54 protein-coding genes and 1 riboswitch (2 of these 55 only partly in view) are annotated in these 57,671 nt (G+C 48.2%); of the genes, 12 read left to right on the forward strand and 42 right to left on the reverse strand.

Annotated elements, in window-relative coordinates; genetic code table 11:
- The 3 genes from FA954_RS09065 to FA954_RS09075 all read right to left on the reverse strand — a co-directional run.
- On the reverse strand, positions 1-4 hold the 5' portion of the coding sequence (locus FA954_RS09065; protein WP_049719932.1) for a conserved virulence factor C family protein. The gene continues 1,139 nt to the left of window position 1, outside the view; the window shows 4 of its 1,143 coding nt (coding positions 1-4); the start codon lies at positions 2-4; its stop codon lies beyond the left edge, outside the window.
- Between the two features lie 83 nt (positions 5-87).
- Positions 88-645, reverse strand: coding sequence for an elongation factor P (efp, locus tag FA954_RS09070; RefSeq protein WP_062842950.1), 558 nt, complete (start codon positions 643-645; stop codon positions 88-90).
- Positions 646-665: 20 nt separating this feature from the next.
- A complete protein-coding gene (locus tag FA954_RS09075; RefSeq protein WP_062843073.1) occupies positions 666-1,733 on the reverse strand; it encodes a M24 family metallopeptidase in 1,068 nt (355 codons plus the stop codon).
- 208 nt (positions 1,734-1,941) lie between these two features.
- Between FA954_RS09075 and FA954_RS13990 the strand changes: the two genes are divergently transcribed.
- The 4 genes from FA954_RS13990 (at position 1,942) to FA954_RS09095 (ending at position 4,531) form a co-directional block, all read left to right on the forward strand.
- Positions 1,942-2,808, forward strand: coding sequence for a C39 family peptidase (locus FA954_RS13990; RefSeq protein ID WP_175413186.1), 867 nt, complete (start codon positions 1,942-1,944; stop codon positions 2,806-2,808).
- Positions 2,715-3,113 carry a C39 family peptidase gene (locus tag FA954_RS09085; protein ID WP_175413187.1) on the forward strand — a complete coding sequence of 133 codons (399 nt, stop codon included), beginning with the start codon at positions 2,715-2,717 and terminating at the stop codon, positions 3,111-3,113. The genes FA954_RS13990 and FA954_RS09085 overlap by 94 nt, the downstream gene beginning before the upstream one ends.
- Positions 3,114-3,320: 207 nt before the next feature.
- Complete coding sequence (locus FA954_RS09090) at positions 3,321-4,256, forward strand: DUF1385 domain-containing protein (RefSeq protein WP_049720039.1); 936 nt, start codon at positions 3,321-3,323, stop codon at positions 4,254-4,256.
- A 14-nt stretch (positions 4,257-4,270) separates the two neighbouring features.
- On the forward strand, positions 4,271-4,531 hold the full coding sequence (locus FA954_RS09095; protein ID WP_037993889.1) for a hypothetical protein: 261 nt from the start codon (positions 4,271-4,273) through the stop codon (positions 4,529-4,531).
- 67 nt (positions 4,532-4,598) lie between these two features.
- On the opposite strand, the gene FA954_RS09100 is transcribed toward FA954_RS09095, so the two are convergent.
- The 4 genes from FA954_RS09100 to FA954_RS09115 all read right to left on the reverse strand — a co-directional run bounded on the left by FA954_RS09100 (position 4,599) and on the right by FA954_RS09115 (position 7,301).
- Positions 4,599-5,552: a patatin-like phospholipase family protein gene (locus tag FA954_RS09100; RefSeq protein WP_037993891.1), complete on the reverse strand. Its 954-nt coding sequence runs from the start codon at positions 5,550-5,552 to the stop codon at positions 4,599-4,601.
- Between the two features lie 82 nt (positions 5,553-5,634).
- Entirely contained in the window at positions 5,635-6,066 is a 432-nt protein-coding gene (mntR, locus tag FA954_RS09105; RefSeq protein ID WP_037993892.1) for a transcriptional regulator MntR, read from the reverse strand.
- Between the two features lie 11 nt (positions 6,067-6,077).
- Entirely contained in the window at positions 6,078-6,641 is a 564-nt protein-coding gene (locus FA954_RS09110; RefSeq protein WP_206759950.1) for an NADPH-dependent FMN reductase, read from the reverse strand.
- 192 nt (positions 6,642-6,833) lie between these two features.
- Positions 6,834-7,301, reverse strand: coding sequence for a hypothetical protein (locus FA954_RS09115; protein WP_121874029.1), 468 nt, complete (start codon positions 7,299-7,301; stop codon positions 6,834-6,836).
- Between the two features lie 185 nt (positions 7,302-7,486).
- Between FA954_RS09115 and FA954_RS09120 the strand changes: the two genes are divergently transcribed.
- Entirely contained in the window at positions 7,487-9,163 is a 1,677-nt protein-coding gene (locus FA954_RS09120; RefSeq protein WP_138615029.1) for an HAL/PAL/TAL family ammonia-lyase, read from the forward strand.
- 50 nt (positions 9,164-9,213) lie between these two features.
- On the opposite strand, the gene FA954_RS09125 is transcribed toward FA954_RS09120, so the two are convergent.
- Positions 9,214-9,945, reverse strand: a complete 732-nt coding sequence (locus FA954_RS09125; RefSeq protein ID WP_037993900.1) for a metallophosphoesterase — start codon at positions 9,943-9,945, stop codon at positions 9,214-9,216.
- Positions 9,946-10,081: 136 nt separating this feature from the next.
- Positions 10,082-13,369, reverse strand: a complete 3,288-nt coding sequence (locus FA954_RS09130; protein WP_049719928.1) for a vitamin B12-dependent ribonucleotide reductase — start codon at positions 13,367-13,369, stop codon at positions 10,082-10,084.
- Positions 13,370-13,531: 162 nt separating this feature from the next.
- Between FA954_RS09130 and dat the strand changes: the two genes are divergently transcribed.
- Complete coding sequence (dat, locus tag FA954_RS09135; RefSeq protein ID WP_037993905.1) at positions 13,532-14,377, forward strand: D-amino-acid transaminase; 846 nt, start codon at positions 13,532-13,534, stop codon at positions 14,375-14,377.
- A gap of 133 nt (positions 14,378-14,510) precedes the next feature.
- Here dat and FA954_RS09140 read toward each other — a convergent pair whose 3' ends face one another.
- The 10 genes from FA954_RS09140 to gcvT form a co-directional block, all read right to left on the reverse strand.
- The gene (locus FA954_RS09140) at positions 14,511-16,121 is read right to left on the reverse strand and encodes a hypothetical protein (RefSeq protein WP_131470940.1); all 1,611 of its coding nucleotides are present in this window, start codon (positions 16,119-16,121) and stop codon (positions 14,511-14,513) included.
- Positions 16,122-16,630: 509 nt separating this feature from the next.
- Entirely contained in the window at positions 16,631-17,446 is an 816-nt protein-coding gene (locus FA954_RS09145) for a lipoate--protein ligase family protein (protein WP_138615030.1), read from the reverse strand.
- Between the two features lie 50 nt (positions 17,447-17,496).
- Positions 17,497-18,474 (reverse strand): NAD-dependent epimerase/dehydratase family protein, encoded by a 978-nt coding sequence (locus FA954_RS09150; RefSeq protein WP_037993915.1) that lies wholly within the window; start codon positions 18,472-18,474, stop codon positions 17,497-17,499.
- Between the two features lie 118 nt (positions 18,475-18,592).
- Positions 18,593-20,539, reverse strand: coding sequence for a glucose-specific PTS transporter subunit IIBC (ptsG, locus tag FA954_RS09155; RefSeq protein ID WP_138615031.1), 1,947 nt, complete (start codon positions 20,537-20,539; stop codon positions 18,593-18,595).
- Positions 20,540-20,708: 169 nt separating this feature from the next.
- Positions 20,709-21,554 carry a glucose PTS transporter transcription antiterminator GlcT gene (gene glcT / locus FA954_RS09160; protein ID WP_131470941.1) on the reverse strand — a complete coding sequence of 282 codons (846 nt, stop codon included), beginning with the start codon at positions 21,552-21,554 and terminating at the stop codon, positions 20,709-20,711.
- Positions 21,555-21,730: 176 nt separating this feature from the next.
- Positions 21,731-23,209: an MFS transporter gene (locus FA954_RS09165; protein WP_138615211.1), complete on the reverse strand. Its 1,479-nt coding sequence runs from the start codon at positions 23,207-23,209 to the stop codon at positions 21,731-21,733.
- Positions 23,210-23,358: 149 nt separating this feature from the next.
- Positions 23,359-23,514: a hypothetical protein gene (locus FA954_RS13700; RefSeq protein ID WP_156097710.1), complete on the reverse strand. Its 156-nt coding sequence runs from the start codon at positions 23,512-23,514 to the stop codon at positions 23,359-23,361.
- Positions 23,515-23,697: 183 nt separating this feature from the next.
- Positions 23,698-25,158 carry an aminomethyl-transferring glycine dehydrogenase subunit GcvPB gene (gcvPB, locus tag FA954_RS09170; protein ID WP_049719923.1) on the reverse strand — a complete coding sequence of 487 codons (1,461 nt, stop codon included), beginning with the start codon at positions 25,156-25,158 and terminating at the stop codon, positions 23,698-23,700.
- Positions 25,155-26,504: an aminomethyl-transferring glycine dehydrogenase subunit GcvPA gene (gene gcvPA / locus FA954_RS09175; RefSeq protein WP_049719922.1), complete on the reverse strand. Its 1,350-nt coding sequence runs from the start codon at positions 26,502-26,504 to the stop codon at positions 25,155-25,157. Before gcvPA ends, gcvPB begins: the two co-directional genes overlap by 4 nt.
- A gap of 22 nt (positions 26,505-26,526) precedes the next feature.
- Positions 26,527-27,624 carry a glycine cleavage system aminomethyltransferase GcvT gene (gene gcvT, locus FA954_RS09180; protein ID WP_121874022.1) on the reverse strand — a complete coding sequence of 366 codons (1,098 nt, stop codon included), beginning with the start codon at positions 27,622-27,624 and terminating at the stop codon, positions 26,527-26,529.
- A gap of 162 nt (positions 27,625-27,786) precedes the next feature.
- Positions 27,787-27,879, reverse strand: a riboswitch (glycine riboswitch).
- A 165-nt stretch (positions 27,880-28,044) separates the two neighbouring features.
- Here gcvT and FA954_RS09185 point away from each other — a divergent pair.
- Both FA954_RS09185 and FA954_RS09190 read left to right on the forward strand, forming a co-directional pair.
- Positions 28,045-29,772: a DEAD/DEAH box helicase gene (locus FA954_RS09185; RefSeq protein ID WP_037993928.1), complete on the forward strand. Its 1,728-nt coding sequence runs from the start codon at positions 28,045-28,047 to the stop codon at positions 29,770-29,772.
- Positions 29,753-30,556, forward strand: coding sequence for a YqhG family protein (locus FA954_RS09190; protein WP_037993930.1), 804 nt, complete (start codon positions 29,753-29,755; stop codon positions 30,554-30,556). Before FA954_RS09185 ends, FA954_RS09190 begins: the two co-directional genes overlap by 20 nt.
- Before the next feature lie 61 nt (positions 30,557-30,617).
- Here FA954_RS09190 and FA954_RS09195 read toward each other — a convergent pair whose 3' ends face one another.
- The 8 genes from FA954_RS09195 to FA954_RS09230 all read right to left on the reverse strand — a co-directional run bounded on the left by FA954_RS09195 (position 30,618) and on the right by FA954_RS09230 (position 38,204).
- The gene (locus tag FA954_RS09195; RefSeq protein WP_052186641.1) at positions 30,618-31,229 is read right to left on the reverse strand and encodes a class I SAM-dependent methyltransferase; all 612 of its coding nucleotides are present in this window, start codon (positions 31,227-31,229) and stop codon (positions 30,618-30,620) included.
- A 75-nt stretch (positions 31,230-31,304) separates the two neighbouring features.
- A complete protein-coding gene (locus FA954_RS09200; protein ID WP_037993933.1) occupies positions 31,305-32,048 on the reverse strand; it encodes an amino acid ABC transporter ATP-binding protein in 744 nt (247 codons plus the stop codon).
- 15 nt (positions 32,049-32,063) lie between these two features.
- On the reverse strand, positions 32,064-32,747 hold the full coding sequence (locus FA954_RS09205) for an amino acid ABC transporter permease (RefSeq protein WP_231564574.1): 684 nt from the start codon (positions 32,745-32,747) through the stop codon (positions 32,064-32,066).
- Positions 32,748-32,890: 143 nt separating this feature from the next.
- On the reverse strand, positions 32,891-33,520 hold the full coding sequence (locus tag FA954_RS09210; RefSeq protein ID WP_037993939.1) for a cyclase family protein: 630 nt from the start codon (positions 33,518-33,520) through the stop codon (positions 32,891-32,893).
- Between the two features lie 16 nt (positions 33,521-33,536).
- Positions 33,537-35,075: a glucose-6-phosphate dehydrogenase gene (gene zwf / locus FA954_RS09215; RefSeq protein ID WP_049719920.1), complete on the reverse strand. Its 1,539-nt coding sequence runs from the start codon at positions 35,073-35,075 to the stop codon at positions 33,537-33,539.
- A 413-nt stretch (positions 35,076-35,488) separates the two neighbouring features.
- The gene (locus FA954_RS09220; RefSeq protein ID WP_037993940.1) at positions 35,489-36,277 is read right to left on the reverse strand and encodes an amino acid ABC transporter substrate-binding protein; all 789 of its coding nucleotides are present in this window, start codon (positions 36,275-36,277) and stop codon (positions 35,489-35,491) included.
- Positions 36,278-36,405: 128 nt separating this feature from the next.
- Complete coding sequence (locus FA954_RS09225) at positions 36,406-36,777, reverse strand: hypothetical protein (protein ID WP_037993943.1); 372 nt, start codon at positions 36,775-36,777, stop codon at positions 36,406-36,408.
- A gap of 104 nt (positions 36,778-36,881) precedes the next feature.
- The gene (locus FA954_RS09230; protein ID WP_052186642.1) at positions 36,882-38,204 is read right to left on the reverse strand and encodes an anti-phage deoxyguanosine triphosphatase; all 1,323 of its coding nucleotides are present in this window, start codon (positions 38,202-38,204) and stop codon (positions 36,882-36,884) included.
- Positions 38,205-38,362: 158 nt separating this feature from the next.
- Here FA954_RS09230 and FA954_RS09235 point away from each other — a divergent pair, with 158 nt between their 5' ends.
- On the forward strand, positions 38,363-38,554 hold the full coding sequence (locus FA954_RS09235; RefSeq protein WP_037993944.1) for an H-type small acid-soluble spore protein: 192 nt from the start codon (positions 38,363-38,365) through the stop codon (positions 38,552-38,554).
- A 1-nt stretch (position 38,555) separates the two neighbouring features.
- On the opposite strand, the gene FA954_RS09240 is transcribed toward FA954_RS09235, so the two are convergent.
- The gene (locus FA954_RS09240) at positions 38,556-40,301 is read right to left on the reverse strand and encodes an ABC transporter ATP-binding protein (RefSeq protein ID WP_138615032.1); all 1,746 of its coding nucleotides are present in this window, start codon (positions 40,299-40,301) and stop codon (positions 38,556-38,558) included.
- A 23-nt stretch (positions 40,302-40,324) separates the two neighbouring features.
- The gene (locus FA954_RS09245; protein ID WP_138615033.1) at positions 40,325-42,058 is read right to left on the reverse strand and encodes an ABC transporter ATP-binding protein; all 1,734 of its coding nucleotides are present in this window, start codon (positions 42,056-42,058) and stop codon (positions 40,325-40,327) included.
- Between the two features lie 122 nt (positions 42,059-42,180).
- Between FA954_RS09245 and typA the strand changes: the two genes are divergently transcribed.
- A complete protein-coding gene (gene typA / locus FA954_RS09250) occupies positions 42,181-43,998 on the forward strand; it encodes a translational GTPase TypA (protein ID WP_037993947.1) in 1,818 nt (605 codons plus the stop codon).
- 37 nt (positions 43,999-44,035) lie between these two features.
- Here the strand turns inward: typA and FA954_RS09255 are convergent, their stop codons facing one another.
- The 10 genes from FA954_RS09255 to FA954_RS09290 all read right to left on the reverse strand — a co-directional run bounded on the left by FA954_RS09255 (position 44,036) and on the right by FA954_RS09290 (position 53,671).
- Positions 44,036-44,698 carry a flavin reductase family protein gene (locus FA954_RS09255; protein ID WP_049719918.1) on the reverse strand — a complete coding sequence of 221 codons (663 nt, stop codon included), beginning with the start codon at positions 44,696-44,698 and terminating at the stop codon, positions 44,036-44,038.
- A gap of 13 nt (positions 44,699-44,711) precedes the next feature.
- Positions 44,712-45,869: a homogentisate 1,2-dioxygenase gene (locus FA954_RS09260; protein ID WP_138615034.1), complete on the reverse strand. Its 1,158-nt coding sequence runs from the start codon at positions 45,867-45,869 to the stop codon at positions 44,712-44,714.
- A gap of 397 nt (positions 45,870-46,266) precedes the next feature.
- Positions 46,267-46,899 carry an FMN-dependent NADH-azoreductase gene (locus tag FA954_RS09265; protein ID WP_037993953.1) on the reverse strand — a complete coding sequence of 211 codons (633 nt, stop codon included), beginning with the start codon at positions 46,897-46,899 and terminating at the stop codon, positions 46,267-46,269.
- 90 nt (positions 46,900-46,989) lie between these two features.
- The gene (locus FA954_RS09270) at positions 46,990-47,640 is read right to left on the reverse strand and encodes an FMN-dependent NADH-azoreductase (RefSeq protein WP_037993956.1); all 651 of its coding nucleotides are present in this window, start codon (positions 47,638-47,640) and stop codon (positions 46,990-46,992) included.
- Between the two features lie 147 nt (positions 47,641-47,787).
- Positions 47,788-47,916, reverse strand: a complete 129-nt coding sequence (locus FA954_RS13995) for a hypothetical protein (RefSeq protein WP_255347154.1) — start codon at positions 47,914-47,916, stop codon at positions 47,788-47,790.
- A gap of 210 nt (positions 47,917-48,126) precedes the next feature.
- Positions 48,127-48,642, reverse strand: a complete 516-nt coding sequence (locus FA954_RS09275) for an adenine phosphoribosyltransferase (RefSeq protein WP_037993958.1) — start codon at positions 48,640-48,642, stop codon at positions 48,127-48,129.
- Entirely contained in the window at positions 48,581-51,001 is a 2,421-nt protein-coding gene (gene recJ / locus FA954_RS09280) for a single-stranded-DNA-specific exonuclease RecJ (RefSeq protein WP_138615035.1), read from the reverse strand. Before recJ ends, FA954_RS09275 begins: the two co-directional genes overlap by 62 nt.
- 117 nt (positions 51,002-51,118) lie before the next feature.
- Positions 51,119-52,039: a protein translocase subunit SecF gene (gene secF, locus FA954_RS14050; protein WP_309485128.1), complete on the reverse strand. Its 921-nt coding sequence runs from the start codon at positions 52,037-52,039 to the stop codon at positions 51,119-51,121.
- On the reverse strand, positions 52,020-53,249 hold the full coding sequence (gene secD, locus FA954_RS14055) for a protein translocase subunit SecD (RefSeq protein WP_309485127.1): 1,230 nt from the start codon (positions 53,247-53,249) through the stop codon (positions 52,020-52,022). The genes secF and secD overlap by 20 nt, the downstream gene beginning before the upstream one ends.
- A 107-nt stretch (positions 53,250-53,356) precedes the next feature.
- Complete coding sequence (locus FA954_RS09290) at positions 53,357-53,671, reverse strand: post-transcriptional regulator (RefSeq protein WP_231564570.1); 315 nt, start codon at positions 53,669-53,671, stop codon at positions 53,357-53,359.
- Between the two features lie 187 nt (positions 53,672-53,858).
- Here FA954_RS09290 and spoVB point away from each other — a divergent pair, with 187 nt between their 5' ends.
- A complete protein-coding gene (gene spoVB / locus FA954_RS09295; RefSeq protein ID WP_232356921.1) occupies positions 53,859-55,427 on the forward strand; it encodes a stage V sporulation protein B in 1,569 nt (522 codons plus the stop codon).
- A 5-nt stretch (positions 55,428-55,432) separates the two neighbouring features.
- Here the strand turns inward: spoVB and FA954_RS09300 are convergent, their stop codons facing one another.
- Entirely contained in the window at positions 55,433-56,044 is a 612-nt protein-coding gene (locus FA954_RS09300; protein ID WP_084712885.1) for a DUF421 domain-containing protein, read from the reverse strand.
- A 168-nt stretch (positions 56,045-56,212) separates the two neighbouring features.
- Between FA954_RS09300 and FA954_RS09305 the strand changes: the two genes are divergently transcribed.
- Positions 56,213-56,608 carry a TIGR04086 family membrane protein gene (locus FA954_RS09305; RefSeq protein WP_121874018.1) on the forward strand — a complete coding sequence of 132 codons (396 nt, stop codon included), beginning with the start codon at positions 56,213-56,215 and terminating at the stop codon, positions 56,606-56,608.
- Between the two features lie 55 nt (positions 56,609-56,663).
- On the opposite strand, the gene yajC is transcribed toward FA954_RS09305, so the two are convergent.
- Both yajC and tgt read right to left on the reverse strand, forming a co-directional pair.
- A complete protein-coding gene (gene yajC / locus FA954_RS09310; protein ID WP_037993966.1) occupies positions 56,664-56,984 on the reverse strand; it encodes a preprotein translocase subunit YajC in 321 nt (106 codons plus the stop codon).
- A 14-nt stretch (positions 56,985-56,998) separates the two neighbouring features.
- A protein-coding gene (gene tgt / locus FA954_RS09315; RefSeq protein WP_175413188.1) for a tRNA guanosine(34) transglycosylase Tgt crosses the window boundary here: on the reverse strand, positions 56,999-57,671 show its 3' portion. 464 nt of this gene lie beyond the right edge of the window; the window shows 673 of its 1,137 coding nt (coding positions 465-1,137); its start codon lies beyond the right edge, outside the window — the gene reads right to left on this strand; it ends in the stop codon at positions 56,999-57,001.

A 57,671-nucleotide genomic window follows, 5' to 3' on the forward strand; every position in this document is an offset into this window, starting at 1 on the left:
TCATGTTATCCCATCCTTTGCTTCAAATAATCCTTTAAAAAACGGATAAAACCCCCATAGCAAAGCTACAGAGGTCTCATCTTCCCCTCAGGCACGGGATACATACTCACCACTGCGCGTATCAATGATGAGACGGTCTCCCTCATTGATGAACAAGGGAACCTGCACGGTAAACCCGGTGGACAATTTTGCCGGTTTGCTTCCGCCGGTGGCCGTGTCTCCCTTGATTCCGGGTTCGGTTTCCACCACTTCCAACTCCACGGTGTTGGGCAATTGGATTCCGATGGTTTCCCCTTTGTAAACCATGATTTGGATGTTCATGTTTTCTTTCAAAAAGTTGAGTTCATACTCCAGCCGTTCCTTCGGCAAGGTGATTTGCTCATAGGTTTCGTTATCCATAAAGGTATATTCGCCGCCGCTTTCATACAAGTACTGCATTTCACGTGTTTCCACCATCGCGCGGGGAACTTTCTCACCAGCCCGGAAGGTGCGTTCCTGGATGTTTCCATTTCGCAAATTGCGCAATTTGGAACGGACAAACGCCGCGCCTTTACCCGGCTTCACATGTTGAAATTCCATCACTTGCCAAACATCGTTGTCCAGTTCAATGGTTAATCCTGTACGAAAATCGTTGACACTGATCATCCTTCTTTTCCTCCCAAACTTTAATGAATCATGATGATTTCTTTGGAAACGTTTGTGATGTTTTCATATCCGGATTCGGTAACAATCAGATCGTCTTCAATCCGAACGCCACCCAAATCAGGAATGTAAATACCCGGTTCAATGGTGATCACCATTCCCGGAACCAGTGCTTCTTCTCCCCTCGTGGAAACGAGCGGCTCCTCATGGACTTCCATTCCCAAGCCATGGCCGGTGCTGTGTCCGAAATAATCTCCATAACCATGCTCTTTAATGTAATTGCGGGCGATGGCATCCACTTCTTTCCCGGTTTTGCCGGGTTGAACCCCGGCAATCGCCTTTTTGTTCGCTTCCAGGACAATTTGATAAATTTCTTTTTGTTTCTCGGTGGGTTTGCCCATCATGACGGTGCGGGTGATATCGGACGCATATCCTTGATAATAAGCTCCGAAATCCAATGTGACAAGATCCCCTTTTTCAATCACTTTGTCACTGGCAACCCCGTGGGGGAGAGCCGAGCGCCAACCGGATGCGACAATGGTGTCAAAGGAGGAAGAAGTTGCCCCGTGTTCCCTCATGATCACTTCCAAACGCAGAGCCACTTCCTTTTCCGTCATACCGGGGCGGATCTGTTGCAAGATCTGTTCAAAAGCACGATCCGCAATTTTGGCCGCTTCTTTGATCAGCAAAAGCTCCTCGGGTTCTTTGACCAGACGAAGCTTTTCGATAAGTCCGCTGACCGGCTCCAGGCGGATGGAATTCAACCGTGCCTTCAGCTTGGACACTTGGGCATAGGTCAAATGATCCTGTTCAAAAGCCAGCTGTTGAATCCCCAGTTTTTTGCAGCAAGCCGCCACCTCATCGAAAATGTTTCCTTCGTGCCGGACCAATGTATAATCCGGACATTGTTCTTTGACTTGGGCCACATACCGGAAGTCGGTAATGAACATAGCTTCTTTCTCCGTCAGCAAAGCAACTCCCGCCGTTCCCGTGAAACCTGTCATATAGCGCCGGTTGATTGGATGGCTGATCAGAATGGCTTCCAGGCCTTTTGCCGCCATCTCTTCGCGCAAACGTTGAATTCGCCGTATCATCCTGTTCCCCCTTTTTAACGGATAAACGCCCCGCAATTGGTGTTATGTAGATATTCGTATTGTACCACAGAGGAGAAGTCATTTCTTCGCAATATTATATTTTCCCATGATCCCGTTTTTTTGTCTACGTTTCTTCCCGGAGAAGAGGAAAACCCCTTTAAAAATCGAATTGTTTAATCAAAAAAGTCTGGGAGGGATCCTCATTTTGCTCCGTTTTTTTTCCACCCTTTTTATTGTTTTACTTGTCTTGTCCTTTATACCTTCCGCTGTCTTTGCCGCAAGCGCCTCCGTCAGCCACAAACGGTTCATTTCTCTTGCATCCGGACTTCACCATGGAAACTTTGACGGCACTTTTTACGACGGTGTTGCGCTTCGTTTACATCCCGCTCATCTCAAACAAGGAACGGACACATCCGGAAAATACCATTCCGGCACTTACTATTACGGTACATGGACTTCTCCTGTGATTAATGAGAATTTTCTTGAATCGATCGCCTCATGGGAAGCCAACACCCCTTTAAACACTTGGATCGAAGTGGAGCTTCGCGTCCAAAGCGGAAACCGCTGGAGTTCGTGGTACAGCATGGGGGTTTGGCATGAAAACGACCTTCCTTTCCGGCGCCATTCGGTCAGCGGCCAATCAGATGAATTCGGACGGGTTTCTGTTGACACGCTGGTTTTAAATCAGACGGTTTCAGCCGTTCAAGCCCGGGTCACCCTCTTTACGACCGAGCCCGGCCGAAGCCCCGTCCTGACTTCCTTGGGCCTCTCGGTTGCCTCCGGCAAAGATGAGCCCGGCCAAGTGCCCGGAACCGGCTTGACCAGCGCATTGGATGTTCCCATGCGTTCCCAAATGGTTTATCCGGACGGCGGAGAAGTCTGGTGTTCCCCCACCTCTGTTTCCATGGTGATGGCTTATTGGGCAAAAGTGATGAATCAACCCGGTTGGGATCAACCCGTACCACAGGTTGTCACAAAGTGTGGGATTATGTTTATGACGGAGGGGGAAACTGGGCTTTTAACACGGCCTATGCCGCTTCGGCAGGGCTGGAAGCCAAAGTGGTGCGGCTGAAAAGCCTGGCGGATGCGGAACAATGGATCGCACACCGTGTCCCCGTCATCGCCAGCATTGCTTATGGCAAAGGGGAACTGCCCGGGAGCCCGATCCCCTCTTCCAACGGGCATCTGCTGGTGATTCGCGGTTTTGACGAAAAAGGGGATGTCCTGACCAATGACCCGGCCGGCCCTAGCAACGGGGAAGTCCGCATCACCTATCCGCGCGAAGCATTTGAAAAAGCTTTTCTCAACCACTCCAACGGCACCGTCTACCTCATTTACCCCAAAGGTTGGGACATTCCGCAGGGGGACCGTTGGTAAGATTCATTCTCTGTCTATTTACTCATTTGCCCAATTCAAGTTAGAATGGACTCCAAACGGCAAGAAGCGGACCGTCCGGTGGCGTGTCCGCCTCTTCGTCCGGCATTCGTTCTGTTTCTGTGAACATTCCATAAAAACAAGGTGGTGCACCCTTTCGTGTCCGAAAACAAAATCGCTTATGGCGGACAAGCCGTCATCGAAGGCGTCATGTTCGGCGGCCGTTATGCACAAGTCACGGCAATCCGGCGGAAAAACGGAGAAATTGAGTGCTTTGAAATAGAAAAAAATGAAATCGCTTGGCTGAAGCCGCTGAAACATCTTCCATTCATCCGCGGGCTGGTTTCGCTGATTGAATCCAGCGCACTGGGGGCCAAACATATGCAATATGCCTCCGAAAAGTATGATCTGGATCATCTGGATCCCGAAGAACTGGAAGAAACAGAAGAAGAGCCGAAATCCGGATCCAAATGGGAAATGATCGTGAGCATCACCCTCATCGGGATTTTGTCTTTTCTGATCGGGAAGGTCATCTTCACCGCTTTGCCCGCTTATCTGGCAAGCATCCTGTTTGACCGTTTCACCCAAAATCTCATCGTGCAAAACTTGATCGAAGGTGCCATCAAAACCTTTTTGCTGTTGGGCTATCTCTGGGCCGTTTCCCAAACTCCGCTTGTCAAACGCGTTTTTCAATATCACGGGGCGGAACACAAAGTGATCAGCGCCTTTGAACACGGAGAGAATTTAACCGTGGAAAACGTGCAAAAATATTCCACGCTTCATTACCGGTGCGGAAGCAGCTTTTTGGTTTTCACCATTATCATCGGAGTCATTGTCTATTCATTTTTCAGTTATGACAATGTATGGGAAAGAATCGGAATCCGGATTCTTTTGATTCCGGTGGTGATCGGATTATCTTATGAATGGTTAAGATTCACCAATTCTCTGCGCCATTTGCCGGTTCTCAAATATTTGGGCTATCCGGGACTATGGCTGCAAAAACTGACGACCAAAGAACCGACCGATGATCAGGTGGAAGTGGCCATCAAAGCCTTTGAACGCATGCGGGAAATGGATGCGCTTTTGGAAAAACAGAAAACACCCGCTTCCCCGTTGAAACCCCCGGTGAACTCTCCAATACATTAAAAGGAGGCTACAAAGTGCCAAGGCGAACGCAATTTCCATGGTATTATCTGATTTTGGGGCTTGCCGCCATCGGTTTGATCTCTAGACTTGTCCATTCTCCCACATCTTTTATCATCCCGGTGCTTGTCATCGGGTTGGTCTGGTATTTTTACAAGGCGCCTCCCCGCTGGTTCATCCGCCTCGTCAGCCCTTCCCGCCCCCGCGCCTCTAAAAAGCCGCCGAAAAAAAAGCGTAAAAAACACCGGTTTCAAGTCATCAACGGAAATAAAAAATAAGTCAGGCCCTCATCCGCCGGGGGCCTTGACTCCGGGGTGGATTTTAAAATATTCAGACTTGTTTTTGTCAGCTTCCCGCTTGATCCGTGCGTTTTTTCCGGAGACTGTTTCGCTTGCCCCTTGCTTTCAAATATTCGTCGAATGTCCAATGGTTGAAAAAGAGTTCGGCCGCTTTGACCCCGGACAAGAACAATTCCCTCTTTTTTTCTTTCGATAATGAAAAATCAGTCAATTTGACATCCAAGGAAGGAACCTGGATTGAACGCACTTGCTCCAATTCCTCAATATAACGGTTGTCATGGGCCTCCAACATGGTAAAAAACAGGGAAAGCAACATGGAAAACGGACCGGAAATCTTGTTAAACTCATGATCTTTTTCGGAAAACAACCGGAAACCGAAAGTGGGCCAACGGGGATTCTCCTTGTCAAACAGCCAGACCGGAAAGTTGCTCAACACGCCTCCGTCGACGATGTAGCAAGTCTCCCCTGTCGGTTTGTACGTTAATTTCACCGGATCAAAAAAGAACGGAATGCTGCAACTCATGCGAACCACTCTGGCCACCGAAAAATATTCCGCCTGATAGCCATAATCCTCCAAATCCCGTGGCAAGACCAACAGTTGTCCCCGCGTGATGTCTGAAGCAATGATGTGAAGCTCCGTTTCCCGGGATAAGTCTTTAAACGTATATACCCCTTTTTGCTCGAGGAGCCGGGCAATCCATTTCTCTAATTCATTCCCGGAAAACAATCCTTTTTTAAACCACAACCGGATGGCGGATCCCACATACGGCAAATATTCCGGCCATTTCGGGGTCAAAAAATCACTGAAATCTTTTTCCATCATGATTTCAGCCATTTCTTGGGCGGTGTAGCCGGAAGCAATCAACGTGGCGATGATCGAACCAGCCGAAGAACCGGCAACTTTTTTCCAGCGATAACCGTTGCTTTCAGCGACAGACAAAGCCCCCACCAGCCCGATTCCTTTGACACCGCCGCCTTCAAACACAGCATCAGCCCACATACGATCCCTCCTGAAAAAATTCTCCTTTTCCCATAAATATGTCTCTCAGTTGAAAAAAACCCTGGAAACATGTCCAAGGTTTTTAGGGTTTTGAATCCACTTGCTCTTCTTTTTTCAACGAATGGAGAAACTTGACCAATTCCGGATTCTTTTCCAGGTACTCCACAAGGTTTTCGATGCATGTGATCGAGTCCCAGCTCAAGTGATGTTCAATGCCCTCGACATCCTGATAAATTTTATCTTCACTGACTCCGATCAATCGCAAGAATTGTTCCAAGAGATCATGCCGGTCCATTAAGCGCTTTCCAATCTTTTTCCCTTTCGGCGTGAGAATCAAACCACGATATTTCTCATAAACCAAATATTTATTTTGGTCCAGTTTTTGCACCATCTTAGTTACAGAAGAAGGGTGAACCTCTAAAGCCTCGGCGATATCCGAAACCCGTGCATAACCTTTTTGTTCAATCAACTTATAAATGTTTTCCAAATAATCTTCCATGCTTGGTGTAGGCATGAAGAGGCCCCCTATCTATCCTTATTCATACACGCACAATGCCGCTCGATCGTTTTGACCAGCTCAACACCCAAACTCTTCAGACGCCTTTCCAGCTTTTCGTCTTTCAACGAGCCATCCGGATGAAATGCCTGGTAAGCCTGAGGAACAGACGGCATGGATGGCAACGGCCAGGCATGCAATGTCCGGCAGATGATGTTTAAGGTGTTTAAGGTATTGGTGGCTCCCAAGGCTCCTCCCGAAGTTCCCAACAGTGCAACAAATTTTCCTTCCAATTCTCTCGCTCCGATAAAATCCAGTGCATTTTTCAACACACCCGAGACCGAACCGTGATATTCAGGGGAAGCCAGGATATATCCTTCAGCTTCCAACATCTTTTGTTTAAACCGGTGAACATTTTCCGGATACGTCGATTCATCGGAGCGGGCATCATAAATGGGAAGCGGATACTTTCGCAAATCAAAGATTTCCACTTCGGCTCCGGTTTGCCTTGCAGCTTCAGCCACAATCGCCACTGCTTTGTGGGTGGTCGAATCTTCCGTCAAGCTGCCGGGAACAGCCAAGATTTTCACCATATCAGCACCCCCGTCATTTCTATGTATCCTCTTGCCATTGATGTCCCTTGAAAAAGACCTGTATTGTTTCATTTTAGCACGTTTCAGTATACCTAATTCATCCGATCTTTTCTACAAAAACAAAAAGCTATCTCTTAAAGAGTAGCTTTTTCTGAAAAGCGAAAACATTATACCTGTCATGGAACCTTTCCGTCAAATGTCATGCGAAGCCAAACGGATATAATCCACAAACAACAAGCCTTTTCTGAGCAAGAACACCACCGAAACATACCGGGCGTTTAAAGGAGGAGACGGGACAATGGTAAAATACGAATACCATTTGTTTCCCAAGTAAGGAGGACGAATGAGAAGCGGAGTGGATCGGATCATCTGCCGCTTTTCGTCTAAATAAGCAACCGCGGCATACAACTCTGCTTTGCTTTGCGGAGGGGTCACGTTCAGCAGGCGAAAGTACAGATAATAAGCACAACCTCTTTCGAAAGGACCGCGAATGGTCTGTTTCAAGATGGAATCGCCCCCTGCCCTCGTTGCCCCCATCCACATGGAATAATCCCCGGCGCGAAGAGGGTTTTTCATCCGGCGTATCCGTTTTCCCGTCCATGGAGCACTTCCTTTTTGAAAGCCTCCGTTGATTAAAATATTCCGTCCGGAACATGCCATCTTTGCCAGCCTCTTTTCTGTTTCAGATCAATTCATTGTATTCTCCTTTCTCCAAGATGGTGCAGGCTCATTCTTTTCTTTATAGAAATATAATAAAAATACTTCAAATGAAAGGAGGGTTGGGATTCTCCCCAACCCTCCTTTCTCTTGATCACTATAATACAATGAAAGGAGAAAGCGATAAAATGACAGCGAGCCAAACAGTAAAAATTAAAGGGGATGGATTGAATTTTTATCAATTTTCAGCTGTTGTTTTTAAAAAAACCCCGGTTACATTGGACAATGAAGCCATCAAACGGATGCAAGCTTCCCGGGATTTTGTCAAGCGGTTGATTCAAAAAAGAGAAGCGGTTTACGGGATCACCACCGGATTTGGCCGGTTATGCAGCCGTTTCATCGATCCCGGCCAGGCTTCACGGCTTCAACACCATTTAATCCAAAGCCATGCCTGCGGGACGGGTGAACCGCTTTCGGAGCCGGTGGTTCGCGGAATGATGCTACTTCGGATCAACGCTTTGGCCAAAGGTTATTCCGGAATCCGCCCTTCCACGGTGCAAGCTCTGGTGACGTTGTTGAACCGGGAAGTGTATCCGGTCATCCCTTCGCAAGGGTCGCTCGGTGCCAGCGGAGATCTGGTCCCTCTCGCCCACATGTGCCTTCCGCTTTTGGGAAAGGGGGAAGTCATGTATCAGGGAAAACGAAGGCCCGCGTCGGATGTATTGAAAGAAATCGGCCTGTCGCCGCTCAAACTGGAAGCCAAGGAGGGGCTGGCCTTCATCAATGGAACGCAAATGATGTGCAGCCTCGGAGCCTTGGCCGTAATGGAAGCCAAAAAACTTTTGCTGGCTGCAGACATTATTTCTTGCATGACTTTGGAAGCATTGGAAGGCATCCCGCATGCCTTTCATCCCCGCTTGCAACAAGTGCGCGGGCAATCCGGCCAAATGGTCACCGCGGATAACTTGCGCAAACTGCTTCAAGACAGCGAATGCATCAGCAAGCCCGGGAAAAAACGGGTTCAGGATGCCTACAGTCTTCGTTGCATCCCGCAAGTGCACGGCGCTTCCAAAGACGCCTTCCATTATGTCGAAAAGATTGTGCTCCGGGAAATGAATGCCGCAACCGACAATCCGCTTCTTTTCGCTGATGAAGAAGAAGTCGTCTCCGGAGGGAATTTTCACGGGCAGCCCCTTGCTTTGGCTTTGGATTTCTTAACCATGGCGATGGCCGAGATCGCCAACATCTCCGAACGCCGCACGGAAAGGCTCGTCAATCCGCTTCTTTTCGCTGATGAAGAAGAAGTCGTCTCCGGAGGGAATTTTCACGGGCAGCCCCTTGCTTTGGCTTTGGATTTCTTAACCATGGCGATGGCCGAGATCGCCAACATCTCCGAACGCCGCACGGAAAGGCTCGTCAATCCGCAACTCAGCGGTCTCCCTGCGTTTTTGGTCCCGAACGGGGGCTTAAACTCCGGTTACATGATTTTTCAATATGTCGCCGCTTCCCTGGTTTCGGAAAACAAAACCTTGGCGCATCCGGCCTCCGTCGATTCCATCCCCTCCTCCGGCAATCAGGAGGACCACGTCAGCATGGGATCGATCAGTGCCCGAAAATGCCGGCATGTGATCGAAAACACCCGCAAAGTGCTGGCCATCGAATATCTGTGTGCCGCCCAAGCCTTGGAATTTCAGTCGAAAAAACCGGGCAGAAGCACTCAGCTGGCTTACGATCTGCTGCGCCAATCGATCCCTCCCTTGGAAAAAGACCGGGAAGGTTACCGGGAAATTGAATGGGCCGACCGCCTCATCCAAAGCGGACAACTGACCGATTTGATCCAAAGCCGGATCAGGCTGGAAGTTTGATCTGCAAATAAAAAAGCAACGGACTTTCCTGTTCCGTTGCTTTTGCGTCATCAATCCCAAATCTTCACCGGGCAAAACCCGACGGCATCGCATGAAACCAAGCGCAATTCGATTCCGTCGACATTTCCTTCCATCGCGTCTTCTTGCGCCCTGCCGTGCAAATGACCATAAACGCACAGTTTCACGCCATATTTCTTCATGAGATCCATAAATCCCGATTCGCTGGCCATCGGCGTGACCGGAGGATAATGAAGCATCACGATTTTTTCTTTATCCGGATGTTCACGCTCCGCCATGCCCAAAGCGATCTCCAGCCTTCCCACTTGGCGCTCATAAATTTTCCGGTCTTCTTCTTCGTTGTAAAACTTATCTCCCGGCAGCGTCCAGCCTCTCGTGCCGGCAACCACTTTTCCTTCCACCAGCGTATAATCGGCATCAATCCACTCCATGCCTTCCGGGAGCATCTGGCGGACTTTCTTTTTGCTCTGGGCGTAATAACAATGATTTCCCGGCGACAGCACTTTTTTGCCGGGAAGCTGATGGATCCAGCCAAAATCGTAACGGGCCACTTCCAGTTTCATCGCCCAGCTGATATCCCCGGGAATCAAAACGGTATCTTCCGGATTGACAGTATTTAACCAATGATCGCGAATTTGATGATAGTGCCGATCCCATCCAAACACATCCATCGGTTTATCGATGTCTTTTTCCGGATCAATGTCATACAAACTGACTTCCCTGTTAAAAGATAAATGCAAATCACTTAATGCGTAAATGGCCAATCATCTTCACACCTTTTTCTTCTTGTAACGGTTTGTCGGTTATGATTGTATAATACAAAAACCCGGTCACTTGAGCAATTTTTCACAACAAACGGAAGAAAAACACCTCCCGCATCGGGAGGTGTTTTTTTGGTGATCAGGAGCAACCGGTGGTGGCACCGCAATCCAGGCAAACATAACAGGATCCGTTCCGTTTGGTCATTCCGCCACATTCAATGCACAAGGGGGCTCCACTGCTGGCACGGATGGCATCGAGATTGCTGTTTTCCACGGACGCGGCCGACAGTTGGGATGATTCTTTCCGTTCCTCATCTGCCTTCGCTTCCTTCACTTCCTTCGCTTCCGCTTCCGCTGCATCAGCGGCCGTTTCTTTCTTCTCCTTGTTCAGGTAACAGCGCAATTCTTCTTTCTTCGGCGGGACTTGAACAAAATCCGTTTTTCCCAGATATTCCATGCCCAATAAACGGAAGACGTAATCAATCACCGAAGTGGCCATTTTGATATTGGGATGGTCCACCATTCCGGCCGGTTCAAACCGGGTAAACGTCAACGAATTGACATATTTTTCAAGCGGCACCCCGTATTGCAAGCCGAGAGAAACGGCAACGGCAAATGCATCCAGCATGCCCCGCATCGTGCTTCCCGCTTTGTGCATATCAATAAAGATTTCTCCCAGCGAGCCGTCTTCATATTCCCCGGTGCGCACATAGATCTTCTGCCCGTTGATTCTTGCCTCTTGAGTGAATCCGTCCCGTTTCCGCGGCAACTGGCGACGGACACCGGACACACGGTCTTGGGAAACCGCTTGTCTTGACTCATGGCCGGCAGACAGCGCCTCTTCTTCCGCGGCTTCCTCATCGTTTTGATCGTCCCCTTTGGTATTGAGCGGCTGGGAGCTTTTGGATCCGTCCCGGTACAAGGCCACGGCCTTCAAGCCCAGTTTCCATCCTTCTTCATAAGCATGGAGGATGTCCTCAACGGTGGCACTGTTCGGCATGTTAATGGTTTTTGAAATGGCTCCGCTCAAGAAAGGCTGTGCCGCGGCCATCATCCGCAGATGTCCCATGTAGTGGATAAAGCGGGTGCCATGTTTTCCGCATGGGTTGGCCGTGTCAAAAACCGGGTAATGCTCTTCACGCAGATGTGGCGCTCCTTCAATCGTCATCATGCCGCAAATCACATCATTGGCTTCATCGATCTGTTTCTTGGTGAAGCCCAACGACCTTAAAACGTCAAAATCCGGTTTTTCATACTGCTCGGGTGAAAAGCCCAAACGTTTTAAGCAATCATCCGTCAATGTATAACGGTTGAAAGCAAATGAAAGCTCAAACACCGTCGGCAGGATTTCTTCCACCCGGTTCAGATCTTCATCGGTAAACCCTTTTTGTTTCAAAGTTTCACGGTTGATGTGAGGCGCATTGTCAAGCGATAACGTGCCCGTTACATAAGTGAGAATGTCGTCGATTTGTTCTTTGCTGTAACCCAGCTTTTTCAAGGCCGGGCGGATGGAATGGTTGGCAATTTTAAAGTATCCGCCGCCGGCCAGCTTTTTAAATTTCACCAACGCAAAATCCGGTTCAATTCCCGTTGTGTCGCAATCCATCAACAGACCGATGGTTCCGGTCGGAGCCAAGAGGGTTGTTTGCGCATTGCGATAACCGTATTTTTCTCCCATGGCAAGGGCTTCGTCCCAAGCAACCCGGGCCGCTTTCAACAGATATTCCGGGCAAACTTTTTCATCAATGCCCATCGGCTTGACTTCCAGGTTTTCATATTCCTCTTCCGGTGCATTGTATGCCGCACGGCGATGGTTGCGAATCACCCTGAGCATATGCTCCCGGTTTTGCGGGAATGCTTTGAATGTCCCCAACTCTTTGGCCATTTCCGCCGATGTGGAATAAGCCACCCCGGTCATGATGGCAGTGATTGCTCCCGTAATCGCCAAGGCTTCTTTGGAATCATAGGGAATGCCGGAAATCATCAGCAACGTTCCGATGTTGGCATATCCAAGCCCCAAGGTGCGATACAAATAAGAAAGCTTGGCGATTTCTTTGGACGGATATTGTGCCATCAACACAGAGATTTCCAGAACAATGGTCCACAAACGGCAAGCATGACGGAAAGCGGGAATATCGAACTTGCCGGTTTCGGCATCAAAAAATTTCACCAAGTTCAACGAAGCCAGGTTACAAGCGGTATTATCCAAAAACATGTATTCGGAACAAGGATTGGAAGCATTAATCCGGTTGTGCCTTGCCCCGAGTTTTCCGTCCATTCCGGCGGGAGTGGTATGCCACTCATTGATGGTGGTGTCATATTGGATTCCCGGATCCGCACATTCCCAAGCGGCTTTTCCGATTTGTTCCCACAAGGAACGGGCCGGGATTTTTTTGCACACTTCACCGGTCGTCCGGTACGTCAGCTCCCAGTCTTCATTGTTTTTCAGTTTCATGAAGAACGAATGGGGAACCCGGACCGAGTTGTTGGAATTTTGCCCGGAAATGGTTTCATAAGCTTCTCCGTTGAATGAGGAATCATATCCGGCTTGAATCAATGCTCTGGCTTTTTTCTCCTCGACCAATTTCCAATTGATAAACTCTTCAATATCCGGGTGATCAATATCCAGGCACACCATTTTCGCCGCCCGCCGGGTGGTGCCTCCCGATTTGATCGCCCCGGCTGCGCGGTCCCCGATTTTAAGGAAAGAAAGCAGTCCGGATGAAGTGCCTCCGCCTGACAAGGTTTCCCCTTTCCCGCGGATATTGGAGAAGTTGCTCCCCGTACCGCTTCCATATTTAAACAACCGTGCTTCCCGCACCCACAAATCCATGATTCCATTTTCATTGACCAGATCGTCTTCCACCGAAAGAATAAAGCAGGCATGCGGTTGTGGACGTTCATATGCACTTTTCGATTTCTTCAATTCTTCCGTTTTGGGATCCACATAATAATGGCCTTGCGGTTTTCCGGTAATGCCATAAGCATAACTTAAACCCGTGTTAAACCATTGGGGGGAGTTTGGCGCGGCCATTTGGTGCAACAGCATGTACACCAATTCATCATAAAAGGCCTGGGCATCTTCCTTCGTATCGAAGTATCCGTGATCTTCCCCCCATTTCCGCCAGCATCCGGCCAAACGGTGCACAACTTGTTTGACGCTTCTTTCCGGTCCGAGAACTTTGTTTCCATTTTCATCGAGGATTTCATTTCCCTCTTCATCCGTTTGGGGAACTCCCGCTTTGCGGAAGTATTTGGAAACCAAAATATCGGTGGCAACCTGCGACCAATCCTTCGGAACTTCGGCACCCTTCATCTCATAAACAACCGTTCCGTCCGGATTGGTGATGCGGCTGTCCCGTTTTGTATATTCAATCGTGTCATATGGGTTTTGGCCTTTTTTGGTGAAGTACCTTGTGATCTTCATTGTTTCCCTCTCTTCTTTCTACTATATGTAGTATCAAAAACAGTATAATACTACTATATATTGAAAATCAAAAGACATCAAATAAAAAAATAGTGAAATATCTTGTTCTTTTTTTTTCTGTCTTGCAAACTATACATATAACACGCGAAAGGATGAAACCTCATGATGATCTTGTACAATGATCAATTCAAAAAACGCGAAGATGTCCGTATTGACATTGAGGACCGTGCCTATCAATTCGGCGATGGAATTTATGAAGTGATCCGGGTGTATGATGGAAAACCTTTTTATTTGAACGAACATTTAGAAAGACTGGGGAAAAGTGCCAAAAAAATAAGATTAAATCTCCCTTATTCCCTGGATGAGCTGGAGGATCGGTTAAATCAATTAATCAAACAAAACGATTTTACACAAGGAAATCTTTATTTACAAGTAAGCCGGGGAACCGCTCCGAGAAACCACGCTTTCCCGAAAAACAGCGCCCCTCTTCTCATCGCATACACCCAACCGGCCGAACGCCCCGTCAAAGAACAAACGGAAGGAATCCGTGCCATCACGGCGGAAGACATCCGCTGGCTTTGGTGTGACGTCAAAAGCTTAAACCTGCTCGGAGCCGTATTGGCCAAGCAAGAAGCTTATGACAAGCACTGCAAGGAAGCCATCTTTATCCGGGACGGCATCGTCACGGAAGGAAGCTCCACCAATCTCTTTATGGTAAAAGACGGCATGCTCCTCACACATCCGGCCGACCATTTCATTTTACACGGAATCACCCGAAAGATCACTTTACAATTAGCGGATCAATTGCAAATTCCTGTCAGCGAAAAGAAATTTGGCAAAGAATCCCTTTTTGATGCCGATGAAATCTTTATCACCAGTACCACCATGGAAATCTGCCCGGTGGTGGAAGTGGACGGAAAAACCATCGGCGACGGGCGCCCCGGTCCGCTTACCCGACAATTGCAAGAAGCTTTTAAGCGGCTGATCCCGTCAAAAACCGAAGCTTGAATGCCCGCTTTCCCTGCCCGGTTTCTCATGAGGCTCCGCAAATGACAAAAAAGATGAAAAATCACACTTTCTCCAGAAACAGCCAAGGAAGACCGGATTTTATGGGTCTTCCTTGGCTGTTTCTGGATCATTTTTATTTTTTCGCCTCAATGATTTTAAACCCGGTATTCCGGAGCGTGACATCTTTGATCAATACAGGATTTTCCGCCGTATGGTTGAGCTCGGTGACATTCGAACCATGAGTCAACTGGATGTTCAAAATATTCAGCGTCGTTGTGACGGCCACCTCAAGGGGAGTTTTGCCATCATAATTGTCCAACCGCTGTTCGGCCACTTTTTTCATATTCCCGTTAACATCAAAAAGCTCCACCTGATCTTTTTTATCCGACCACACCAACCGGAACCGCTCATCCCCCACAGACTGAATATCCATGGCAAACGAATCATTTGGCGGAGGCTGGATCAAAAAGCCGGAAGCTGCACCCGCATCCAACCGGACCTGGGATTTCGGGAACACATCCAGGTAATTGCGGTTTTGCTCATCCACCGACAAAATGGCCTGACCGAAATCAATGATCCAAGGCTGATGGTTCAACCAGTTACGCAATGCGGATGATTTATCGCTGATGCCATCCACTTTCGGCGCATTCAGCCGGGCCCCTTCATCGCCACGGAATTTGAGCTTCATTTCCCCACGCATCGGAGTGATTCCGACCGCGATCCATTTCTCTTTTTTCCCTTCTTCCTGAAGCGAGATATGTACAGGATTTCCGGAGAGATAATAGATCTCGAAATGATATTTCTTGTTGGGTGAAATACGATATTGATTGCCGGAATTTGCAATCGTCGTGACTTTATCTCCGCCAACCTGATGGAACAGACCGATTTCCCCTTTTTCATCAATATACAGACCGTAAATGGAAGACTTGTCTTCCGCTTCCAGATACCCCAGGAACGTGTTGGTTTCTTTCAGGATGAAATCCCCTTTTAAAACGGAGTTGCCCTGGATGCTTTCGGACATGGTATACTGATCCTTTTCTTTCGTGAACTGGATCACCTGATTTTCCCCTTTTGCCTGATTTGCTTTCTCCCCGCTTGTCGCAAACAAACCGGCCAAAGGATTGTCGGATGAATAGCTTTCCTTCGGCTGCCATTGGGCCACCGCCAAGGATACCAGAACCAAAGCCGCCGCAGCCACCGTCACGGTAGCATAAACTTTCTTCCGGTTATTCTTTTCTTTTCTTGCGCGGGACAATCCGGCCTCATCCGCATGATGCTGAAGATAATTCTCGATGCTTTCGGCAACTTCTTCAAAATTACGTTGCCGGTTCAAGGCAAACAAAGCTAATTTCGCAATTTTCTGCGGAATTTTCTTTTCGTTTAATATCTTTTCAGCGGACTTATGTCCCCCAATCGGTGACTGGCCGGTCAACAAATAGAATAACAATTCACGCCATTTCTCATCATATCTTGGCTTTTCCGGATCTTTCATGTAGTAGAACAATAACAGCGGTTTTTGCCCGTTGAGCAAAATGTTTTTCGGATCCAGCGTTGCGCTTAACGGAAGTGGCAAACGGGACAAATCAAGCAACGTTTTAAAGCACCGGTTCACCACACGAACGGCAACTTCCGGCTCCATCGCCCGCTCTTTATTCACGATCAAGGGCAAAGGATCCCCAGAAAACGGCGGATGAACCAAAATGATTTGGTCCTTTTCTTCCATGACATCCAGAATTGGTGCCAAGTTAGGATGCTGCAAACGGCGAAAGGATTCGCGATAACCGGACGGTAAAGGTCGACGGGTGATTTTGATGGATTGCAGGAATACCTGAGCACCATCTGGGGATTTTGCTTGTAGAAGTTGTCCGGAAAAGAAATTAATCACGTCTTCTACTTGAAATCTCTCGTAATAACGACGATTTAATCGACTTCCCTGTTTCAACAGCATTTTCCCCTAACTTATATAAGTTTTATTATGATCAAAAAATGAATTAGAGCAATTATAATCAGCAATCTATATGCTATCATAAGAACTCGAAAAATCAAGCAGGATGATATCGCCTGTCCCAATTAATCTCAAAGGAAAATTCAGAAAAAAACTTACGATTATGATGATACTCTGTCCAAAAAAATAAATCAATTCATATATCGAAATAAGAAGAAATAGCAACATAAATTTCATGAAAATTTCATATTCGCACAAAAAAGCTTTCCAACCGTTTCTGTTGGAAAGCCGAAAACGTACATCCTCTCTTATCTGCGGAGGTTCCAATCATCGGAATCATAGCGTTCCCGGATACGGGCTTGGACCCGTTCTTTTTCTTCCGGTGTCAATTCTCCCGGTTGCAATTCGACGCCGATTCCTTTTTGGAATCCTTCGTAAAAAGCCTGGATGACTTCATCCAAAGAAACCGGATAAGACAAAATCCGGTTGATGGCCACCGCTTTTTGCAAAAATTGCTCTTTCAGCCTTTGCCGGACCCGTTCGGAAGGAAATACCAACAAGGTAAACAACAGATCTTCATCGAAGTCCATCAAAATCGAACCATGCTGAAGAACCACTCCGTGTTGCCGGGTTTGTGCACTTCCCGCCACTTTTTTTCCGTCGATCACCAATTCATAATCCGAGGGGGAATCAAAACAAGCTGCCGACATGTGTTCTTTTTTGGTCTTTTGCGGATCGGACAGATAAGCATCCAATCCCAGCGCTTTAAATCCTTCCAACAGCCCCTGGCTGATGACCCGGTAGGACTCGCTGACGGTTTTGGGCATGATCGGATCCTCTTCCGGCACGATCACGCTGTAGGTCAACTCCTTGTCATGGAGAACTGCCCGTCCCCCGGTCATCCGCCGGACAAAGCCCAGATTTTTTTCCTTTATGTAAGACAGGTTGACTTCTTTTTTGGCTTTTTGGAAGTAGCCGATCGACAAGGTCGGAACCCGCCAACCGTAAAAACGCAAAGTCGGTGGAACCTTCTTCTCGGAGACAAGCTCCATGACCGCTTGATCAATCGCCATATTTTCCGCGGCGGAATACGCTTGATAAGGTAAAAATCGCCATGTTGTCATTTCCATCACACCTTTGTCATCAAATCCGTTTACTTTTCATGATACAACACTTATGCGAAATCTGCATGCGACCGGTGCCGCTTCTCCCATTCCAACACCTTTTGCAGCGTTTCATCCAGCGGTGTCATGCGATAGCCCAGCTCTTGAACCGCTTTTTGGGAGGAATAATAAATGTTTCTCCCGGTCAGTTTGGCCAAATCCCAAGCAAAAGGCGGCTCCTTTCCAATCAGCCAGGAAAAACCTTCACCCAGCCACGAAATTCCCTTCACCAACGGGGCCGGAACCGTATAAATCGTCCGGTTGCTTCCTGCGAGGCCGGCGATCCTCTGAAAAAGCTCCCGCAGGGGAAGATTGGTTCCTCCCAAAAGATACCTCTCTCCCTTTTTGCCGTGCAATGCTGCCAAAAGATGGCCTTTTGCCACATCATCCACATCACAAACATTCATGCCGCCTTCCGGTGCGACAAACAAACGCCCTTGCAACACGGAACGGACAAAATTCGAAGCATAATTCCTTCTGCCAAGGATAACCGTGGGATTGACAATTGTCGCACAGAGCCCTTTTTTGACATACTGAAGCACGACCTCTTCGCCTGCTCTTTTCGCCATGGAATACCCGACCTTCAGGCGGTCCCCGTTAAACAGGTAGGATTCATCGGCAATTTCATTGAAAGGCAGCCCCACCGCAGCCGCCGAACTGGTGTGGATAAACTTTTTCACACCGCTTTTCAGTGCTTCTTCCACAATATGTTGTGTCCCGTTGACATTAATCTTGAACATGTGCTTTTTCCCGGCTTTTCCCCACGCCACTTCCCCCGCAACATGAAAAACCCAATCCATCCCTTCACAACAACCGGCAATCGTATCCGGACGGGTCAAGTCCCCGGTGCGAAGCGAAATCTTTTCCGGGAGATCACGCAAACGGGATGTTTCCCGATGCAGGACGGTTACATCATAACCTTGTTCACATAAATAATGCACTAGATTCCTCCCCACAAAACCGGTGCCGCCCGTGACCAACACTTTCATCCAAACCCCTCCCATTCAAGATATTCCAAGATCCATTATTTCATATTCGTCCTGTGCAAAAAACAAGCGACAATAAACAAAGCGCCGCATTCCTGTGCATGCAGCGCTTTGCCTTTCCTTAACCCTTGAAGGAGATGATCTCTTTGTCCCCCCGGTTTACATTTTCTTTTTCGATGTGAACGGTTTTTCCTTCTTCCAGGTTGGTAAATACGATTGGAGAAATAAGCGATGGCGCATTTTCCTTCACAAAATCGAGATCAAACTCCAGCAATTTTTGACCAGCTTTGACGGAATCGCCTTCCTGAACAAAGCTTTCAAACCCTTTTCCTTCCAACTTCACGGTATCAATTCCGATATGAATCAGCACTTCACGGCCGTTCGGAGTCCGGATGCCGATGGCGTGCTTGGTCGGGAAAAGATTGATAATTTCACCGTCAACGGGGGAAACAACCACTCCTTCAGCCGGATCGACGGCAAATCCGTCTCCCATCATTTTTTGCGAGAACACTTCATCCGGAACTTTTTCTATCGGCAGAAGTTTCCCGGTCATGGGAGAAACCAACGTCTCCTCTTGGTCGTTCTGAACCGGTGCCGCTTCTTCTTTCTTGGTGTCTGTTTCTTTGTCTTTCTTCGCTTCTTGCGGTTTTTTCCCCATCATGATGCGCTTCATTTGTTCTTTGATGTTATCCGACTTCGGCCCGAAGATGATCTGGAAGTGGTTTCCCATCTCCAAAACACCGGAAGCTCCCAGTTTTTTGAGGCGATCTTTGTCCACCTGACCGGCATCATGGACCGAAATCCGGAGTCGGGTGATGCATGCATCCAGGTTAGCGATGTTTTCTTTTCCGCCCAACGCTTCCAAGACATTGGCCGCAAGTTCCCCGGTCGGTGCCGCATCCGTTGCATCCGCACTTTCCGTATCATCTTCCCGGCCCGGTGTTTTCAGATTCCAGAACTGGATGGCAAAGCGGAATCCAAAGTAATAGATCACCGCAAAGACCAGCCCGACCGGAATGATTAACCACGGTTTGGTATCCTGTTCCCAGAACATGATCAAATCGATCACACCGCCGGAGAAGGTCATTCCGGCTTTGACACCCAAAATATCCATCATCATGAAGGACAAACCTGCAAACACACAGTGGATGGCATAAAGAACCGGAGCCACAAACAAGAACGAAAACTCAATCGGTTCGGTAATCCCGGTCAAAAATGAAGTCAAACCGGCCGATAACATGATCCCGCCGACCAATTTTTTCTTTTCTTTGCGGGCCGTGTGGTAAATTGCCAACGCAGCTGCCGGCAAACCGAAAATCATGAACGGGAATTTCCCGGACATGAACGTTCCGGCCGTCGGGTCTCCGGCCATGAAACGGTTCAAATCCCCTTTGATCACTTCGCCGGAATCGGTGACAAATTGTCCAAACTCAAACCAGAACGGCGAATAGAAAATATGGTGCAGTCCAAACGGAATGAGAGAACGCTCGATCAAACCGAAGATGAAAGCCGCAACCGCCGTATTTTGGGTTGTCACGATTCTGGACAGGTTGTCAATTTGCTCCTGAATCGGCGGCCATACAAAGAAGAAGATCAGTCCAAGCAAAAACGCCGAAACAGCCGTTACAATCGGAACAAAACGTTTTCCTCCGAAAAAGCCGAGGAACGAAGGCAGTTCGATATCGTGAAAACGGTTATACAAATAGGCGGCAACCCCCCCGATGATAATTCCTCCAAACACACCCATCTGCAAAGTGGGGATCCCCAGCACACTGACGGTTTCCACTTGATTTAACTTTGCCATTTCCCCCAGGGTGGTGTTCATCACCAAATACCCGACGACGGCAGCCAACCCGGCTGTCCCTTCCCCGCCGGACAAACCGATCGCCACACCGATGGCAAAAATCAATGCAAGGTTTTGAAAAATGATGTCTCCTGCACTTTCCAAAATGCTGATGTCCAGCTTATTCCCGAATGCCAAAAGCAATCCGGCAGCCGGCAAAATCGCAACGGGCAGCATCAATGCTTTTCCGATTCGTTGCAGGACGCCAAACAAATTTTTAAACATGCAAATTACCTCCTCTGATTCTCCTATTTTGCCCTTTCCACGCAAAAAGGCATGAGCAAAAAAAGCAGACGGAAAGCGCTTGCACAAGGTGCAAACCGCCCTCTCGGCTTTTTCCACTCATGCCTGATCGAATCAGTAACACGTGGTAAAAGAACAAAAACAGGAAGATTTACTTTTTATCAGACCAAAGTTGTTGCAGATGCAAGGTCAAATAACTGATCTCTGCAGGATACACCGGTTTATTCAGTTCCTTTTCCATCACTTTGGCTAGTTTCCAAGCCATAGTGTAACACAAAGGATACTGAGTTCGCAACATTTCATTCATCCCTTCGGGTTCGGAAATGCTTTCCCCTTTTTCCGTCCGTTCAATGGCATAACGCAAGTGTGTGACCAAGCGCATATAGGATAAACTTTGCTTGTCCAGTTTTTGACCCAGCGTATTTTCAACAAATCGAATCAATTTTAAGATTAATTTGGAATATTTCTGAAGTTCCGCCAAATGCCGCCTCGTCAAAGCGCTGTGAATGTGAAGGGCAATGAAACCGATTTCTTCTTCCGGCAGATGCACATCCAGCCGCCGGTTGATCCACCGGACAATCTCTTCGGCAACCTGATATTCTTTTTGATATAACGTTCGCGTTTCGATCAGAAAAGGGTTGTGAAAAGAAAGTCCCTGCTCGGTTCTCTTGATCGCAAAAGCAATGTGGTCCATTAAAGCGACATGAATATGCTCATTCAAAGGGGATTGAAACCGGTCCTGAATATGCTGAACCACTTCATTCATCACTTCCACCAACCGATCATCCACTTGGTTCAGCAATTGCTTGTATTGTTCTTGTTCCTTCGGATCATATAAGACAAAACATTTCTCCACTGTTTTTTCATCGATCACGGCGCCGGCTCTTTTATGGAATCCCAAGCCTTTCCCGATTAAAACTGTTTCTCCAAAGACCGGGTGAACGGCAATGACCACATTGTTATTCAATATTTTTTTTATACGAAACAATCCGCTCACTCTTTCCATCCTCACTTTACTCGTTGCCTATGTGCTTTGAGTATACGTGAACATGATTTTCTTTTCAATAACAGTGTAACCATACTCGATAATAAAAAAAGTTCCTTTCAAGGAAACCACCCTGAAAGGAACTTTTTCCAAACGGGAAAATGAACAAGATGAATTCAAGGAAAACGTTATGGTTGTTCGGTCAGTTCTTCTTTCTTTTCATGGATTTGACGGGCTTCTTCCTGCCACCATAATGCTTCTTCAGGATTTTCCAGAATTTCCTTGATTTCGTGATGTTCTTCCACAACCGGCAACGATCCCCGGAGCGCTTTTCCGGATGTTTCCTTCACAAACCAAGTGACCACCAGAATTCCCACCACCGAGGCGAAAATAAGGTAATACGCCGGAACCATTCGGTTATTGGTCTGACTGATGAGCCAGGAAACAACAAGCGGTGTCGTCCCTCCGAACAAGGAGGTCGAAATGTTATAAGTGATGGCCAATGCCCCGTTGCGTACATTGGTAAAAAACAAAGAAGGCAAGACCGACGGCATGGTTCCCTGAAATGTGGAAGAAAAGACCGCCAACAGCATCAATCCTGCAAATACAAGGATGGCATTGCCGCTTCCGATTAACAAAAATGCCGGAACGGACAAGAGAATCAACCCGACCAGACCGCCTTGTACGATTTTTTTGGCTCCGATCCGGTCACTGGCATATCCCATCAACAATACAATCGGAATCATGATCAGCATCACAACCACAATCAACAGCAGCCCTTCGGCTTCCCCGTATCCAAGCACGGCGGTCAAATGCGACGGCATGTAGGATAAAACCGTATAATTGATGACATTATAGGAGAACACCACAAACAACCCAATGAGAATCGGGCGCCAATGAAGCCGGAGAATCTCTTTGACAGATGCATGTTCATCATTTTCTTCCTCCGGTTTGTCACTTTCCATCGCCTCGTAAACCGGCGCTTCATCCAACTTGTTCCGAAGATAAAATCCAATCAGTCCGATCGGCGCGGCAACAAAAAACGGAATTCTCCATCCCCACGCCAACATGGTCTCTTCCCCCAAAAGATAAGTCAGCGCCGTGACCAATCCGGCCCCGGCAATATATCCGACGAGGGTTCCCACTTCCAAACCGCTGGACATAAACCCTCTTTTTTTATCCGGCGTGGACTCGGCGATATACGTCATGGCGCTGGCATATTCTCCGCCGGTGGAAAAACCTTGGGCCAAACGCGCCAACAGCAACAAAATCGTTGCGGTGGATCCGATGGATGCATAGCCAGGAATCAAACCGATGCTCAATGTCGAAACAGCCATGATAATCAAAGTGGCCGACAAAATATTTTTTCTTCCGAACCGGTCTCCCAGTATCCCGAAAAAGATCCCGCCGACGGGCCGCACGAGAAAAGCGATGGCAAATGTGGCAAACGAATAGACCAATTGCATGACCCCGCTTGCCTCCGGAAAGAATACTTGTCCGATGGTGGCTGCCAGGTAGGAATAAATCCCGAAGTCAAACCATTCCATCGCATTCCCGGCGGAAGTGGCCATGACCGCACGCTTGGATTCCTTGGCATCCACCACGGTAATGTCGTCTTTTTTCAGCTTCATCTTTAACTTTTTTCTCAATCGGTTTCTTTGCTCCATTTTTTCTTCCAACCGGCAATTCCTCCTTTTGGCAGTCAGTTAATCTTAATGTATCCGCATTTCAAAAGAATTAACCGGCAAACCCCGGTCAAAAAAAAACAGTCCTTTCCGATTGGAAAGGGCTCTTCCGTCCTCAAAACCTGATTGGTTTATCCAATTTGACTCTTCAGCAAATCGCCACCGCCAAAGATCCCCCGGGAAACGGATTGCCACTTGCGCCTGAAACGACTTTCCGCCTTGCGATCCAACCATCGATCCAGTGTCCCTGCATCCAAACCCTGTTGATTTTCTTTGTGCTGGTACATTCATCCCGTTCACCTTCCCAACCATTTATATACCTCTTTTTACAACAAATAAACGTGAAATTGCGGAGACTCTGGAAAATCAGGATTTCGGTATTAATTTAATTATTATTAATCTTTGTTTTTTTAAATTAAAAAAGAAGCACAAACGAAGGGCACTCCCCCGTTTGTGCTTTTTCATTTTGTTCATTGATCCGGTTTCGTCCAACGTACGACCGGCTTTCTTGCCGCCTGCACTTCATCCAATCTTTTCAATACGGTATGGTGCGGGGCTTCTTGCACGATCTCCGGATTTTCTTCTGCTTCTTTGGCAATCTGAATCATGACCTCCACAAAGGCATCCAATGTTTCTTTGCTTTCCGTTTCGGTCGGTTCGATCATCAGGCACTCATCCACGATCAGCGGGAAATAAATCGTCGGCGGATGCATGCCGAAGTCGAGCAATCGTTTGGCCATATCCAGGGTCCGTACCCCCAATTTCTTCTGTTTTTTGCCGGACAGGACAAATTCATGTTTACAATGTTGCGGATATGGCAGGTCGAAATAAGGCTCGAGCCGGCGCATCAGATAATTGGCATTTAATACGGCATCTTCCGACACCCGGCGCAAACCGGCGGGCCCCATCGTCCGGATATAGGCATACGCACGGACCAAAATCCCGAAGTTTCCGTAAAACCCTTTGATGCGGCCGATGGAGCCGGGAATATTTTCATCGAGATAATAAGTTCCCTCGTCATCCTTTTTAACGACCGGGGTGGGCAAAAACGGCGTCAATTCCTTGCGCACCCCGACTGGTCCGGCTCCCGGGCCGCCACCGCCATGCGGGGTTGTAAACGTTTTGTGCAAGTTTAAGTGCACCACGTCAAATCCCATGTCCCCGGGACGGGCAATCCCCAAAATCGCATTGGCATTGGCTCCGTCATAATACAGCAACCCGCCCGCTTCATGGACCAAATCGGCAATCTCCTGAATCTGTTCTTCAAACAAGCCCAAGGTGTTGGGATTGGTCAACATCAGGGCTGCCGTATCTTCCCCCAAAACTTTTTTCAATTCTTCCACATCCACCAGGCCTTTTTCGTTGGAAGGGATGGTGATGGTTTGAAATCCGGCAACGGAAGCACTGGCCGGGTTGGTTCCGTGTGCCGAATCCGGAACAATCACTTTGTTTCTCCCGTTTTCCCCCCGCGATTCATGGTAAGCGCGAATCATCATCAAGCCGGTCCATTCCCCTTGCGCTCCGGCGGCCGATTGCAACGTCACAGCATCCATTCCGGTAATCTCGGCCAAGTCGTTTTGCAATTCATACAAGAGTTGCAAAGCGCCTTGAACCGTTTCTTCCGGCTGATAAGGATGAATTTTGGCAAATCCGGGATAACGGGCCACGTCCTCATGCACTTTCGGATTATATTTCATGGTGCAAGATCCCAGGGGATAAAAGCCGTTGTCCACACCATGGTTGCGTCTGGACAATTCCGTATAGTGACGCATCAAATCCAGTTCGGACACTTCCGGGAGTTCCGCCGGTTCTTCCCGAAGCAACTCTGCTGGCAGATCATCCACGTCGGGCACATCGGACTCCGGCAAACTGTATGCCACACGCCCCGGGCGGCTCATTTCAAAAATCAAGGCTTTCTCTTTGCTCTTCATAAGATTTCCTCCAATCTTTCTGCCAACTGGTCGATTTCTTCTTTGGTCCGCACTTCGGTCACTGCCATCAGCATCTGTTTCTCCCAAGCCGGGTTTAACTTGCCAAGATCATATCCACCGATCATTCCGTGGTGAAGGAGGGCTTGATTGACTTCTCCGGCCGGGCGGCTGAGTTCAATCACAAATTCATTGAAGAAAGGTTGCTGATAAACCGGGCGAACCCCCGGAACTCGCGACAGGCGTTTTTGCGCGTAATGAGCCTTTTTGGTGTTTAACCAGGCCACTTCCTGCATGCCTTTTTTCCCCAATGCCGACATGTAAACACTCGCCGCCAGGGCCATCAGCGCCTGATTGGAACAAATATTGGATGTCGCTTTGTCGCGGCGGATGTGTTGTTCCCTGGCCTGCAAGGTGAGAACAAATCCGCGCACTCCGTCCTCATCCACGGTTTGTCCCACAATCCGTCCGGGAATCTTGCGCATCAACTTTTTCGTCGTCGCAAAAAACCCGCAGTGGGGACCTCCGAAGGAAGCCGGGATTCCCAAAGGCTGTGCATCCCCGACAACAATGTCCGCTTTATAATGGCCGGGCGGTTTCAAAATGCCGAGAGACAACGGATTGGTGCTGACAATCAACAAACCTTTATGCGCATGGGCAATTTCTTCAATCCCCTTTAAGTCTTCAATATTCCCAAAGAAATTCGGGGATTGGACAAGGACGGCCGCCGTTTTTTCATCCGCCAGCTGCCGCAGGGCTTCGATGTCGGTGACCCCGTCTTTGGTCGGCACCATGACGATCTCCCATCCGAATCCTTTGGCATTGGTTTGAAGAATCTGGACGGCCTCCGGATGGATGGTTTCGGAAACGATCATTTTTTTCTGACGGGATGCCCCCGCTGCCACACTGGCTGCTTCCGACAAGGCGGTAAATCCGTCATACATGGATGAGTTGGCCACTTCCATGCCGGTCAGTTCACAAATCATGGTTTGGAATTCAAAAATGGCTTGCAGTTCCCCTTGGCTGATTTCCGGCTGGTAAGGAGTATAAGCGGTATAAAATTCAGACCGCGAGATGACATGATTCACCACACTGGGAATATGGTGTTCATACACGCCGGCTCCCAAAAAAGAAACATATTGGTCCAGCGAAGCATTTTTTCCCGCCATACGGGCCATATGCCTCACCAAAACCGGCTCACTCATCGCTTCGGGAAGGTTTAATTCACCTTGAAAGCGCACCTCTTCGGGAATCTCTGCAAACAATTCCTCAACCGATCCGACTCCAATGGTTTTCAACATTTCTTTCCGATCCTGATCCGTCATCGGCAAATAACGAAACTTTGTCATATCCGACCTCCGCCTTTCTCTTTTACTTCTCGCGCTTATAAAAAGGGGTTTTGACGATTTTCGCTTTCAGTTTTTTCTTGCGGATTTCCACTTCAACCTCTTCACCGGTTTTGGCATATTCCGAACGGATCAATGCCAGCCCGATATTCTTTTTTAACGTGGGGGACTGTGTTCCCGTGGTGACTTCCCCGATTTTTTCTTCTCCCCGATAGACAGGGTAGCCGGTGCGCGGGATTCCCCGCTCCGTCATTTCCAGTCCGACCAGTTTGCGGGGAGCGCCTTCCTTCTTTTGCAAAGCCAGGACTTCCCGCCCGATGAACTCCCCTTTATCCGGTTTGACGGCAAAGCCCAATCCCGCTTCGACCGGGGTAATCGTTTCGGACAGTTCTTGCCCGTATAACGGGAGCTTGGCCTCAAAGCGCAGGGTATCCCGTGCTCCCAAACCGCAAGGCAAAACTCCTTCCGGCTTTCCTTCCTCCAGAATCGCCTTCCACAACCCGGGAGCATCCTCAGCGGCAAAATAGATCTCAAAACCGTCTTCCCCGGTGTAACCGGTTCGTGAAACCAGACATCCTTTGACTCCGGCAATCTCGGTTTCCTGTTGGAATTTAAAAAATGAAATCGTTGATAAGTCCGTTTCCGTCAAGCGTTGCAGCACCTGTTCCGCCAGCGGGCCCTGCAAAGCGAGAAGCGCCACGTTCCCGGAAATGTTTTCCACAACCACTTGTCCGGATGCATGTTGTTTGATCCATTCGTAATCTTTATCAATATTTGAAGCATTCACCACCAGCATGAATGTTTGTTCTCCTGTCCGGTAAATCAACAGATCGTCAATGGTTCCGCCATCCTCATTGCACATGATGGTATATTGTGCGGCTCCCGTTTTCAGCTTGGAAACATCATTGGTGGTCAGCTTTTGCAGCAGATCCAAAGCATCCGGCCCGCTGACCATGATTTCTCCCATATGGGAAACATCAAACAATCCGGCTTTGGTGCGAACCGTTTCGTGCTCCTGTTTGATGCCGGAAAACTGGACAGGCATTTCCCAACCGCCAAAAGCAACCATCTTGGCATCATCCTTGTAAACTTCATACAACGGAGTTTTTTTCAGCTCACTCATGTCTGGTTCCTCCTTACATCATGGGTCATGAAAAAAAGACAGAATGCCCCCTGTCACGGGAAAAACACTCTGTCCTTACGACCTGAGAGTTGCTTTGCGAAATGAACGCAAAGTTGCCCCTTTGGTGGCTGTGATCCAAAAGACCAGCACTCTCCAGAGGTGCGTCCAGCGGGCCTCCTTTTGCCTGAGAGATTCGCCTTCTTCCAAGGCTTGCTCCTTCGGCGCCACGGATGTGGTCTCTCCTCCCGCCTTCAACCGCCGAACAATATTTGGTTATCTACCCCTCATTTTGCCATAATCCACGATTATTTTCGATATGATTATAAAAAAAGTTCGTTTTTTATTTTTCTATGCATCCATTTTTTTCGTTTGAACCATACTATAACAGGATCAATGACTATCAGAAAGGTGGATCGACGGATGCATTCACCTCCGATTCGTTTTGACCGAACGTGGCTTCAATCCTTTCTGACCCAAGCGGAAACGGACCAAAACTGGTCCACATGGGAACGCTTCCAATTGGCGGTGGAAGCGACCGAAAAAAAGATCATCCCCTCTTTTGAATCTATCCAATGTCTGAAACAAATTCAAGGGTTTGAACCGCTTCCGCACCAAATTGAAGTCGCAAGGCGCGTCATCAACGAAATGCGCGGCCGCGCCATTTTGGCGGATGAAGTGGGACTCGGAAAAACCATTGAGGCCGGTTTGATTTTCAAAGAATATCTGATTCGCGGACTGGTCAAACGGGCTTTGGTTTTGGTGCCTTCTTCTTTAGTATTGCAATGGACCCGGGAATTAAATCAAAAATTTGACATCCCGGTCATGGCCCAAAAAAAAGTCTGGATGTGGGACAAATATGACTTTTTAGTCGCTTCCATCGACACCGCCAAACGGGATCCCCACCGCGAACATGTATTGAAGAAACATTATGATCTTGTCATTATCGATGAAGCCCACAAACTGAAAAACCGGCGCACAAAAAACTGGCAATTTATTAACCAGTTGCAAAAGAAATATTGTCTGTTGCTGACGGCAACGCCCATTCAAAATGAGATACAAGAATTATATAACCTGGTGACCCTTTTAAAACCGGGACACCTGGGAAAACAATCCGATTTCAAAAGTGATTATGTCGCAGGAAAACGAAAAGCCAAAAATGAGGCCCAACTGAAAGAGGAAATTCAACGCGTGTTGATCCGAAACCGCCGGTCCGATCAACAATTGCCGTTGACCAAACGGCATGTTCAGACCATTTCCATCGAACTTTCCGCTGCCGAGCGGGCTCTGTATGACGGCATGACAAACTTCGTACGCCAAAGATACCACAAATCATCCGATATGCAAAACACGCTTTCCCTTCTGGTTTTGCAAAAAGAAATTTGCAGCAGCCGGGATGCAGTGTTTCATACTTTATTTAAACTACTGCAAAAAGAGGCAAAAGGTCAATCCGAAATTTCACCGGAGATTTCCAATCTGATCACGCTTTTAAGAAGCATAAAATACTCTTCCAAAGCCAAAGCCGCCGTTGAATTAATCCGCCGCCTGTCCCCGGAAAAAGTGGTGTTGTTTACGGAATACCGCGCAACCCAGGAAATGCTGATGCGTGAATTACTCAATGCCGGGATTCAGGCCGTTCCCTTTCGCGGCGGATTTAACCGGAATAAAAAAGACTGGATGATGGAGCTGTTCCAAAAAAGGGCCCAGGTCCTTGTCGCGACGGAGGCAGGCGGCGAAGGCATCAATCTCCAATTTTGCCGCCATATGATCAACTATGACATGCCCTGGAACCCCATGCGGGTGGAACAACGAATCGGCCGGATTCACCGGTTGGGGCAAAAAAGCGATGTGCATATCTATAATTTTGCCACCTTAAACACCATCGAGGAGCATATCATTTGGTTGCTGCATGAAAAAATCGATCTGTTCCGGTCCGTCATCGGCGAGCTGGAAGTCATTTTGGAAAAAATGGATTGGGAAAAAGACGTGGAACAAAACATCATGCGGGTTTGGCTGGAAGCAAAAGATGACGAGGAAGTCCGCAAGCAACTGAGCAAATGGGGAGATGCCTTTTTCGAAACGAAAAAAGCGGTCCTGAAAGATCAGAAAGACAAAGAGGATGTGTTGCTTTATGGATCCAGCCCAAGTTAGAGAGTGGACAGAGAAATACCTGAAGCTTTATCAATGCCCGGTCATTGAATCGGGCCCTTCTTATCTGATCACGCAATTATCGATCGAAGCCGATAAAGATTTGCTCAACCGCCCCTTCTATTGGATGTACGTTGAAAAAATGAACATTCCGCCCAAACCGGTCCAACTTTGCTTTATTTTCGATCCGGAGAACCATCCTCCTGACATCCGGGGGGAAATTTTGCATTATGGGTCCCCCCGTTTCCAAAAAATGCTCCAATCCGCGCAAAAACACGGAAAATTTGTCCGGTTGTACGAGGATCCCGGTTGGCAACCTAGCCATTCGCCATCCAAGCCGTACACTCCCTGGCTGTTGGTGAATTATCAGCTTTCCTATGTTTGTGACCAGAAAAAGAATCGCTTGAGTTCGCTTGGTATCAACCTGTTGAACGGGGAAATTGCCGAGTCATTTTATGACTGTCTGAAAAAACGAAAATGGGTAAACCGCCTGCCTCCCCACCGCTATCTCCCCGCGCACGGAATGTCTTTGACCGAAGCCGTCGGCGAATTGGAATATTATCTGGAAGAGCAGCTGAAAGAAGAAGACCAGACATGGGCAAAGGAAGCGAAAGAACGATTGAACATGGAACTGGAGCAATTAAATGCCTTTTATCCGGGGGAGGAGAAACAAGACGATGAAATCCGGAAGGAAAAGAAAAACCGGGAACAAGAATTGGTTTGGCAATTTCATCCCCGCATCGAAGCGGAAGTGATCAATGCCGGACTGTTTTACATGGAATCATGAAAAAACAGGGTGTGGCTTGAACCCCGGCACACCCCCTGTTTCCGTTTGTCCTTATGTAACTTTAACGTTTTGTGATCAACACGATATTCCCCGGAATCCCATTGGTCTCTCCCATCAGGCGCAAGGGAAGAATGGGGCCGAGGGTGAAATGATCGGGTGAAAACAGCGACTCAATCGTTTCCTTTGCCAACGGTTTGATGGCAATTTTCCTTTCGCCGGCTGCTGCTTTCAGCTCATCGGTCAATTCGCGGCAACCCCGCAATAACAGTTGTCCGCCCGGTTTTAAAATGCGCAGAATCTCTTTTACATACCGGGAACGGTCTTCTTCCGGAATCACATGCAGGCAACCCCGGTCATTGGCAAAATCAATCGATTCATCCTCAACGGGAAGCGCCAAAGCATTTCCTTGTTTGAAATCGACTTGAACCTTTGCGTCTTCCGCCCGTTTTTTCGCCAATTGAATGGCATTGGACGAAAAGTCGATCCCGGTGACATCAAATCCGCATTTCGCCAGAAAAATCGATTCCCATCCGCCGCCGCAACCGATGTCCACCGCACGCTTTCCTTCAGGCGGCAAACCTTTGACGGCAAATAACGCAACCAGTTCCGATGAAGCTGTTCCAAAATCCCAATTTTTAAAGTCGCCGGTTTCATAAGCTTGATTCCAGTCCATCTCCATCCCCCATTTTGGTGAGTAATGAAATGATGAAATTATTATATTCCCTTTTCTTTTAAAAAAGAAACCACGTCACGGATTCAGCAATTTGGACAGAAATTGACGGGTGCGTTCCTCCCGGGGATTGACAAAAATTTCATCCGGCGATCCCGATTCGATCACCTGTCCGTGATCCATAAAGATGATTTGGTCCGCCACGTCACGGGCAAAGGACATCTCATGGGTGACAATCAGCATCGTTTGTTGCTCCCGGGCCAGCTCTTTCATCGTTTTCAGCACTTCCCCGACCAGCTCCGGATCCAGCGCCGAAGTCGGTTCATCAAAGAGCAGCACCTCCGGTTCCAGCGCCAACGCCCGGGCAATGGCCACGCGCTGTTGCTGTCCCCCGGAAAGCTGGCTCGGAAAAACATGCTTTTTGTCGGACAACCCCACTTTTTCAAGCAATTGTTTAGCTTTTTCCCTTGCTTTTTGTTTTGATTCCTTTTTGACCACCACCGGCCCTTCCATCACATTTTCCAGCACCGTGCGATGCGGAAACAAATGAAATCCCTGAAACACCATCCCGGTTTTTTCGCGCAACTTCCGGACTTCCGCCGGCGCAATTTGCCGGTCTCCAAACGACAGCGTGACATCGGAAATGGTCAGTTGCCCCCGGTCCGGGGTTTCAAGCAGGTTCAAGCAACGCAACAGGGTCGATTTTCCCGATCCGCTCGGTCCGATGATGCAGACCACTTCCCCCTGGCGGACTTCCAAATGAATCCCTTTCAACACTTCCACATCGCCAAACGATTTATAAAGATCTCTGATCCCGATCACAGTTGCTCCCCCTTTCTATGCCGCATAACGTCCATATCGTTTTTCCAGTTTTTCCTGGACAATGTTCAGCAATGTACAAATCACCCAATAGAAAAATGCGACCAAAATGTACACCGTCATGTAATCAAAAGCACGGGCTCCGACAATTTTGGCATGATAAAACATTTCATTCACCGTGATCATCGCCAACAAAGAAGTATCCTTCACCAAACTTAAAAAAGTGTTCGCCAAAGACGGGAGAGCCACACGGGCCGCCTGCGGAATAATCACCCGACGCATCGTTTGCCAATAAGTCATGTTGAGGGAGGATGCGGCTTCCCACTGGCCTTTGGGAATGGAAAGGATAGATCCCCGGATCGTTTCCGCGGAGTATCCCCCGACATTGAGGGACAAACCAATGATCCCTGCCAGCGTGGCCGTTAACTTGATGCCGATCACCGGCAGACCGAAGTACAAAATAAATAATTGCACCAACAAAGGCGTCCCGCGGATAATGGAGATGTAGGCGCGGGCGATCCACTGAAACAAAAAGTTTTTGGACATGCGGCCGACGGCGGTGATTAAGCCGAGCAAAAGCCCGATTGCCATGGACACCAGGCTCATCCAGATCGTGGCTGCCAACCCTTCCAAAATGTAAGGCGCGCTTTCGACCGCCAATTCAAGGTCAAATAATTGTTCCCAGCGAATTTGCGTTAACACATCCATTTTTTTACACTCCATCGCAAATATATTATAAGTCTATCAATTTACTTTTATTTAAAGGTGGATGTTTCTATCATAATCAGCCCCTGACTCCATGTCAAAGCAAAAAAGGCGACACGAAGTCGCCTCTTTCCCTTTCATTATGCCTGAATCCCTTCCATCAGGATCACCCGCGCCGGAGCGGCTTCCGTTTCCATCAATTTAATCGGCAGAGCCACCATAAAATAAGTTCCTTCCGGTACTTCTTTCAACCGCAATCCTTCCATGATGATCACACCGGCTTGAAACAAAGATTTGTGAGTGGGATGCCCCGGTTGCGAACGTTCGATCCCGAGCGCATCAATCCCCACGCCTCTTACTTTCTTCTCTGCCAGAAACTTGGCTCCATCTTCTTTTAAATAAACAAATTCAAAATCAAATTCGTCTTTCCCGGAGTTTTTGGTTTTCAGCAACAAAAACTCGCCGGGCTGGATGTCTTTGGCTTCGAGATCCTCTTTGCCGATGGCTCCTTCCACATCGGAAAAATCCAACACCCTTGCTTTACCGACCAAATGTTCCAGGGGAACGGTTTCCATCGTTCCTCCATCCGGAAGCATGTGAAGCGGCGAATCGACATGGGTGCCACAATGCACATCCATCGTGATTTTTGATTCTCTGGCTGCGGCCGTGTCAAAATCCTGCACGACTTGGATCAACGGCTTCTTCGTTTCTTTGTTTTTGTAAACAGGCATGTCCGGTACAATCGGCATGGAAACATCATAAATTTTCATGGCACACTCTCCCTTGTTATGTAGTTTTCAATTCATCGGCCGTGACCACCTGAGGATCGTTTTGAAGGATGGGCGGCCACCAATGGTGTCCTTCTTCCGCCAACAAATCATGCGCTGCTTGCGGGCCCCAGGTCCCACTTTTGTAAAAATGGAGGGAATCTTGTTCCTGTGTCCAGGCTTGTTGCACCGGATCAATAAACTTCCATGACAGCGCCACTTCTTCCCAATGCGTAAAGAAGGTCTGATCCCCGACAATCGCATCATAGATCAATGATTCGTATGCTTCCGGCGTACGCTGTTCACAGTTATGGCAAAAATCCAATGCAACGGGCACAATTTGATGGTCGGATCCGGCTTTTTTGGCGTTTAGCACCAATTTGACGCTTTCTTCGGGATGGATGCTGATGACAAGCAGATTGGGACGCAAATTATTTTGCCTGTTGAAATAAATCCGGGGCATTTCCTTAAATTGAATCACAATTTGCGTCACTTTTTCCGTCATGCGCTTGCCGGTCCGGATATAAAAAGGAACACCGGCCCAACGTAAATTATCCACAAAAAGTTTGGCAGCGACAAATGTTTCCGTCATGGAACGGGGATCGATGTCTTTTTCATCCCGGTACGCGGGCACCGGTTTTTCCCCCATGGCCCCTTCTTGGTATTGAGCCCGCACAAAATATTTTCCCACTTCCTCTTGATCGTAACGTCTGAGCGAGCGCAACACTTTGATTTTCTCATCATGAATCGCTTCCGTTTTCAACCGGCTGGGCGGTTCCATGCAGACCATCATCAGCATCTGCAGCATATGATTTTGCACCATGTCCCTCAACGCACCGGCTTGATCGTAATAACCGGCCCGCTGCTCAACGCCCACCGTTTCACTGGCCGTGATTTGTACGGATTCAATGTATTGATGATTCCAGATCGGTTCAAACAAAGAATTGGCAAACCGCAACACTTCGATGTTTTGCACCATTTCCTTGCCCAAGTAATGGTCAATCCGGTAAATTTCCTCTTCGGTAAAGGCTTTTTTGATCTGCTCATTCAACTGTTTTGCCGATTCATAATCGTGCCCGATCGGCTTTTCGATGATGATTCGTTTCCATCCGTTGGTCCGGGTCAATCCGGATTCCTTCAAATGAGAGGAAACCGTACCGTATAAATCCGGTGCAATCGCCAGATAGAACAAGCGATTTCCATTTCCGGCCCCTTGCCAAGCTTTTTCCTTTTCATCAATCAATGCCTTCATTTGTTGATAGCCAGCCGGATCGTCGACACTGGAAGTGACAAATTGGAAGTGCCTTATAAAACGGGACCATTCCTCTTCATTTTCGGCTTTGATTCTTCCAAACGAATGAACCGAATCTTTTACCGCTTGGTGAAAATCCCCGACGTTTCGGATCGAACGGCCGATTCCGATCACCTGAAAGTCCTCCGGCAATTGCTCTCTTTTATATAAGCTGAATAACGCCGGAAACAATTTCCGTTTCGCCAAATCACCCGTCGCTCCGAAAATCACCAAAGAAAAAGAACCGACAGATCTATTTGAAGTCATTCTACTCCCTTCCTTTCAACCAGAAACCAACATTCATCCTTAATATGTGTTTCATGTGATCAAGTCATTCTGAAACACGTATCTTAAATTCTAACAAATGTCATCAACCAATGGATTCAAAGAACGAAAAGCATATAATTCTCAACATTCTTTCTCCTTGTTTTTTTGATTACAGAAAAAATATATAAAAGAATCCTTCTTTCCTGTTTTCACCCCGTCATCCTTCACCTCCCTTGCATGCCCCCCTGAATGCAACCGTCCTGTACGATCCATGATGCGCGTGTTTTTTCTTTTTTCATTTAAATTTTTCTTCATTTGACTCTTTTTAATAATCCTGTTTCCCTTTTTCTGCCGGGACGGCGTTTCGCTTCACAAAAAGCCCTTTCCTTTATCAGGAAAGGGCTTTCTTCTCATTATTTGGTCACATCGGTGCCAAACCATTTTTCGGATATTTTCGCCAGCGTTCCGTCTTTTTCCATTTCATCCAAAGATTTGTTGATGGCCTTTACCAATTCTTCATTGCCTTTTTGCACCGGGAATGCCGATTCGGCCCGGTCACTTTGGATGTCAATGACTTTCAATGGCAGATCATTCGTTTTCAACATTTCCGCAATCGCCAGTTTATCATTGAGGGAGAGATCGATGCGCTTGGCGGCCACATCCTGCATCGCCCCCATCATATCTTCATAAGCCACGATTTGAGCGCCATGCTCTTCCGCCATCTTTCCATAGTTGCTTGTCGGGGTTTGCCCGGCTTTTTTTCCTTTGATATCTTCAATCGTGCGGATGGTTTGATTATCCTGATGCACCACCAGCTGTGCATATGAAACGGTATACGGTTTGCTGAAATCAAATTTCTCCTGCCGCTCGGGTTTAATCCCCACTTGGTTGGCCACCATATCGATTTTTCCGGTTTGCAGACTGGTCAACAGCCCGTCCCACGGAATTTCCACAAATTCCGCTTTCACACCGAGCCTTTTGGCCACTTCCTGTGCCACTTCCACATCAAAACCGGTTAACTGATTGGTTTTAGGATCATGAAAACTAAAAGGCTTATAAGTCCCTTCCGTTCCTATCCGGATGGATCCCCTCTCTTTAATCTGACTCAGCATGTCCCTGTCGGTTTGCACACTGCACCCGGTCAGTTGCACAAGAACCATCAATCCAAGCAAGTAAACCAAACCATGTCTGAACCACTTCACAGAGCGTCTCTCCTATCAAAACACAAGTTTTTCGATCTATTTTAACGGATAAAGCAATTTTATGCTACTTACTATCGATCCCCTTGTCAAGGAGTGATTATACAACGAAACAACATAAAATTTTCCTGTCAATCATCGTTTTTCTTCTGTTGCCGGTGAAACGTCATCAGTCTCCACAGCAACTTGCGGTACCGCTGATTCACTTCTTCCAAGTAAGTTTGGAAGGATTCACCCGTCATGTTCAGCCAGCTGAAACAACATAGTTCCAAGTAATACACCAACTCTTCCAATTGGGGATGAATGCCTTCCCATTCTCTTTTTTGAACTTGGTCCAACATCCATTCCACTTTCCGTTGAACCTTGCGTATTTGTGCCGTTTTCCGGTACAACTCCGAAACTTCATTCAACTGGCGGACACTCTCATCAATGCCGATCAAAATTTCTCCCAATTCATTGGATGGATTGCATTCACGGGAGCACGGTTTCACGTTAAAGATCATGTCACCACCCCTGTTTCTTGCAGAAACCGTTGAAGAGCCTGGACAGCCAGACAAAATCACGTCTACTATATCACCAATTTTCACCATCCTGCAATGACGGATGATCAAAAATCAAAAAAATTGCGACTCAACCCGTACAACCGGCCATACATCCGCATCGCAAACGAATCTGTCATTCCGGCAATATAATCACAGATTACGCGAGCCCGCTCTGCTTCCGTGGAAGCCTGGTTTAACAGCATCCGGTCATGTTCGGTCAACAACCGCTCTTCCGACAATAATGCCTGAAACAAAGAACGGATGATTTGTTGCCCCTTCCATGCAATGGTTTGAACCCGTTGGGAGAGAATCACCTTCTCGGATACCAATTCTTTTAACCGGTCCAACAAATCCCGCAAATCATCCGGCAACATCACCGAATATTTCAATCGCGGCGACCGGACATTCAGATCGTTCTTTTTCACTTTGACGTGGGTGATCAGCGTGGAAATCAATCCGGAAAACACTTTTTTTAACCGGTATTTCAACTGGGGATCTTCCGGATCCGTCCGGTCCAGAATCATACATGCTTTTTGCAACTCTTGATAAACAGGGTTTTCACCAAAAGGCATCAACAGCTCTTTCAACTGTGCCAACCGGATAAATCCCAGATGAACGGCATCTTCTGCATCGTGCGTGCCGTAAGCTATATCATCCGCCAAGTCGATGATCGAGCACTCCAGCGTTTGATGAACGGTCAGGCGGCGGTTGGCATCTCCGGTCTTCATCAGATAAGCCTTTTCTTCTTCGCTCAGGGACGACACAACCCATTCAAACGCTTCCTGATCACAGCGAAACATGCTGGCTTTCGGTGGAAGAGACGGCTCATCCCGATCCCGTTTTTGCTTCATGGCGGTATCCAGAAAGATCGGGTATTTCATCACGGACAACAGCAACGCGCGTGTCAAATTTAATCCGCCGGCATGCGATTCCCCTTCCAGCCTCGTTAAAATCCGGAATGTCTGCGCATTGCCTTCAAACCCGCCATAGTCCGACATACATTCATGCAACACTTCTTCCCCGCGATGGCCGAAGGGGGGATGTCCCAAATCATGGGCCAATGCCGCCGCTTCCAACAATGAAATATCCAGCGCCTGATTTTCCGAAAAAAAAGGGGAGTGCTTGTTCAGATAAATGCCTATGCCCCGGGCGATTTGGGCGACTTCCATGGAATGCGTCAAACGGGTCCGGTGAAAATCCCCTGCACTTTGCCAAAACACCTGGGTTTTGGACTGAAGACGGCGAAACGCCGCACTGTGCACAATCCGTCCGTAATCTTTCTCAAAATCATCCCGTACATCTTTGAAATTTCTTGGGCTGGAAGCTTTCCGCCGCTCCATGTCTTCAGGCAGATACAATTGGTTTTCTTTCGGACGAACAATCAACATACGCTCCACCCTTATCCATCCGTTCTTTCTTTACAAACGCTTTTAACATTTCTTGGTTTTTTGCCAAATCCCTTCGCGCGTCATCAATTTTCTTTTTGTATAGTTTTCCATTTTTCCAAACATGATAAAAGCAGAACCTTAAAAAAGGAGCGATGGACATGGAAATCGAACGCGCAAAACAGATTTTGCAATCACCGGAGAAAATCACGGTCTTGTACCAAGGAGAACCGGTCTGGATTGACATGGTGGACGAAAGCGCTGAAAAAGCACAGGTTCATTCCGAAACCAATCCCGATGATGTAAAAAAGATCCCGGTTTGGGATCTGGAAGAGAAAAAAGAAGTGCACTGATCTACCGGGGCCGTAAGAAAGAGGAGCCTCCCTTCTGCAAGCGGTACATTTTCCGGTATAACCCCTTCCTTTCCATTAATTCCTGATGTGTTCCCCGCTCCACAATTTCCCCCTGATGTAAAACCAAAATCAAATCCGCGTCCTGGACGGTCGACAACCGGTGCGCAATGACCAGTGTCGTCCGGTCCCGGCGCATATTTTTCAGCGCCGTTTGAATCGCTTCTTCCGTCTCAGTATCCACATGGGCGGTGGCTTCATCCAGCAACAGGATTTTCGGTTCGATCGCCATGGTACGGGCAAAAGAAATCAACTGCCGCTGTCCGCCGGACAGAGTGGCTCCCCGCTCGACAACCGGCTCTTCCCAGGCCCGTGGCAATTTTTCAATAAAGGCATCCGCTTGGACAAACCGGGCAGCTTTTTTCACTTGCTCTTCATTCATCGGATGATGCAGGCGGATGTTGCCGGTCACATCCCCCGCAAACAAAAACGGCTCCTGCATCACCAAACCGATCTTTTGGCGCAATTCCCCGTTGTCATAAAAGCGAAGCGGCACCCCGTCAATAAAAATCTCTCCGCGTTTCACCGGATAAAAACGCATCAGCAAATGAATGATCGAACTTTTTCCGCTTCCTGTATGCCCCACCAACGCGACGGTTTGCCCGGGTTTGACTTCAAAAGTGATATTTTTCAGCACATCCGTCTTTCCATCGTAAGAGAAGGAAACATTTTCAAACCGGATGTGCCCTTTTTTGATTTCGGGTGAGTGATCCCCCTCTTTTCCCGGGGCAAATTCTTTCTGATCCATCAATTCAAAAACTCTTTCCGCCGCCGTGAGCGATTGCTGCAAAGGGGACAAACGCATCATGATTTCATTGACCGGTTCGAAGATTCTTTCAATCAAATTAAGGAATCCATATAAGATCCCCAATTGAACCGCTCCGTCCCGGGAGACAAAGCCGAAATACAACAACACGGCAACCGTTGCGGCGATGGACAAAAACTGTGTCGCAGGCCGCAACATCAAAGCGAAGAACCGGATGTTTCTCATTCCGGACCGGTAATGCAAATCATTGACCCGGGAAAATTCCTTGATAAAACGCCGCTCTTGCAAAAAAGCCTGGATGATGTTCATCCCCGTGATGGAATCATTCAATTTGGCATTCATCCGGCTCAGCTGATGTCTTAAATCGCGGTAAGCCGGCAAACTGAAATCACGATATTTTTTCATCAGCCAAAAAACAACGGGAAGCACGATCATCAACCATGAAGCCAAGGTGACATCGAGCCAGAACATCCCGGCAAAAACAAAAAGAATAAACACCGTGTTTTGCAAAAAAGAAGACAAAACATGCACATAAAAATCTTTCACGGCCTCCGTGTCATTGGTGATCCGGGAAACCAGAGACCCTCCCGGCACCTGATCAAAAAACCGGAGCCCCAATCGCTGGACATGCAAAAACACATCCTCACGCAACGATCTTACCACCCATTGTGCCACAGTATGAAAAGAAAGCATCTGGTAGTAGTTGAGTCCTGCCGCAACACTTTGCAAGACAAGGATTCCCAATCCGTAAACACTTAAGACGGCAAGGTCAAACCGCCCGGGAACCAGGTATTCGTTAAGATAATGGCTGACCAGAAGCGGCACGGTCACTTCGGCGCCCGACCCGGCCAACAAGGCCGCAAATGCCAGCCAAAACCGCTTTTGATAAGGTTTCAAATATCGCAAAAGGCGTTGGAACACCACAATCCATTCATTCCTCCCCACATTCACCACAATTCCAGTTGTTGCCGCTCGTACATATGCCGGTACCAACCGTTTTTTCTCATCAAAGACGTGTGATCTCCCCGTTCGATGATTTGCCCCTGATCCAACACGATAATCCAATCGGCGGATTCGATCGCACTGATCCGATGGGCAATGATCAACGTGGTTTTGTTCTTCCGGTTTTCGGCAAGCTGTTTCAAGATGTTGTATTCCGTCCGTGCATCCACAGCTGACAAAGCGTCATCCAAAATCAAGACATCCGGGTCGGTGATCAGTGCCCGGGCCAGGGAAATCCGCTGTTTTTGCCCCCCTGACAAAGCAACGCCCCGTTCGCCGACGATCGTTTCATAACCATCGGGAAAATTCAAAACATCCTGATGAATGGACGCGATTTTGGCCGCCTTTTCCACTTCCTCCGGCTTCGCGTCCGGTTTGGCAAAAGCAATATTTTCATAAACGGTTCCGGTAAACAAAATATGTTCTTGCGGAACATAACCCATTTTTTTCCTCAGCGATGCCGGCGACACCCGCTCGACCGGGAAGGAACCAAACAAGATTTCCCCATCGGTCACATCAAATTCCCGCAACAACAACCGGATGAGGGTGGTTTTCCCGCTCCCGGTCTTCCCTGTGATTCCGATCGTTTGCCCGCAGCCGATGGAAAGATGAATATCTTTTAAAGCCGGCGTTTTTTGTCTGGGATAATGGAACCGGTTTACCCGGATGATGATGTCTCCGTCCGGAATCTCCCGCTCGGGCTCCGGTCCGTCTTTTACATCCGATTCTTCCTCCAAAAGCTTTATCACACGGTCATAAGAAGCTCTTCCCCGCTCCACCATATTGATGAGAAAGCCAAAAGCCAGCATCGACCAGACCAATTGCCCCAGATAGATGGTGAATTGAGTGAGCTGGCCGATCGTGAGGCTTTCTCCGGCAACCAGATAAGACCCGTAAGCTATACTGAACAAAAAAGAAAAACCTGTGGACAACATGATGGTCGGATCAAACAAAGCATGCACTCTCGCCACAGCGATGTTTTTGTCTGCCACTTCACCGGTAATCCGGCTGAACGCTTCTTTCTCCGCTTCCTCCATGCCAAACGCTTTGACCATCCGCACACCGGAAATGTTTTCCTGCGCCTTGCCATTCATCCTTGAAAAGGCCTCCTGCGCGTCCCGGAACCGGCGGTTCATCATTTTCCCGTATTTCCGTGTCGTCCAGGCAATCACCGGCATCGGCAATAACGCCACTACCGTCAACGACTCATCAATAAAGAAAAACATCGTCAAGACCACCAGTCCGCCGGTGATCAATGAATCAACCAGTGTTAAAACCCCATCCCCGGCGGTTGCGACAATGGCTTGAATATCATTGGTGGCATGGGCCATCAAATCCCCTGTTCGCCACCGGTGAAAAAACGACGGCGACATCCGGGTGTAATGGACAAAAATTTGATTCCGGAGCCATTTCCCCAGCCGGTTTGCCGCGCCATACAACGCGATCCGCCATACATATCCGAGCACATACCGGATGAGCGCGGCCAGAAGGCACAATCCCGTCCAAAACCACAAATCCCGGACAGTCAGTGTGCGGCTTGCCATCAAGTCCACGACTTCCTTCACGGCATATGGCGGGAATAATTGTATCAACGCAATCAAAAGCAGTGCGACAATTCCCAGCAAATAGCTCTTTTTTTCCCTTAGAAAAAACCATTTCAAGTATTGATACCGATCCAATCCTCTCCACACCCTCCATCATCCTGCTGGCGCGAAATCATATCCTGTGATACGATTTCGTTTGTAAATATTTTTCAAGTTAAAGGAAAAGGGGGTTGGGGTCCGTGTGACCCCACAACAGAATGAAACCGGAAAACATTCGAAACATCGCGATCATTGCTCATGTGGATCATGGAAAAACAACGCTTGTGGATGCCATGTTAAGACAAAGCCATATCTTCCGGGAAAACGAACAAGTCGAAGAACGGGTCATGGACTCCAACGACTTGGAACGGGAACGCGGAATCACCATCTTGTCTAAAAATACAGCCATTCATTATAAAGACATCAAAATCAATATTGTCGACACCCCCGGCCACGCCGACTTCGGTGGAGAAGTGGAACGGGTGATGAATATGGTCGACGGCGTTCTGCTGCTTGTGGATGCCACTGAAGGACCCATGCCGCAAACCAAGTTTGTGTTGAAAAAAGCGCTGGAACGCGGACACAAAGCCATTGTGGTCGTCAATAAAATCGATCGTCCAAGCGCCCGACCGGAAGAAGTGATCAACCAGACATTTGACCTGTTTATCGACTTGGGGGCCTCGGAAGAACAATGTGATTTCCCCATTGTGTACGCGAGCGGCCTGACCGGTTCCTCCGGTTTTTCTCCGGAGGAACTGAAACCGACCATGGAGCCGCTTCTGGACACCATCATCGAGCAACTTCCGGCTCCTGTGGCCGATCCGGACGGGCCTGCACAGATACAAGCCACTTTGCTGGATTATGACGATTACAAAGGGCAGATTGTCATCGGCCGCTTAAACCGGGGAACCATACAAAAGAACCAAACCCTTGCCTTGCTTCCGCAAAACGGCGAAAAACGCACCGTGAAAGCAGGACAAGTTTTCACACACCAAGGATTAAACCGCATGGAAGTCCAACGGGCCAGTGCCGGAGACATCATTGCCATCACCGGCCTTGGTGAAGTCGGAATCGGGGACACGCTCACCGATCCGGATCATCCGGAACCGCTTTCCCCCATCAAAGTGGAGGAACCCACTTTGCGCATGATGATCGGGATCAACACCAGTCCCTTCGCCGGACAAGACGGTGAATTTCTCACATCGCGAAAAATTCGTGAGCGCCTGATGCGTGAAACGGAAAGAGATGTGGCATTACGTGTTGAAGAGACGGATTCGGCGGATCACTTCCTGGTATCCGGCAGAGGTGAACTTCATTTAAGCATTTTGATCGAAAACATGCGCCGGGAAGGTTATGAATTCCAAGTGAGCAAGCCGGAAGTGATCCTGAAAGAAGAGAACGGAATCAAGCTGGAACCTTATGAGATCGTAGAAATTGAAACCAGCTCGGAGCAACAAGGAGCCGTCGTGGAATTGCTCGGTAAACGAAAAGGACAATTGCAGGATATGGTGGTGTTGGACAGCAGAAACATCCGTTTCACATACAAAGTCCCGTCACGGGGACTGCTCGGCTTCCGGTTGCAACTTTTAACGGCGACGCACGGGGAAGCGATGATCAATACGATGTTTCATGGTTATGAACCTTATGCCGGAGACATCGAGGCATATGATCACGGCTCCCTGATCGCCTGGGAATCGGGAACAGCCACCACCTATGCCCTTCATGCCGCCCAGGAACGCGGACAGCTTTACATCACTCCCGGCACGGAAGTTTATGAAGGAATGGTTGTGGGGCAACATATCCGCGAAACAGATCTGGAAGTCAATGTATGCAAGAAAAAACATTTGACCAGCATCCGGCGCGCCACCGCGGAAGAAGCGCTCCGTCTGGACACGCCGCGCCAACTCTCCATCGATGATGCACTTGAAATCATGAAAGAGGATGAACTTTTGGAGATCACTCCCAAAACATTCCGCTTGCGCAAAAAATTATTGAAGAAAAACGAACGGGACCGGGCCCGCAAACACAAGAAATGAATCCGGACCATAACTGTCCGGCCCAATCCGTTCGCAGTCAGCCGGGGTTATTCGCCCCGGCTTTTTTGTGTTTTAACAGCCACTGATCATAGGAAAGCCGGGGCATGGAAAACATGTCTCCCCCTTTCACGTATGTCCTTCCTGCCATCCGCCCCACCGGTTTCAGTGCACCGGTGTCCACTTTCCCTTGATCATACAGCCCTTCATCCAGATGCACCCAAACCACTTCCCCGATCAGAAAATCCGCATTGGGATGCCGCCCGTTTCCCCCGATCGGCAAATGGCAGTGCAATCTGCATTCCATGTGAATTTTTGCCTCTTGAATCCGGGGAACGCGAACCACGGTCGCCGGGAGCAAATGAAGCCCGACTTTTTCCGCTTCACTTTGATCCGGCGGAAAGTCTACTGCGGTTTCATTCACCAAAGCCACATTTTCCTCGCTTACGGTGTGAACAACAAACTCCCGTTGACCGATGATATTTTTCGCCGTGTCTTTCATTTCCCCGTCCGGCTTGCGCATACAAGCAAACCCCACCATCGGAGGTTCGGTGGCCACCACATTAAAAAAACTGAACGGGGCCGCATTCACAACCCCGGAGGCACTGATGGACGTCACAAAGGCGATGGGACGGGGCAACACCGTTCCGATCAACCATTTATAATTTTCCTTTTGACTCAACCGCCCAGGATCCAGCTGCATCATTCTCCCCTTTCTATTCCGGCAGCCAACTGTACATATATTGCCGGTCTTCCATGTCCAAGGCTGCCTTGGTTACTTTCAGCGGCCGGAATGTGTCAATCATCACCGCCAACTCTTCCGTTCTATCTTTTCCGATGCTTTCCTCGGCTTTATTGGGATGCGGACCGTGAGGCAAACCGCAAGGATGCAACGTCAGGGAACCTTCATGGATGCCGCGCCGGCTCATGAAATTTCCTTTCACATAATACAGCACCTCATCGCTGTGGACATTGCTGTGATAATAAGGAGCCGGGATCGCCAGCGGATGATAATCATACATGCGCGGGACAAAGGAACAAACCACAAAGTTGGTGCCGGCAAACGTTTGATGGACCGGCGGCGGCTGATGGATGGAGCCGGTGATCGGCTCAAAATCATGAATACTGAAGGCCCATGGATACAAATAGCCGTCCCATCCGATCACGTCAAACGGGTGAAAATCATAAATATAGGCATGAAGCCCGCCGCGCACCTTGACCCGGACTTCAAATTCCCCTTTTTCATCCCGGGGGTTCAACGTCTCCGGCACCCGTATGTCCCTTTCGCAAAACGGACTGTGTTCCAACAATTGGCCAAACTCATTCCGATAGCGGCGGGGGGTCGTGATTTCCCCGGTGGATTCGATCACCAAAAAACGCTGGTTTTGATCTTTCATGTTGAGTCGCCAGGTGGTGCCGACCGGAATGACCAGGTAATCCCCCGGGGAATACGGAAGGTCGCCGAAAACCGTCTCCAGCACCCCTTCACCTTCATGCACAAAAAGGATTTCATCGCCGTCACTGTTGCGAAAAAAATAATTCATCTCTTCCACTGGCCGAACCGTGGCAATCGCCACATCCTCATTGACCAGCCAATACACGCGCCCTTCCACGGGGTCTTTTCCCGCTTTGGTTTGAAAAGTGATAAAATGCCGGTGCCGTTGGGCACCTTCTTCCTCCACCGGAATCGACCACGGGCGGATCCACTTGGCTTCACTCACCTGTGTCGGAGGATGAATATGATACAAAATGGATTGGATCCCGGAAAATCCTTTGGTCCCCATCACCTGTTCCCGGTAAAGACTGCCGTCAGGCTGGCGGAATTGAATATGCCGCTTTGGGGGCAATTGTCCCAAACGATGATAAAAGGGCATGGCCTCGCCTCCCCATTCATTCGCATAATAGTCAGATCCAATTTCTATTTTAACAAAATATTTAGTTTTTTGTCTAAATCAATGATTCTGATAATTCATTCTCCTCCGGCGGACACACGGACCGCAACAATTTTTTCATATTTGTTGCAACCCGGCCAGGGTAAAATCAGTCTAAATAAAACAGAAACCATTTTAAAGGCAGGTTTTCAAATGTGAATAAAGATCTGATTATTTCCGGTTTGTCGTTGGGATTTTTGTTTTTTATCGCCTGTTGCATGATTTTTCTTTCAAATCCGACAAAACCTTTTACCGCCGATCAGATCGAAGTTCCTGCCACAAGCGAAACAACCATTCCATAAAAAAAATGCGCCTTTTGAAGGCGCAAAAATCAAATGGCTCACTCAACAAACCGAGCAGCTGCTTGTGGCACTTGTTCCACAGCTTTTGCAAAAATGGACTCAGCTTCTTGCGGATTGGCTGCCATCCCTTCAGCAACAACAGACTGAACATCGGTGATTCCGATAAAGCCCAAAATCGCACGGAGGTAGCGATCCGCAAACTCCAATTCCCGGGCGGGACCTTCGGAATAAACGCCGCCGCGTGCATGCAAATGAACGGCTTTTCTCCCTTCAAGGAGACCAACCGAGCCGTTTTCCGTGTATTTGAATGTTTTTCCGGCCATGCAAATGGCATCAATATATAGTTTCAAGCGCGGTGGGAAGGACAAGTTCCACATCGGGGTGACAAACACATACTTGTCCGCATCCACAAATTGGTCAACCAATTCGTTGAGCCGGTTGACTTTTTGTTCTTCTTCGGGGGTCAGGCTTTGATTTTGAGCCAATTTTCCCCATCCGCTAAAGACATCCTCATCCAGAAACGGAATGTCAGCCTTGTATAAATCCAATTCAATGATTTCATCTTCCGGACTGATTTCTTTTACTTTTTCCAAGAACGCTTTTCCCAAGCGCAAGCTGAAGGCTTCGTTTTCCGGTTTCGGATTTGCTGTGATGTATAAAATTTTAGCCACTGCTGTTCCTCCTGCTTCTGTATAAACTAACCTTTAGTAAGAAGCTTAATATATATAATTAATCAAGTCAACTTAAAAAAATTTCCTTCCTCAGGTCATGCCTTCGCCCACTGGTTTGGCGAATTCCACTGCCGTTCGCTTTGCCAATTGCTTGGCCTGATTGATAATCTCCTGGTATTGAGACGGATCGGCCGTACCTTCCGCAATGATCGATTTCACATCATAAATCCCCATAAAACCGAGCACCATGCGCAAATAACTGTCTCCATATTCCATCGCTTTCATCGCCCCGTGTGAATAAATCCCCCCTCGCGCCTGGATATGTACCGCTTTTTTTCCCACCAACAAGCCGACAGATCCTTCTTCGGTATAACGAAAGGTTTTGCCGGCCATGCAAATGAGGTCAATATAAGCTTTCAACATGGGAGGCACCCCGAAATTCCACATCGGGGTGACAAACACATATTTGTCGGCCATGACAAACTGGTCGGCCAATTCATTGATTCTGGCCAGCTTTTTTCTTTCTGACAAAGAAAGCGGAACACTCTCTTTCATTTTGGCCCACGCATCAAACACTTCCACATCCAAAAGCGGGATCTCATCCCGGTAAACATCCAATTTAATGATTTCATCAAAAGGATTGGAAAGCTCATAGGCATTCAAAAACGCCCTGCCTATTTGCAAGCTCACTGATTCCGATTCTTGTTTCGGGTTTGATGTAATATAAAGCAGAGTAGCCATGGATGACAACCCCCAAATCTTAAAAAAATGCACGGAACATTTCTGTACTCATCAAATATACCATTCTTTTAGAATAAAACCATCAACAAAAATAAAAAAAGCCGGCAAAACGCCGGTTTTTTTATCAAAAGTGAATGCTTTTTGGTTTTATTCGTAATATTTTAACAAGTAGTAATGAACCTGTTCTTCCGGACTGGCTTCCTCTTCCTGCTTCAAAACGGCCCCGCACTGTTCGCAACGGACTTCTTGTTGTTCAGGAGCGTGTTGGGACTCCACGAAAACCCCTCCATCCGAATGTTGTGTTTGAACATATTATATTACAACAGTTTCTGTTGTGCAACAGTTTGTTATAATACATTATTCTGTTTTTTTATTAAATCTTGCAAAACAAGCACAAAAAAACGCACATGCAGACAAAATCTGCTATGTGCGTGAAATGGCCATGCAAAAACGGCCGGGTCTAACCGGGGGGGGGATCCACCGGCTTTAGTCATAGCGAACCAATGAAATGATATCCAATCCTTTCAATTTATCTCTTCCGCCAAGATAACCCAGTTCCACAAAAAAGGCCGCTCCCACCGGATCTCCGCCCAATTGCTGAATCAATTCCAATGTGGCGGAAATGGTTCCGCCCGTTGCCAGCAAATCATCGGCAACCAATACTTTTTGCCCTGGAACAATGGCATCTTTGTGCATTGCCAACGCATCTTTTCCGTATTCCAAGCTGTATGTGGTTTCCACCGTTTCATACGGCAACTTTCCAGACTTGCGCACCGGTACAAATCCCACTCCCAAGGCATATGCCAAAGGAGCACCGATGACAAACCCCCTCGCCTCCGGCCCGACAATGAGATCAATTTCTTTTCCTTCCAGTTGGCGGGCAATCTGATCAATGGCTTCTTTGTAAGCTTTTCCATCTTTTAACAGCGTGGTGATATCTTTAAACCGCACCCCCGGTTGCGGAAAGTCTGGAATCACTCGAATCTTTTCTTTGAAATCCATCTGTATATCCTCCCATGTGTGTAAAAGAAATCGTTTCAAACAAATAACGGCACAAATCTTTATAGCTTGAATAAACCAGTGTCTCCAAAACCCGTTCCCGTTCTCTTTGGTGTTGATATGTTTTGGATTCCATCAGCGACCTCTTGGCCGGGTTTTCATGGACGATCAAATCTTCCTGATCCAAGCTGACAAACCCTAATTCTTCAAACACTTGAATCATAAAAGAAATGACACGCTTTTGCAATCCTGTCACCCGCATCAGCGAAGACATATATTTGCGCAGGGAGATCTTCCCTTTCCCTGCAATCACCCGGTACAACTTTGAAAAATCTTCACGGGAAGGGGTTTTCGGCAACAAATGATCAAACTCTTTATCCCCGAACATGACATAAATCCGTTCCGCCTCCCGTCCGTCTTTCAAGCGGTTACGAAACACCTCCAATGTCGGGGGCGATTCCGCCAAGACCAGATGTTTGGCTTGCTTCATGCTTTCCTGTTGCTTTTTATCCATCAGCTCTTCCCATGTCACCACGATTCGATTCGTCGATTGGGACAATTGTTTAAACAGCGTTGAGCCGTTGGAACAGATAAAACATATTTCTTCCGGGTTCAATCCGGCAAGCTGCGACCATTCTTTCCGGTTGCTTCTGAAATCAAACACTTGCAGATGGCGGACCTCCATATCCCGGATAATGATTTGGGGAGCTCTGTGGCCGTTCCATTCATTCATCTCCAGCTCACCGAGCAAACGGATCCGGCCGTGGGGACTGAGCCCGTCAGCCTGATCCCCCATGCGAAAACCGACCGCGCTTAAGATCCCGTTCTTCCGGTTCAAATACAATTTGACATGTTCTTGTTCCCTTCCCATGCGCTGAATCCGCGCGACAGGCATTTCTTTTACAATAAACAGCGGCTGTGGATTTCCCACTCCAAACGGAGCCAGGATCTCCAGCTGTTCAATGAGGTCTGCCCCGATTTGCTCGGCATCCAATTCTCCTTCCGCCCATTTGAGCGGCACGTAATCTTCCGGGCGGATCCGTTCTTTCGCCAACAACGAAAGCCGCTCATGCAGTTTGGAAATGTTGCGGGCCTCCAGCGTCATTCCCGCAGCCATTTCGTGTCCGCCAAATTCGGGCAACCATTCTTTACACTCGGACAAAGCTTGAAACAAATGAAATCCTTGAATGCTTCTCGCTGATCCCTTGGCCGTTTGTTTTTCTTCGTCGATTCCCAACACCACAACCGGCCGGTAATATTTTTCGACCAACCGGGACGCGACAATGCCGACCACGCCCACATTCCATCCCGGGCGGGCGACGACAATCACATACTTGTGCTTGTCCGGATTCTTCTCAATCTCTTCCACTGCTTCCAGGGTCATCTCATCCACCAATTGTTGCCGTTTTCGATTGAGCGCATCCAGTTCTCCCGCAAGGGATTCCGCTTCTTCCGGGTCCTCCGTCATCAGCAAACGGACCGCCGTGTCCGCTGTGTCCAACCGTCCGCATGCATTGATCCGGGGACCGAGCAGGTATCCCACATGACTAGCCGACACGTCATGATCAATATCGCAAGCCTGAATCAAAGCTTTCAATCCAATATGAACCGTCTGGCTCATTCTCTTCAATCCGTAACAGGCCAAAATGCGATTTTCCTCAACCAGCGGAACCAGATCGGCAATGGTTCCCAATGCAGCGATGTCCAGCCACTCTTCCGGCACCTCTTGCAACAAGGCTGTGGCCAGTTTGAAAGCGACACCGACCCCGGCAAGCATTTTAAAAGGATAGGGGCATCCCGGCTTCTTCGGATTGATCACCGCCAATGCATCCGGCAGCGTTTCCTGGGGTTCATGGTGATCAGTAATAATGAGATCCAATCCCAACTCTTTGGCATAAGCCGCCTCCTTGACCGCGGCAATCCCCGTATCCACTGAAAGAACGAGACGGAAACCGCGCTCCTTGGCTTGTTTTAAGGCCTCTTGATTGATCCCGTATCCTTCCCGGAAACGATGGGGAATATAGTAATCCACGGTTGCCCCCAACCGCCGGAGCGTTTTCAGCATCAAACAGGTGCTGCTGACGCCGTCCACATCATAATCCCCGTAAACAAGTATAGGCTCTTTGTCCCTGAGGGCCTGGCGAATTCTTTGGACAGCGGTTTCCATTCCATCCAGCAGGAAAGGATCATTCAGGTCGGCAAGGGAAGGATTTAAAAAACGGCGGGCCTCCGGGATCTCTTTGACCCCCCGGCGAATCAGCATTTTTGAAATGATGGGATGAATGTCCAGTTCTTTAGACATCGCTTCGCTTAAATCCTCATCCACCGGCTCCACATCCCACCTTGCTCTTGCATGCAACATGACCGAACACCTCTCTCTTCGCGCTAACCATTATAGCACAAAGAAAAACGGTCAGAAGACAGAAAAAAAGCCCCAAAAAAGAAGCCATGGAAAGGACATGGCTTCTCCGGTGCATTTTTATTCCGTCACGGCTTTTTTGGAAGGATGCTTTTTTTGCATCGATTTCCATTTCCAAGTGACCCAGAGCGGGCTGGCCACAAAGATGGAAGAATAGGCACCCGAAATCAATCCCAAGAGAAGGGCCAGCGAGAAATTCCGGATGCTTTCTCCGCCCAACAACCACAAAAGAAGAGCGGCAAACACCACCGTTAACACGGTGTTGATGGAACGGACCAGCGTTTGCATGATGCTGTTATTCACAATCGCCGCCAAGTCATCCCATTTGGCGGGATTTTCCTGTTTCATGTTTTCGCGGATCCGGTCAAATATCACAATGGTATCGTTGATCGAATATCCCACAATGGTCAGCACCGCGGCGATGAAAACCAAATCCACCTCGATCTGAAAGAGGGAAAAGGTTCCGACCACAAACATGACATCATACAGCAATGCCAACACGGCGGAAACAGCAAACCGGAATTCAAAGCGAATCGCCACATAAATAATGATGAAAATGGAGGCGATGAGAACCGCTTTGATGGCGTTCATGGCCGTTTCCCGCCCGACCACCGGGCTCACGGTCTGGGCCTGAATATTCACGTCGGTTTGAAAGGCCTTTTCAAAAGCCGCTTCAATCTGATTGATCTGGTTTCGCTCCATGCTATGGCTGACCCGGAAAAAAACAAACTCATTTTCCGATCCACCCGTGCGGACATCCGGATCGTGATACCCGAGTCCGGTCAAAACGGTCCGTGCTTTTTCCAGATCCACATTTGGCTTCACATGAATGTCCAGCCGGGTTCCGCTGACAAAATCGACTCCCAGGTTGAGCCCCCGAACGAACAGCGAAATGATGGAAACCGCCACGATCAACAGCGTCAGGATAAAAATCTTTTTTCGATGCTTCACAATATCAAACTTATAGATCACTGATCTCATCCTCTCTCACCCTGAACCAAACCGGGCTTTTCAGCAAGTTGGACCGGACCAGCAAATTCATCATGATCCGGGAAAGCGCCACCGCCGTCACAAAGCTGACGAGAATACCGGCAATCAGTGTCACCGAGAACCCTTTGACACCGGCACTTCCGAAGATAAACAACACCGCTCCGGCAATGATGGTGGTAATGTTCGCATCGAAAATGGTCAAGAAAGAACGTTTGGAACCGGCACGGACGGATGCTTTCATGCTTTTGCCGACACGCATTTCCTCACGAATCCGCTCATTCATAATGATATTGGCATCCACCGCCATTCCGATCCCCAGAATAAACGCGGCAATCCCCGGCAGGGTTAAGGTCACGCCCATCACCATGAAAGTCAACAGCAGCAAATACGAATAAGCCACCAGGGTCGTAACCGCCACAAATCCCGGCAACCGGTAAAAACCGATCATGAAAATAAAGATCGCAACCACGGCATAAGCCCCGGCGATGAGACTGTCCCTCAAGGAGTCTTCCCCAAGGCTGGCATCCACGGAATGGCTTTGAATTTCCTTCATTTTCAACGGAATGGCACCGGCATTCAACAGATCGGCCAGTTGTTGTGCTTCCTCCGTATCCTTTTGGCCGGTGATTTGTGCCGTTCCCCCGGTGATCACTTGCTGAACCACCGGTGCGCTGAGCTGCTGCTCGTCCAAATAAATGGCAATCGGTTGTCCCAGATGTTCACGGGTGATCTTGGCGAATTTATCCGCATTTTTCAGTTGCAACGTGACAACCGGCTGTCCCATCTGGTCATAATCGACTTTTGCCCCTTTTTCCTTCAAATCGCTTCCCTCCAGCAACACTTTCCCCGAAGCATCGCGGAAGGTGAGCTTCGCCTGTTTCCCCAGCAATTCCCGTGCTTTGTTTTGGTCTTTGACTCCGGCCAGTTGCACCCGGATGCGATTGGGCGGTTCAATGGTGATATCCGGTTCCGACACGCCCAGGACATTGATCCGGCTGTTTAAGGCCGCGGCGGTGTCTTTCAAAATCTCCGTATTCACTTTTTGTCCGGGCTCCGCCTCATATAACACTTCAAATCCGCCTTGCAAATCCAAGCCCAATGTGACATGTTTCCATATATAACCGGTAGTTGTGGCCGCCAAGCCGAAAATTGCAACCACCAGGAGGATAAATACGACGATATTGACTTTTCGCACCCTCATTCCTTGTCCTCCTTTTATGTATAAAACACCGTAATTTTAATTATCCCTGCATCCAAAAGCCATGTCAATTTTGCAAAAAAAGACGACAGCGGGATCGCGGCTGTCGTTTATTTCTTTTCATTCTTGTCATCATCATCCTTGTATACCGATAACATCAACCAGTTCATAAAGCGGTTTGCTTTCAAAGAAATGATGTCATTCACCAGCCGGTTCAGCCGGGGCCATCCCCTGCGGTAATTTTCAGAGACACAAGCCCAAACCTGCTCACCCGTCACATTTTCATAACCATACATCCGAAATTCCCTGGCTTTGCTGTTGCACAACTCTTCAATGCATTGCATCAGCTCATGCTCAGGCATCAGTTCGACAGAATCCTTCTGATAACTTCCCACCGGTTTCAAAGGACCTTGTTTCTTTCTCACTTCGCATTCACATCCCGTTTTAAAGGTATTATTCTGAAAGGTTTCCCAAAAATCCTACTTATTTTAGTTAACAACTCTGTGGGCATTCATGCAAGCCCTGTTGAAAAATTTTGCTGTTAAACATTTTTGTCATGAGTTGTCCCAGCAACTCATACGTTTAAATAGGAATCAGCGAAGGAGGGGCGTGATGGTGCGCAAAGGATTTTTATACGGCACTTTTGTTTTGGTCAGCGCCGGGTTTATCACCAAAATTCTCGGTTTTATCTATCGGATTGCCCTGTCCAGAATCATCGGCGATGAGGGAATGGGCCTGTTTCAAATGGCGTTTCCGATCTTGTCCTTCACCATCGTGATCACCACCGCCGGACTGCCGGTGGCCATCTCCAAACTCGTCTCCGAAGCGGAAGCAAAACAGCAAGAAGGAAGGATTCGTTCCATTCTCATTATTTCGATATTTATCGTCATCATAACCAGCACCATCGTCACCGGAGGCGTTCTCATAGCAGCCCCATGGATTGCACGGATGCTCCTCACGGATGAACGGGCCATTTACACCTTGCTCGGAATCGCCCCGATTATTCCGATCATTGCCATTTCATCCATATTCCGCGGTTATTTTCAAGGGCGGCAAAATATGAGCCCTTATGCCATTTCAACCATTGTCGAACAATTCGTCCGCATCTTCACCGTCCTTCTCATCGCCGGTTATTTATTGAAATTCGGCGTGGAATATGCCGCGGCCGGAGCCATGCTCGGAATGGTGGTCGGTGAATTCGCCGGCATGATGTTTTTGATCCGTTCCTTCAAAAAAGATCCGACCCGCCCAAAGTTGGACAAAACCTTTTTGAAACCGGGTTGGAAACCTTTCCGGCAAACTTTCCGCGATCTTTTTCGTTTAGCTGCTCCGGTGACAGCCAGCCGCATGATCGGTTCTTTCTCTTACGCCATCGAACCGATCGTCGTAGCGCAAAGTTTGGCCATGGCCGGATTTGCCACAACAACAGCGACCGCTTTATACGGGCAACTGGAAGGAATGGCCGTCCCGTTGACCTTCTTTCCCGCGTTCATCACTTACGCCTTGTCCGTGTCATTGGTTCCGGCTGTCAGTGAAGCGGCCGCAAAAAAGAATGACCGGCTGATCGAGCACCGTTTGCAACAAGCGATCCGGTTATCTTTTATTGTCACCGCGCCTTGTGCCCTGATTTTGTATCTCTTGGCTGAACCGCTTTCCATTCTGTTGTATCGCCAGCCGGATGTCGCCCGCTTGATCCGGATCATGGCCCCTTTCACCATGATTCATGCTTTGCAAGGTCCGTTCGCTTCGGTCTTGCAGGGATTGGACAAAGCACAAGCACCCATGCGCAACTCCATCATCGGGGCCGTTTTCAAAACCATTCTCATTCTCATGCTCGCATCCCGGCCGGAACTTGGCATCGACGGAGTGGCGCTTGCCATCAACTGCGGCATTTTGATCGTTACGACGTTGCATTTCATCGATATCGTCAAGCTGGTTCCATTTCACCTGAAAATAAAGGAATGGGGAAAGCTGGCCTTAACCATTTTCATCGCCGCGGTGGTTTTTCGTTTCAGCAATTTCAGCGGTTCGGATTCGATGCTGATCCAAACCGTCATCCAAGCCGGAGTCACCCTGTTGTCCTATGGAATCTGCTTGATTCTTTTTTCACTCATCCAAAAAAACGATGTCTTGCGTATTCCTTTGATCGGAAAGTGGGTTGCCCGGATCCTGCCTAAGTAAGGAGTTTAAGAATCTTTCCGGTCGATGAACAGTTTTCCATTGTTGTTTATAGAAGCATAAAAGATTTCTTTGAAATCCCGGTACCCTTGTTTTTGAATCTCATTTTTCAGCCAGAAACGGGTTTTTCCGATTTGTCTCAACCCGTCATCCTGGACCTTCCCGTCAATAATGAGTGGAACCGGCATTTGAAACGGACGCAAGGACTTATGTACGCTTTCTTCGGAAGTCTTTTTTTCTTTTGGAAAAACACTTAACTTCCCGGTGGTTTCCAAGATCGCAAATTCCACATCGGAAATATCGGCAATGTTTTTCTCTCTCAGTTGAACCATCAGATCATCCATGTTGTAGCGGGCTTTGGCCATCTGATCATCCAGGATTTTTCCCTTTTCCACAATGACCACCGGCTTTCCGTCCGCCCATTCTCTGATTTTTTTGCTTTTTAAAGAAAGATAGGAAATGAACACTTGAAAGATCGCCAAGGTCAATATGGAGATAATGCCGATATACAGGGGCTTTTCCGAATCGATCGCCATTGCGGAAAGATCGGCAATCATGAACGAAACAATCAGATCAAACACCGACAGTTTGCCGATCTCCCTTTTTCCCATCAATCTCATAATCACAAGCAGGAAAAAATAGATAAATACCGTGCGTAAAATGATGGTCCATATCAACCTTGGTCACCTCCTTTTCAAAACATAGTTTGACCAAATGCCCCCTCTTTATGAATGCTCAAAAAATACCAGGCATAAGGATGTATTAATAAAGAAAGGAGAGGAAAAGCAATGAAAGAAGCTTTTTTCGACTCCGCCAAAAAAGGCGTCCGGTCTCCCTGGCTCATCGGGCAATGCGTCATCTGGGGAATTGTCCTTTTGGGCTCGCTGATGGTAACCTTGTTTTTGCAATACTCCACCTTGTCCTCCCACCGCCTCCCGATGATTGCCTATGTGTTGAATTTCGCCGCCTTGTTAAGCGGAGGCTTTGTCACCGCCCGCAAATCGGAGCATCGCGGTTGGATGGCCGGCGGGATTCAAGGAATCATCTATGCCCTGATCATCTTGCTCATCGCCTTTTTGGCTTTTGACAGCCTGACGTCCATTCATCCGCTTTGGCTTTCCTTGTTTTCCTTCGGTGGAGGCGCACTGGGAGGAGTTATGGGGGTACAAACCAAAAAAGATTAAATGCCCGGTAAAACCAAAAAAAGCTTCTGATCACAAGATCAGAAGCTTTTTGGCCTTATTTGGATTCCTCTTTGGCTTCTTCTTTTTTCTTCTCTTCTTTCTCTGAGGTTGTATCCTCATCGGTTACCACCGAATTCACCGAAGAGCGTTCAAAAACCAAACGGGTATTGTCACTGACTTTTAACGTCACCCGGTCTTCCGTCAAATCCACAATCGTTCCGTGAATCCCGCCGATGGTGATCACTTTGTCACCTTTTTTCAAAGCATTCAACATGGTCATCCGTTCTTTTTGCCGTTTTTGCTGTGGGCGGATCAACAGAAAATAAAACACGACAAACATCAGAATAAGCGGTATCAACGTACCCCATTGTCCCATAAATTGGTCCTCCTTCAAAAAGGTTTTTCCGGATGCAAACTTCCGTAATACTTCATCATAAATGCATCACGGAAATCAAGCAGCCGGTCTTCCAGGATCGCTTGGCGAACCTGTTTCATCAATTCAAGCAGAAAATAAAGATTGTGGTATGTGATCAGACGCAAGCCGAAGGTTTCATCCGCTTTGATCAAATGCCGCAGATATGCTTTGGTATAGTTTCGGCAAGTATAGCAATCACATTCCGGATCCAGTGCGGTGAAGTCTCGAGCATATTTGGCATTGCGCACCACAACACGCCCTTGGCTGGTCATTGCCGTCCCGTTGCGGGCAATTCTTGTCGGCAATACACAGTCAAACATGTCGATCCCCCGGATGGATCCTTCAATGAGCGCATCGGGTGATCCGACCCCCATCAGATAGCGCGGTTTGTGCCCGGGCAACAAAGGAGTGGTATAGTCAAGCACTTCATACATCAGCTCCTTGGATTCACCCACACTGAGCCCGCCCACGGCATAACCGGGCAAGTCCAAATCAACAAGCTGACGGGCACTTTCCTCCCGCAAATCCTGATACATCCCGCCTTGGACGATGCCAAACAGGGCTTGCTCGGCCGGACGCTGATGCGCTTTCATACATCGTTTCAACCACCGGTATGTACGTTCGGTTGAAGCTTTGACATACTCACGG

The organism is Thermoactinomyces vulgaris, assembly GCF_005886755.1.
In the GTDB taxonomy this organism is placed as follows: domain Bacteria; phylum Bacillota; class Bacilli; order Thermoactinomycetales; family Thermoactinomycetaceae; genus Thermoactinomyces; species Thermoactinomyces vulgaris.

Excerpts from the sequence above, each read along its gene's own strand:
- efp (WP_062842950.1), bottom strand. The coding sequence starts at position 645 with ATGATCAGTGTCAACGATTTTCGTACAGGATTAACCATTGAACTGGAC.
- FA954_RS09090 (WP_049720039.1), top strand. The coding sequence starts at position 3,321 with ATGTTCGGCGGCCGTTATGCACAAGTCACGGCAATCCGGCGGAAAAAC.
- FA954_RS09100 (WP_037993891.1), bottom strand. The coding sequence starts at position 5,552 with ATGTGGGCTGATGCTGTGTTTGAAGGCGGCGGTGTCAAAGGAATCGGG.
- mntR (WP_037993892.1), bottom strand. The coding sequence starts at position 6,066 with ATGCCTACACCAAGCATGGAAGATTATTTGGAAAACATTTATAAGTTG.
- FA954_RS09110 (WP_206759950.1), bottom strand. The coding sequence starts at position 6,641 with ATGGTGAAAATCTTGGCTGTTCCCGGCAGCTTGACGGAAGATTCGACC.
- FA954_RS09115 (WP_121874029.1), bottom strand. The coding sequence starts at position 7,301 with ATGGCATGTTCCGGACGGAATATTTTAATCAACGGAGGCTTTCAAAAA.
- FA954_RS09120 (WP_138615029.1), top strand. The coding sequence starts at position 7,487 with ATGACAGCGAGCCAAACAGTAAAAATTAAAGGGGATGGATTGAATTTT.
- FA954_RS09130 (WP_049719928.1), bottom strand. The coding sequence starts at position 13,369 with ATGAAGATCACAAGGTACTTCACCAAAAAAGGCCAAAACCCATATGAC.
- dat (WP_037993905.1), top strand. The coding sequence starts at position 13,532 with ATGATGATCTTGTACAATGATCAATTCAAAAAACGCGAAGATGTCCGT.
- FA954_RS09145 (WP_138615030.1), bottom strand. The coding sequence starts at position 17,446 with ATGACAACATGGCGATTTTTACCTTATCAAGCGTATTCCGCCGCGGAA.
- FA954_RS09150 (WP_037993915.1), bottom strand. The coding sequence starts at position 18,474 with ATGAAAGTGTTGGTCACGGGCGGCACCGGTTTTGTGGGGAGGAATCTA.
- ptsG (WP_138615031.1), bottom strand. The coding sequence starts at position 20,539 with ATGTTTAAAAATTTGTTTGGCGTCCTGCAACGAATCGGAAAAGCATTG.
- FA954_RS09165 (WP_138615211.1), bottom strand. The coding sequence starts at position 23,209 with ATGGAGCAAAGAAACCGATTGAGAAAAAAGTTAAAGATGAAGCTGAAA.
- FA954_RS13700 (WP_156097710.1), bottom strand. The coding sequence starts at position 23,514 with ATGTACCAGCACAAAGAAAATCAACAGGGTTTGGATGCAGGGACACTG.
- gcvPB (WP_049719923.1), bottom strand. The coding sequence starts at position 25,158 with ATGAAGAGCAAAGAGAAAGCCTTGATTTTTGAAATGAGCCGCCCGGGG.
- gcvPA (WP_049719922.1), bottom strand. The coding sequence starts at position 26,504 with ATGACAAAGTTTCGTTATTTGCCGATGACGGATCAGGATCGGAAAGAA.
- gcvT (WP_121874022.1), bottom strand. The coding sequence starts at position 27,624 with ATGAGTGAGCTGAAAAAAACTCCGTTGTATGAAGTTTACAAGGATGAT.
- FA954_RS09185 (WP_037993928.1), top strand. The coding sequence starts at position 28,045 with ATGCATTCACCTCCGATTCGTTTTGACCGAACGTGGCTTCAATCCTTT.
- FA954_RS09190 (WP_037993930.1), top strand. The coding sequence starts at position 29,753 with ATGGATCCAGCCCAAGTTAGAGAGTGGACAGAGAAATACCTGAAGCTT.
- FA954_RS09195 (WP_052186641.1), bottom strand. The coding sequence starts at position 31,229 with ATGGACTGGAATCAAGCTTATGAAACCGGCGACTTTAAAAATTGGGAT.
- FA954_RS09210 (WP_037993939.1), bottom strand. The coding sequence starts at position 33,520 with ATGAAAATTTATGATGTTTCCATGCCGATTGTACCGGACATGCCTGTT.
- zwf (WP_049719920.1), bottom strand. The coding sequence starts at position 35,075 with ATGACTTCAAATAGATCTGTCGGTTCTTTTTCTTTGGTGATTTTCGGA.
- FA954_RS09225 (WP_037993943.1), bottom strand. The coding sequence starts at position 36,777 with ATGATCTTTAACGTGAAACCGTGCTCCCGTGAATGCAATCCATCCAAT.
- FA954_RS09230 (WP_052186642.1), bottom strand. The coding sequence starts at position 38,204 with ATGTTGATTGTTCGTCCGAAAGAAAACCAATTGTATCTGCCTGAAGAC.
- FA954_RS09235 (WP_037993944.1), top strand. The coding sequence starts at position 38,363 with ATGGAAATCGAACGCGCAAAACAGATTTTGCAATCACCGGAGAAAATC.
- typA (WP_037993947.1), top strand. The coding sequence starts at position 42,181 with ATGAAACCGGAAAACATTCGAAACATCGCGATCATTGCTCATGTGGAT.
- FA954_RS09255 (WP_049719918.1), bottom strand. The coding sequence starts at position 44,698 with ATGCAGCTGGATCCTGGGCGGTTGAGTCAAAAGGAAAATTATAAATGG.
- FA954_RS09260 (WP_138615034.1), bottom strand. The coding sequence starts at position 45,869 with ATGCCCTTTTATCATCGTTTGGGACAATTGCCCCCAAAGCGGCATATT.
- FA954_RS09270 (WP_037993956.1), bottom strand. The coding sequence starts at position 47,640 with ATGGCTACTCTGCTTTATATTACATCAAACCCGAAACAAGAATCGGAA.
- FA954_RS09275 (WP_037993958.1), bottom strand. The coding sequence starts at position 48,642 with ATGGATTTCAAAGAAAAGATTCGAGTGATTCCAGACTTTCCGCAACCG.
- recJ (WP_138615035.1), bottom strand. The coding sequence starts at position 51,001 with ATGTTGCATGCAAGAGCAAGGTGGGATGTGGAGCCGGTGGATGAGGAT.
- secF (WP_309485128.1), bottom strand. The coding sequence starts at position 52,039 with ATGAGATCAGTGATCTATAAGTTTGATATTGTGAAGCATCGAAAAAAG.
- secD (WP_309485127.1), bottom strand. The coding sequence starts at position 53,249 with ATGAGGGTGCGAAAAGTCAATATCGTCGTATTTATCCTCCTGGTGGTT.
- spoVB (WP_232356921.1), top strand. The coding sequence starts at position 53,859 with ATGGTGCGCAAAGGATTTTTATACGGCACTTTTGTTTTGGTCAGCGCC.
- FA954_RS09300 (WP_084712885.1), bottom strand. The coding sequence starts at position 56,044 with ATGAGATTGATGGGAAAAAGGGAGATCGGCAAACTGTCGGTGTTTGAT.
- FA954_RS09305 (WP_121874018.1), top strand. The coding sequence starts at position 56,213 with ATGAAAGAAGCTTTTTTCGACTCCGCCAAAAAAGGCGTCCGGTCTCCC.
- yajC (WP_037993966.1), bottom strand. The coding sequence starts at position 56,984 with ATGGGACAATGGGGTACGTTGATACCGCTTATTCTGATGTTTGTCGTG.